General features: G+C 56.4%; 50 protein-coding genes and 1 other RNA gene (1 of these 51 running past the window's edge). 37 read left to right on the top strand and 14 right to left on the bottom strand.

The genetic code is table 11. The features are described from left to right. Together ssrS and zapA are read right to left on the bottom strand one after the other, a co-directional pair. A non-coding RNA gene (ssrS, locus tag AC2LB6_RS16335) (6S RNA) lies at positions 1-96 on the bottom strand (it extends 87 nt beyond the left edge of the window). 39 nt (positions 97-135) lie between these two features. Further along, the gene (zapA, locus tag AC2LB6_RS16330; RefSeq protein WP_090965854.1) at positions 136-465 is read right to left on the bottom strand and encodes a cell division protein ZapA; all 330 of its coding nucleotides are present in this window, start codon (positions 463-465) and stop codon (positions 136-138) included. A 170-nt stretch (positions 466-635) separates the two neighbouring features. Here zapA and AC2LB6_RS16325 point away from each other — a divergent pair, with 170 nt between their 5' ends. From AC2LB6_RS16325 to AC2LB6_RS16290, 8 genes are all read left to right on the top strand, one after another. Continuing rightward, positions 636-1,214 (top strand): YecA/YgfB family protein, encoded by a 579-nt coding sequence (locus AC2LB6_RS16325; protein ID WP_490094294.1) that lies wholly within the window; start codon positions 636-638, stop codon positions 1,212-1,214. Between the two features lie 46 nt (positions 1,215-1,260). Then, positions 1,261-2,583 carry a Xaa-Pro aminopeptidase gene (pepP, locus tag AC2LB6_RS16320; protein WP_490094293.1) on the top strand — a complete coding sequence of 441 codons (1,323 nt, stop codon included), beginning with the start codon at positions 1,261-1,263 and terminating at the stop codon, positions 2,581-2,583. Continuing rightward, entirely contained in the window at positions 2,580-3,758 is a 1,179-nt protein-coding gene (gene ubiH / locus AC2LB6_RS16315) for a 2-octaprenyl-6-methoxyphenyl hydroxylase (protein WP_490094292.1), read from the top strand. The genes pepP and ubiH overlap by 4 nt, the downstream gene beginning before the upstream one ends. A 13-nt stretch (positions 3,759-3,771) precedes the next feature. Further along, positions 3,772-4,974: an FAD-dependent 2-octaprenylphenol hydroxylase gene (ubiI, locus tag AC2LB6_RS16310; RefSeq protein ID WP_490094291.1), complete on the top strand. Its 1,203-nt coding sequence runs from the start codon at positions 3,772-3,774 to the stop codon at positions 4,972-4,974. A 431-nt stretch (positions 4,975-5,405) separates the two neighbouring features. Then, a complete protein-coding gene (gene gcvT / locus AC2LB6_RS16305) occupies positions 5,406-6,503 on the top strand; it encodes a glycine cleavage system aminomethyltransferase GcvT (RefSeq protein ID WP_490094290.1) in 1,098 nt (365 codons plus the stop codon). A 23-nt stretch (positions 6,504-6,526) separates the two neighbouring features. Beyond that, positions 6,527-6,913, top strand: coding sequence for a glycine cleavage system protein GcvH (gcvH, locus tag AC2LB6_RS16300; protein ID WP_490094289.1), 387 nt, complete (start codon positions 6,527-6,529; stop codon positions 6,911-6,913). Positions 6,914-6,993: 80 nt separating this feature from the next. Next, the gene (gene gcvP / locus AC2LB6_RS16295) at positions 6,994-9,867 is read left to right on the top strand and encodes an aminomethyl-transferring glycine dehydrogenase (protein WP_490094288.1); all 2,874 of its coding nucleotides are present in this window, start codon (positions 6,994-6,996) and stop codon (positions 9,865-9,867) included. A 67-nt stretch (positions 9,868-9,934) separates the two neighbouring features. Further along, entirely contained in the window at positions 9,935-10,678 is a 744-nt protein-coding gene (locus AC2LB6_RS16290; RefSeq protein WP_490094287.1) for an SDR family oxidoreductase, read from the top strand. A gap of 30 nt (positions 10,679-10,708) precedes the next feature. Here the strand turns inward: AC2LB6_RS16290 and AC2LB6_RS16285 are convergent, their stop codons facing one another. Both AC2LB6_RS16285 and AC2LB6_RS16280 read right to left on the bottom strand, forming a co-directional pair. Beyond that, complete coding sequence (locus tag AC2LB6_RS16285) at positions 10,709-12,148, bottom strand: 6-phospho-beta-glucosidase (protein ID WP_490094286.1); 1,440 nt, start codon at positions 12,146-12,148, stop codon at positions 10,709-10,711. A gap of 115 nt (positions 12,149-12,263) precedes the next feature. Beyond that, positions 12,264-12,983, bottom strand: a complete 720-nt coding sequence (locus AC2LB6_RS16280) for a MurR/RpiR family transcriptional regulator (protein WP_490094285.1) — start codon at positions 12,981-12,983, stop codon at positions 12,264-12,266. Between the two features lie 169 nt (positions 12,984-13,152). Here AC2LB6_RS16280 and trhA point away from each other — a divergent pair, with 169 nt between their 5' ends. Beyond that, positions 13,153-13,818 (top strand): PAQR family membrane homeostasis protein TrhA, encoded by a 666-nt coding sequence (gene trhA, locus AC2LB6_RS16275; RefSeq protein ID WP_490094284.1) that lies wholly within the window; start codon positions 13,153-13,155, stop codon positions 13,816-13,818. A 49-nt stretch (positions 13,819-13,867) separates the two neighbouring features. On the opposite strand, the gene ygfZ is transcribed toward trhA, so the two are convergent. Next, positions 13,868-14,854 (bottom strand): tRNA-modifying protein YgfZ, encoded by a 987-nt coding sequence (ygfZ, locus tag AC2LB6_RS16270; protein WP_490094283.1) that lies wholly within the window; start codon positions 14,852-14,854, stop codon positions 13,868-13,870. 226 nt (positions 14,855-15,080) lie between these two features. Here ygfZ and sdhE point away from each other — a divergent pair, with 226 nt between their 5' ends. Continuing rightward, positions 15,081-15,347, top strand: coding sequence for an FAD assembly factor SdhE (gene sdhE, locus AC2LB6_RS16265; RefSeq protein WP_003852881.1), 267 nt, complete (start codon positions 15,081-15,083; stop codon positions 15,345-15,347). After that, positions 15,322-15,732, top strand: a complete 411-nt coding sequence (locus AC2LB6_RS16260) for a protein YgfX (protein ID WP_490094282.1) — start codon at positions 15,322-15,324, stop codon at positions 15,730-15,732. The genes sdhE and AC2LB6_RS16260 overlap by 26 nt, the downstream gene beginning before the upstream one ends. Before the next feature lie 24 nt (positions 15,733-15,756). On the opposite strand, the gene fldB is transcribed toward AC2LB6_RS16260, so the two are convergent. Then, positions 15,757-16,275, bottom strand: coding sequence for a flavodoxin FldB (gene fldB, locus AC2LB6_RS16255; RefSeq protein WP_003852885.1), 519 nt, complete (start codon positions 16,273-16,275; stop codon positions 15,757-15,759). A 102-nt stretch (positions 16,276-16,377) separates the two neighbouring features. Between fldB and xerD the strand changes: the two genes are divergently transcribed. The 6 genes from xerD (at position 16,378) to AC2LB6_RS16225 (ending at position 23,205) form a co-directional block, all read left to right on the top strand. After that, complete coding sequence (gene xerD / locus AC2LB6_RS16250; protein WP_010248689.1) at positions 16,378-17,271, top strand: site-specific tyrosine recombinase XerD; 894 nt, start codon at positions 16,378-16,380, stop codon at positions 17,269-17,271. 21 nt (positions 17,272-17,292) lie between these two features. Continuing rightward, entirely contained in the window at positions 17,293-18,006 is a 714-nt protein-coding gene (gene dsbC, locus AC2LB6_RS16245) for a bifunctional protein-disulfide isomerase/oxidoreductase DsbC (RefSeq protein WP_490094281.1), read from the top strand. 3 nt (positions 18,007-18,009) lie between these two features. Beyond that, a complete protein-coding gene (gene recJ, locus AC2LB6_RS16240) occupies positions 18,010-19,746 on the top strand; it encodes a single-stranded-DNA-specific exonuclease RecJ (RefSeq protein ID WP_490094280.1) in 1,737 nt (578 codons plus the stop codon). 218 nt (positions 19,747-19,964) lie between these two features. Continuing rightward, positions 19,965-21,063 (top strand): peptide chain release factor 2 gene (prfB, locus tag AC2LB6_RS16235; protein ID WP_099257461.1). Its coding sequence is split into 2 segments (ribosomal slippage): positions 19,965-20,039 and positions 20,041-21,063, totalling 1,098 coding nucleotides; the frame shifts between segments, so codons are not numbered across the junction. Positions 21,064-21,065: 2 nt separating this feature from the next. Continuing rightward, positions 21,066-22,586, top strand: coding sequence for a lysine--tRNA ligase (lysS, locus tag AC2LB6_RS16230; RefSeq protein WP_013358930.1), 1,521 nt, complete (start codon positions 21,066-21,068; stop codon positions 22,584-22,586). Positions 22,587-22,710: 124 nt separating this feature from the next. After that, on the top strand, positions 22,711-23,205 hold the full coding sequence (locus AC2LB6_RS16225; protein WP_490094279.1) for a cupin domain-containing protein: 495 nt from the start codon (positions 22,711-22,713) through the stop codon (positions 23,203-23,205). Here AC2LB6_RS16225 and AC2LB6_RS16220 read toward each other — a convergent pair. After that, entirely contained in the window at positions 23,202-23,828 is a 627-nt protein-coding gene (locus AC2LB6_RS16220) for a S1 family serine peptidase (protein WP_090965821.1), read from the bottom strand. The two genes, AC2LB6_RS16225 and AC2LB6_RS16220, sit on opposite strands and share 4 nt — an antisense overlap. A gap of 361 nt (positions 23,829-24,189) precedes the next feature. Here AC2LB6_RS16220 and AC2LB6_RS16215 point away from each other — a divergent pair, with 361 nt between their 5' ends. Continuing rightward, positions 24,190-25,353 (top strand): MFS transporter, encoded by a 1,164-nt coding sequence (locus tag AC2LB6_RS16215; protein WP_490094278.1) that lies wholly within the window; start codon positions 24,190-24,192, stop codon positions 25,351-25,353. On the opposite strand, the gene AC2LB6_RS16210 is transcribed toward AC2LB6_RS16215, so the two are convergent. Continuing rightward, the gene (locus tag AC2LB6_RS16210) at positions 25,350-26,270 is read right to left on the bottom strand and encodes a LysR family transcriptional regulator (RefSeq protein WP_490094277.1); all 921 of its coding nucleotides are present in this window, start codon (positions 26,268-26,270) and stop codon (positions 25,350-25,352) included. The genes AC2LB6_RS16215 and AC2LB6_RS16210 overlap by 4 nt on opposite strands. Before the next feature lie 102 nt (positions 26,271-26,372). Between AC2LB6_RS16210 and lysA the strand changes: the two genes are divergently transcribed. Beyond that, positions 26,373-27,629, top strand: a complete 1,257-nt coding sequence (lysA, locus tag AC2LB6_RS16205; protein ID WP_490094276.1) for a diaminopimelate decarboxylase — start codon at positions 26,373-26,375, stop codon at positions 27,627-27,629. A 32-nt stretch (positions 27,630-27,661) separates the two neighbouring features. On the opposite strand, the gene AC2LB6_RS16200 is transcribed toward lysA, so the two are convergent. Further along, positions 27,662-27,970 carry a PTS lactose/cellobiose transporter subunit IIA gene (locus AC2LB6_RS16200; protein WP_490094275.1) on the bottom strand — a complete coding sequence of 103 codons (309 nt, stop codon included), beginning with the start codon at positions 27,968-27,970 and terminating at the stop codon, positions 27,662-27,664. 178 nt (positions 27,971-28,148) lie between these two features. On the opposite strand from AC2LB6_RS16200, the gene AC2LB6_RS16195 reads away from it, so the two are divergent. From AC2LB6_RS16195 to AC2LB6_RS16175, 5 genes are all read left to right on the top strand, one after another. Further along, positions 28,149-29,498 (top strand): PTS sugar transporter subunit IIC, encoded by a 1,350-nt coding sequence (locus AC2LB6_RS16195; protein WP_039389290.1) that lies wholly within the window; start codon positions 28,149-28,151, stop codon positions 29,496-29,498. Further along, on the top strand, positions 29,495-30,922 hold the full coding sequence (locus tag AC2LB6_RS16190) for a glycoside hydrolase family 1 protein (protein ID WP_490094274.1): 1,428 nt from the start codon (positions 29,495-29,497) through the stop codon (positions 30,920-30,922). Before AC2LB6_RS16195 ends, AC2LB6_RS16190 begins: the two co-directional genes overlap by 4 nt. A 15-nt stretch (positions 30,923-30,937) precedes the next feature. Then, the gene (locus AC2LB6_RS16185) at positions 30,938-31,255 is read left to right on the top strand and encodes a PTS sugar transporter subunit IIB (protein WP_010248665.1); all 318 of its coding nucleotides are present in this window, start codon (positions 30,938-30,940) and stop codon (positions 31,253-31,255) included. A gap of 96 nt (positions 31,256-31,351) precedes the next feature. Beyond that, a complete protein-coding gene (locus tag AC2LB6_RS16180; RefSeq protein WP_010248663.1) occupies positions 31,352-32,125 on the top strand; it encodes an FCD domain-containing protein in 774 nt (257 codons plus the stop codon). Then, positions 32,122-32,574 carry a GNAT family N-acetyltransferase gene (locus tag AC2LB6_RS16175; protein WP_490094273.1) on the top strand — a complete coding sequence of 151 codons (453 nt, stop codon included), beginning with the start codon at positions 32,122-32,124 and terminating at the stop codon, positions 32,572-32,574. The genes AC2LB6_RS16180 and AC2LB6_RS16175 overlap by 4 nt, the downstream gene beginning before the upstream one ends. 40 nt (positions 32,575-32,614) lie before the next feature. On the opposite strand, the gene AC2LB6_RS16170 is transcribed toward AC2LB6_RS16175, so the two are convergent. From AC2LB6_RS16170 to mutH, 4 genes are all read right to left on the bottom strand, one after another. Further along, complete coding sequence (locus AC2LB6_RS16170) at positions 32,615-33,655, bottom strand: NADP(H)-dependent aldo-keto reductase (RefSeq protein ID WP_490094272.1); 1,041 nt, start codon at positions 33,653-33,655, stop codon at positions 32,615-32,617. Positions 33,656-33,795: 140 nt separating this feature from the next. Continuing rightward, entirely contained in the window at positions 33,796-34,014 is a 219-nt protein-coding gene (locus tag AC2LB6_RS16165; protein ID WP_003853956.1) for a YgdI/YgdR family lipoprotein, read from the bottom strand. Between the two features lie 118 nt (positions 34,015-34,132). Then, on the bottom strand, positions 34,133-34,843 hold the full coding sequence (locus AC2LB6_RS16160) for a TerC family protein (RefSeq protein WP_490094271.1): 711 nt from the start codon (positions 34,841-34,843) through the stop codon (positions 34,133-34,135). Between the two features lie 99 nt (positions 34,844-34,942). Beyond that, positions 34,943-35,620 (bottom strand): DNA mismatch repair endonuclease MutH, encoded by a 678-nt coding sequence (mutH, locus tag AC2LB6_RS16155; RefSeq protein WP_490094270.1) that lies wholly within the window; start codon positions 35,618-35,620, stop codon positions 34,943-34,945. Between the two features lie 684 nt (positions 35,621-36,304). On the opposite strand from mutH, the gene rppH reads away from it, so the two are divergent. From rppH to recD, 12 genes are all read left to right on the top strand, one after another. Continuing rightward, positions 36,305-36,832, top strand: coding sequence for an RNA pyrophosphohydrolase (rppH, locus tag AC2LB6_RS16150; RefSeq protein WP_009087042.1), 528 nt, complete (start codon positions 36,305-36,307; stop codon positions 36,830-36,832). Positions 36,833-36,844: 12 nt separating this feature from the next. Continuing rightward, positions 36,845-39,091 carry a phosphoenolpyruvate--protein phosphotransferase gene (gene ptsP, locus AC2LB6_RS16145; RefSeq protein ID WP_490094269.1) on the top strand — a complete coding sequence of 749 codons (2,247 nt, stop codon included), beginning with the start codon at positions 36,845-36,847 and terminating at the stop codon, positions 39,089-39,091. Positions 39,092-39,232: 141 nt separating this feature from the next. Continuing rightward, positions 39,233-40,114, top strand: coding sequence for a prolipoprotein diacylglyceryl transferase (gene lgt / locus AC2LB6_RS16140; protein ID WP_434152137.1), 882 nt, complete (start codon positions 39,233-39,235; stop codon positions 40,112-40,114). Next, a complete protein-coding gene (thyA, locus tag AC2LB6_RS16135; RefSeq protein ID WP_490094268.1) occupies positions 40,111-40,905 on the top strand; it encodes a thymidylate synthase in 795 nt (264 codons plus the stop codon). The genes lgt and thyA overlap by 4 nt, the downstream gene beginning before the upstream one ends. 187 nt (positions 40,906-41,092) lie before the next feature. Beyond that, positions 41,093-41,563, top strand: a complete 471-nt coding sequence (locus AC2LB6_RS16130; protein ID WP_490094267.1) for a prepilin-type N-terminal cleavage/methylation domain-containing protein — start codon at positions 41,093-41,095, stop codon at positions 41,561-41,563. Continuing rightward, positions 41,560-42,087, top strand: coding sequence for a prepilin peptidase-dependent protein (locus AC2LB6_RS16125; RefSeq protein WP_490094266.1), 528 nt, complete (start codon positions 41,560-41,562; stop codon positions 42,085-42,087). The genes AC2LB6_RS16130 and AC2LB6_RS16125 overlap by 4 nt, the downstream gene beginning before the upstream one ends. Beyond that, positions 42,084-42,488, top strand: coding sequence for a DUF2509 family protein (locus tag AC2LB6_RS16120; RefSeq protein WP_490094265.1), 405 nt, complete (start codon positions 42,084-42,086; stop codon positions 42,486-42,488). The genes AC2LB6_RS16125 and AC2LB6_RS16120 overlap by 4 nt, the downstream gene beginning before the upstream one ends. A 46-nt stretch (positions 42,489-42,534) precedes the next feature. Continuing rightward, positions 42,535-42,774, top strand: a complete 240-nt coding sequence (locus AC2LB6_RS16115) for a prepilin-type N-terminal cleavage/methylation domain-containing protein (RefSeq protein ID WP_490094306.1) — start codon at positions 42,535-42,537, stop codon at positions 42,772-42,774. A 101-nt stretch (positions 42,775-42,875) separates the two neighbouring features. Beyond that, the gene (recC, locus tag AC2LB6_RS16110) at positions 42,876-46,253 is read left to right on the top strand and encodes an exodeoxyribonuclease V subunit gamma (protein WP_490094264.1); all 3,378 of its coding nucleotides are present in this window, start codon (positions 42,876-42,878) and stop codon (positions 46,251-46,253) included. 107 nt (positions 46,254-46,360) lie between these two features. Continuing rightward, entirely contained in the window at positions 46,361-49,252 is a 2,892-nt protein-coding gene (gene ptrA, locus AC2LB6_RS16105; RefSeq protein WP_490094263.1) for a pitrilysin, read from the top strand. After that, complete coding sequence (recB, locus tag AC2LB6_RS16100; protein ID WP_490094262.1) at positions 49,249-52,788, top strand: exodeoxyribonuclease V subunit beta; 3,540 nt, start codon at positions 49,249-49,251, stop codon at positions 52,786-52,788. Before ptrA ends, recB begins: the two co-directional genes overlap by 4 nt. Beyond that, the gene (gene recD / locus AC2LB6_RS16095; protein ID WP_490094261.1) at positions 52,785-54,626 is read left to right on the top strand and encodes an exodeoxyribonuclease V subunit alpha; all 1,842 of its coding nucleotides are present in this window, start codon (positions 52,785-52,787) and stop codon (positions 54,624-54,626) included. The genes recB and recD overlap by 4 nt, the downstream gene beginning before the upstream one ends. Positions 54,627-54,676: 50 nt before the next feature. Here recD and argA read toward each other — a convergent pair whose 3' ends face one another. Next, the gene (gene argA / locus AC2LB6_RS16090; protein WP_090965782.1) at positions 54,677-56,005 is read right to left on the bottom strand and encodes an amino-acid N-acetyltransferase; all 1,329 of its coding nucleotides are present in this window, start codon (positions 56,003-56,005) and stop codon (positions 54,677-54,679) included. A 232-nt stretch (positions 56,006-56,237) separates the two neighbouring features. Here argA and amiC point away from each other — a divergent pair, with 232 nt between their 5' ends. Beyond that, positions 56,238-57,482, top strand: a complete 1,245-nt coding sequence (amiC, locus tag AC2LB6_RS16085) for an N-acetylmuramoyl-L-alanine amidase AmiC (RefSeq protein WP_490094260.1) — start codon at positions 56,238-56,240, stop codon at positions 57,480-57,482. Positions 57,483-57,671: the final 189 nt, after the last annotated feature.

Here is a 57,671-nt window from a genome sequence, read left to right as displayed (position 1 = left end):
CGAACCGAGCATGCACACAGGTTACGAGCGTCACATTCTGTTTTTTCGAAATATCGGCTCAGGGGACTGGCCCACATGCAAACATCTCAGAGAAAATTTACCTCACCGTTACTTGAGTATAGCAACCATGAAGTTTTATTCGAACTTCGCACCCTCACGATCAGAGATACGACCCTGCTCAACTAATGCCTGTTCAATCGTCTGCTGCAACATACGGATACGCTGTTCCATATTAGCAGCATAATCCCGCGTTTTCACTTTCTCTTGCGCCAGCTCGTGGCAGACGTTTAACGCGGCGATGAACACCAGTTGTTCTGTATTGGTGACTCTAGTGCGAACTTTTAGATCTTGCAACCGTTGATTGAGATCTTCAGCCGCGCTATTGAGCGCATCTTGCTGCTCTGGCGGACAATTCACTCTCAACGAACGACCAAAAATTTGTAAATCTACCGGTTGTGCAGACATGCCACCTTCCTGACTGATTACTTCGCTCGCAACTCCCTTAGCAGTCAATGGCTTGGGAGGCGGGCAACTATATAGACCCACGAAATAAGATACAACCCCTTTTCTGGAAACCTTGAGGCAGCTAGTGGTAGCATAACACGAACTTATTCTGCCAACGACGATGAAAACTTATGTCCTTACAGAACGCAACCCCCGATTACAACGCGCTCGCGACGGTGCTCACACAGCAGGGTGTTGGAATGACGCCCGCTGAAATGCACGGCCTGCTGAGCGGGATCCTCTGCGGCGGTAACCAGGACACCAGCTGGAAGACGCTGGTACACGATCTGGCTAACGAAGGCATGGCGTTTTCACACACTCTCGCGGTGCCGCTGGCGGCGCTGCACGAGCACACGGCCACTACGCTGGAAGATGACGGTTTCCTGTTTCAGTTAATGCTGCCTGCAGACGAAGACATCACTGTCTTTGACCGTGCGGATGCGCTGGCAGGATGGGTTAACCATTTTCTGCTCGGCCTGGGCGTAACACAGCCTAAACTGGATAAAGTCACCGGCGAAACCGGTGAAGCAATCGATGATCTGCGCACTATCGCACAGCTCGGTTATGAAGAAGATGAAGACCAGGAAGAGCTGGAGCAGTCGCTGGAAGAGGTGATCGAGTATGTGCGTGTCGCTGCACTGCTGTGCCACGATACCTTCACCCGTCCGCAGCCAACCGCGCCAGAAGTGCAAAAACCGACGCTACACTAATTTCAGGTCAACGAGTTTAACCGGTCAGTTTACAGGGAGTGCAGAGATGATTTCACTGGAACGATACCTGCAGCGTCGTCAGGCGCTGCTGGCGAAGATGGTGCCTGGCAGCGCAGCGCTGATTTTTGCTGCGCCTGAAGTGACGCGCAGTAATGACACGGAATATCCGTTCCGCCAGAGCAGCGACTTCAGCTATTTCACCGGTTTTAATGAGCCGCAGGCGCTGCTTGTGCTGATCAAAAGCGATGAAAATCATAACCACAGCGTACTGTTTAACCGCGTGCGTGACCCCGCAGCGGAAGTCTGGTCTGGCCGTCGGCTGGGCCAGGAGGCCGCACCTGATAAACTGGGCGTGGATCGCGCTTTACCCTGGAATGATATTGATGACCAGCTGCACCTGCTGCTGAATGGCCTGGATGTGGTTTACCATGCGCAGGGCGAATATGCCCACGCGGACACACTGGTGTTCAGCGCGCTGGATAAGCTGCGTCGCGGCTTCCGCCAGCATCTCAGTGCGCCCGATACCCTCACTGACTGGCGTCCGTGGGTGCATGAGATGCGCCTGTTTAAAGATGCGGATGAAATTGCGCTGTTACGTCGCGCTGGGGAAATCAGCGCACTGGCGCATATCCGTGCCATGCAAACCTGCCAGCCGGGCATGTTCGAGTATCAGCTCGAAGGAGAAATCCATCACGAATTTACCCGTCACGGCGCGCGTTATCCCTCCTATAACACCATTGTGGGTGCCGGGGAGAACGGCTGCATTCTGCACTACACCGAAAACGAAAGTGAAATGCGCGACGGTGATCTGGTGCTCATCGATGCAGGCTGTGAGTTCCACGGCTATGCCGGTGATATCACCCGCACCTTCCCGGTTAACGGCAGATTCAGCCCGGCGCAGCGTGCCATTTATGACATCGTGCTGGCTTCGCTGAAGCGATCGCTTGAGATGTTCCGGCCTGGCGTCAGTATTCGCGAAGTGAATGACGAAGTGGTGCGCATCATGATCACCGGTCTGGTGGAACTGGGTATCCTGGAGGGCGACATCGATACCCTGATCGCCGAGGACGTGCATCGCCAGTTCTATATGCATGGACTGGGCCACTGGCTGGGGCTGGATGTTCATGACGTCGGTCACTACGGCACCCCAAGTCGCGACCGGATTCTGGAACCGGGCATGGTGTTAACCGTTGAGCCGGGTCTTTATATCGGACCGGATGCGGATGTGCCCGCTCAGTATCGCGGCATCGGCATCCGAATCGAAGATGACATTGTCATCACTGAAGATGGCATTGAGAATCTCACCGACAGCGTCGTGAAAGAAGCCGATGAGATTGAAGCACTGATGGCGGCGGCAAAACAGGCATGACGATTCTGATTGCCGGAGGCGGCATGACCGGGGCGACGCTGGCGCTGGCGATCTCTCATCTGACCCAGGGCACACTGCCGGTAACGCTGATTGAAAGCAGCGAGCCAGGCAGCAGAGCGCATCCCGGTTTCGATGGCCGCGCCATTGCGCTCTCTGCCGGAACCTGCCAGCAGCTGGCGGACATCAACCTGTGGCAGCACATCGCCCGTTGTGCCACACCGATTACCGACATCCATGTCTCCGATCGCGGACATTCCGGCTTTGTGTCGATGGCGGCGACTGATTACGCTATTCCGGCGCTGGGACAGGTGGTCGAGCTGTTTGACGTCGGTCAGCGGCTGTTTGCTGAACTGAAAAAAGCGCCAGGCGTGACGCTGCGCTGCCCGGCGCGCGTCACCCAGGCACACCGTAGTGAACAGCAGGTTGAGGTGACGCTGGACAGTGGCGAGCAACTCAGCGGCAAACTGCTGGTGGCAGCAGATGGCACGCGCTCTGCGCTGGCCGCCTCGTGCGGCATTCAGTGGCAACGGGACGACTATCAGCAGCTCGCCGTGATTGCCAATGTCTCAACCGCGCTGCCCCATCAGGGCCGGGCGTTTGAGCGTTTCACGGAGCACGGCCCGCTGGCGCTGCTGCCGATGTCCGGCAACCGTCTCTCGCTGGTCTGGTGTCATCCGCTTTCGCAGCGTGAACGCATTGAGCAGTGGAGCGAATCCGAATTCCTGAGCCAGCTGCAACGTGCTTTTGGCTGGCGGCTGGGCAAATTCACGCACACCGGCCAGCGCGAGTATTACCCGCTGGCGCTGCACCAGGCGATGTCGCCGGTGACGCATCGCGTGGCGGTGATGGGCAATGCGGCGCAGACGCTGCATCCGATTGCCGGGCAGGGCTTTAACCTCGGCCTGCGCGATGTGATGTCGCTGGCTGAAACGCTGGCCGCCGCCCATCGTCAACAGCAGGATCCGGGCAGCTATGCAGTGCTGCATCATTATCAGCAGCGTCGTCAGCCCGATCGCGCCGCCACCATCGGTATCACCGACGGACTGGTTCGCGTTTTTGCGAATCGCTATGGTCCGATGGTGGCAGGACGTAACCTGGGCCTGCTGGCGATGGATCATCTGCCGTGGCTACGAAATCAACTGGCTGAGCGTACGCTTGGCTGGGTTAAGCGTTAATAAAGAGGCTCAGATGCAAACTTTTGATGTGGTGATTGCCGGTGGCGGTATGGTGGGACTCGCTGTGGCCTGCGGCTTGCAGGGCAGCGGACTGCGCATCGCCGTACTGGAAAAATCGCCGGAGCCACCGTTGGCGCTGAGTGCGTCCCCGTCAATTCGCGTGTCGGCAATCAACGCCGCCAGCGAACGGCTGCTGCAGAAGCTGGATGTCTGGTCGACCATACTCTCACTGCGTGCCAGCGCGTATCACGGCATGGAAGTGTGGGATAAGGACAGCTTCGGCGCCATCGCTTTCGATGATGAGCAGCAGGGCTTGTCGCATCTGGGCCATATCATCGAAAACCCGGTGATCCACCATGCGCTCTGGCAGCGTGCCAGCGCCTGCAGCGACGTGACGATAATGGCACACTCGCAGTTACAGCAGGTGGCGTTTGGTGACAACGAAGCCTTTGTTACCCTGCAGGATGGCAGCATGTTAAGCGCGCGATTAATGATTGCCGCTGATGGCGCTAACTCCTGGCTGCGCAACAAAGCCGACATTCCGCTGACCTTCTGGGATTACGATCACCATGCGTTAGTGGCTAACGTCCGTACTGAGAAGCCGCACGACGCGGTGGCGCGGCAGGTGTTTCATGGCGACGGTATTCTGGCTTTCCTGCCAATGCAGGATCCGCATCTGAGCTCCATCGTCTGGTCGCTCTCGCCGCAGGAAGCGAGCCGTCTGGAAACCATGCCGGAAGCGCTGTTCAATCAGCAGCTCTCGGTGGCATTTGATATGCGGCTCGGGCTGTGCAAGCTGGAAAGCGAGCGCAAATCGTTCCCGCTGGTAGCGCGTTATGCCCGCAACTTTGCGGCACACCGTCTGGCGCTGGTGGGCGATGCGGCTCACACCATTCATCCGCTGGCGGGGCAGGGCGTAAACCTTGGCTTTATGGACGCCGCCGAGTTGATTGGTGAGATTCGTCGTCTGCATCAGCAGGGCAAAGATATTGGTCAGCACCTCTACCTGCGTCGCTACGAGCGCAGCCGTAAACACAGGGCCGCAATGATGCTGGCAGGCATGCAAGGCTTCCGGGAGATGTTCGCCGGCAATAATCCGGCGAAAAAACTGCTGCGTGACGTCGGTCTGAAGCTGGCTGATCGTCTGCCAGGGGTAAAACCTATAATGCTGAAGCAGGCGATGGGCCTGAATGATCTACCCGCCTGGCTACGCTAAATCCACGCCTCCTGATAAGCCAGCATCTGCTGGCTTTTTTATGCCTGAACTCCTCTGCACCACCAAAAGGCAACGCTGCACCAGCAGGGGTCTTCGTTTGATTTATTCTAATTTTGCGAGCAATTTCGCATTACTTTTTCTCATCTTCCCCTTCAGTGACAGCGGGATTTTTTTAACATCCTGAACGGCATCTCGCATAAATTTGCTGCGTATATTTAAAAACCCTGCATTTATTGCGCGATTAATCACAAAATTGCAGTTTTTTATCCTGCCAGCAGCGGTTCCTGGTTAGGCTGTGCCTCTGCTTTCGACCCCGGTTTGCTTATGGTTAATCGTCAGATTCGGTGGTAACGTCAGCCGTAAGAGAACGTTTGCGTCGGCACTGAATTCCGGCGCACTTTTGCACTCACTCGCTTCTGCACAGGATGGTTATGACTCAGCAAACACCTCTGTTTGAACAGCATCAGGCCTGCGGTGCCCGCATGGTGGATTTTCATGGCTGGATGATGCCGCTGCACTATGGCTCCCAGATGGATGAACATCATGTGGTGCGAACCGACGCCGGGATGTTTGATGTCTCTCACATGACCATCGTCGACCTGACAGGCCCCCGTACCCGCGAATTCCTGCGCTACCTGCTGGCGAATGATGTGGCAAAACTGACGCAGCCAGGCAAAGCGCTCTATACCGGGATGCTGAATGCTTCGGGTGGCGTCATTGACGATTTGATTGTTTACTTTATGAGCGAAGAGTTCTTCCGGCTGGTGGTGAACTCCGCGACCCGTGAAAACGATCTTGCCTGGATCACGCAACACGCGCAGGGCTATGGCATTACGCTGACGGAACGCGATGACCTGGCGCTGATTGCTGTGCAGGGCCCACAGGCGCAGCAGAAAGCTCAGACACTGTTCAGCGAGGAGCAGCGTCAGGCTGTTGCTGGCATGAAGCCCTTTTTCGGTGTGCAGTCAGGTGACCTGTTTATCGCTACCACCGGCTACACCGGTGAAGCGGGATATGAAATTGCGATGCCTGCAGGTGAGGCGGCCGATTTCTGGCAGCGTCTGCTGGCTGCTGGTGTAAAACCTGCTGGACTGGGCGCACGCGACACGCTGCGTCTGGAAGCGGGTATGAATCTGTATGGTCAGGAGATGGACGAAGGCGTTTCACCGCTGGCTGCCAACATGGGCTGGACAGTGTGCTGGGAACCCGCTGACCGCGATTTCATTGGTCGGGAAGCACTGGAACTGCAGCGTGAACGCGACGCCGAAAAACTGGTGGGGCTGATCCTCACAGAAAAAGGGGTGCTGCGTAACGGCCAGCCGGTGCGTTTCACCGATGACCAGGGGCAGCCGCAGGAGGGGATCATCACCAGTGGCTCTTTCTCACCGACACTGGGTTGCAGCATCGCTCTGGCGCGTGTACCGGCCTCCGTCGGCAGCACCGCCATCGTTGAGATCCGTAACCGCCAGATGCCCGTCCAGGTTACCCGTCCCGTTTTTGTCCGCGCCGGTAAACCGGTCGCCCAGTAAATTTTATTCAGGAGAAATGGCCAATGAGCAATGTGCCGAATACGTTGAAGTACCGCGACAGCCACGAATGGGTGCGCAAAGAAGCCGATGGCAGCTACACGGTGGGGATTACTGAACATGCGCAGGAATTACTGGGCGACATGGTATTTGTCGATCTGCCTGATGTGGGCGCGACGTTTGCCGCCGGTGAAGAGTGCGCGGTCGCAGAATCCGTTAAAGCGGCTTCAGATATCTATGCGCCAATCAGCGGTGAGATTGTCGCGGTCAACGAAGCACTGACTGACTCACCGGAGCAGGTCAACAGCGAGCCTTATGACGGCGGCTGGTTATTTAAAATTAAAGCCAGCGACGCGTCTGAAATCGACACGCTGCTGGATGCGGATGCTTATAAAGCCTCCATCGACGAGTAGTCGTCAGGCGGCCTCGTGCAGAGGCCGCAGATTTCTGTTTGCTCTCCGGTTCCCCCAGCCCGATTCAGGATTTACTGCTAATGACTCAGACTCTCAGCCAGCTTGAACACAACGGTGCATTCATTGAGCGCCATATTGGTCCTTCACCTGAGCAGCAGGCGCAGATGCTTGATGCAATTGGTGCCCGTTCGCTGGAAGCGTTAATCAGCACGATTGTGCCTGCCGACATTCAGCTGCCAGGCCCACCCGCCGTAGGCGAAGCGGCCACGGAACAGCAGGCGCTGGCCGAACTGAAAGCCATTGCCAGCCAGAACCTGCGTTACAAATCCTGGATCGGTATGGGGTACAGCGCGGTCATCACCCCGCCAGTCATCCTGCGTAACATGCTGGAAAATCCGGGCTGGTATACTGCCTATACGCCGTATCAGCCTGAAGTCTCGCAGGGCCGTCTGGAAGCACTGCTGAACTTCCAGCAGCTGACGCTGGATCTCACCGGGATGGATATCGCGTCCGCCTCGCTGCTGGATGAAGCCACTGCCGCTGCCGAAGCGATGGCGATGGCAAAACGCGTCAGTAAACTCAAAAACGCCAATAAATTCTTCATTGCCGACGATATTCATCCGCAGACGCTGGATGTGGTTCGTACCCGTGCGGCGACGTTCGGCTTCGAGCTGATCATCGATAGCGCCAACAAGGCATCCGATCACGACGATCTCTTTGGTGTACTGCTGCAACAGGTAGGCACCACCGGTGAGGCGCACGATTACAGCGCGCTGATTGCCGGGCTGAAAGCACGCAAAGTGGTGGTCAGCGTGGCGGCGGACTTTATGTCGCTGGTCTTACTGGAAGCGCCAGGCAAGCAGGGCGCAGACATCGTCTTTGGTTCAGCTCAGCGTTTCGGCGTGCCTATGGGTTACGGCGGCCCGCATGCTGCCTTCTTCGCCAGCCGCGACGAGCATAAGCGTTCTATGCCAGGCCGCATCATCGGTGTGTCACGTGATGCCGCGGGCAACACGGCGCTGCGTATGGCGATGCAGACCCGTGAACAACATATCCGCCGTGAAAAGGCCAACTCCAACATCTGTACTTCGCAGGTTCTGCTGGCAAACATCGCCGGTCTTTACGCGGTGTTCCACGGCCCGGCTGGTTTGAAACGCATTGCCTCACGCATTCACCGCTTTACCAACATCCTGGCAGCCGGACTGCAGCAGGGTGGCCTGAAGCTGCGTCATCAGCACTGGTTTGATACGCTGACGGTGGAAGTGGCGGATAAAGCCGCCGTGCTGAACCGTGCCCTGAGCTTTGGCGTTAACCTGCGTAGCGACATCCATAATGCCGTTGGCATCACGCTGGATGAAACCACCTGCCGCGAAGATATACTGGCGCTGCTCGCCATTCTGCTGGGTGATGAACACGGCCAGAATCTGGAAAAACTTGACAGCGAAGTCGCCAGCGAAAGCCACGCGATTCCTGCTGGGCTGCAACGCCACAGCGAGATCCTGACCCATCCGGTGTTCAACCGTCATCACAGCGAAACCGAGATGATGCGTTACATGCACAGCCTGGAGAAAAAGGATCTGGCGCTGAATCAGGCGATGATCCCGCTGGGTTCCTGCACCATGAAGCTTAACGCAGCCGCCGAGATGATCCCGATCACCTGGCCGGAATTTGCGGAACTGCATCCGTTCTGCCCGGCTGAACAGGCCACCGGCTATCTGCAGATGATCGGCCAGCTGTCGCAGTGGCTGGTGCAGCTCACCGGCTATGATGCACTCTGTATGCAGCCAAACTCCGGCGCACAGGGTGAATATGCCGGGCTGCTGGCGATCCGCCGCTATCACGAAAGCCGCGGCGAGGGCGATCGTCATCTCTGTCTGATTCCGAGTTCGGCGCACGGCACCAACCCGGCCTCAGCCCAGATGGCGGGCATGGACGTGGTAGTGGTAGCCTGCGATAAACAGGGCAACATCGACCTCGGCGACCTGCGTGAAAAAGCGGCTCAGGCGGCCGACCAGCTCTCCTGCATCATGGTGACTTATCCTTCTACCCACGGCGTCTATGAAGAGACCATCCGTGAAGTGTGCCAGATCGTGCATCAGTATGGCGGTCAGGTTTATCTGGATGGCGCGAACATGAATGCGCAGGTCGGCATCACTACGCCAGGCTACATCGGCGCAGATGTCTCGCACCTCAATCTGCACAAAACCTTCTGCATTCCGCACGGCGGCGGCGGTCCGGGTATGGGACCGATTGGCGTGAAGGCGCACCTGGCTCCGTTTGTTCCGGGACATAGCGTGGTACAGATCGATGGTGTACTGACGCAGCAGGGCGCGGTCTCCGCAGCGCCGTTTGGCAGCGCCTCTATTCTGCCGATCAGCTGGATGTACATTCGCATGATGGGCGCCGAAGGGCTGAAACAGGCCAGCTCGGTCGCGATTCTGAATGCCAACTATATCGCCAGCCGCCTGCAGTCTGCCTATCCGGTGCTCTACACCGGTCGTGATGGTCGCGTGGCGCATGAATGTATTCTCGACATCCGTCCGCTGAAAGAGCAGACCGGCATCAGTGAGCTGGATATCGCTAAGCGCCTGATCGATTACGGATTCCATGCGCCAACTATGTCTTTCCCGGTGGCGGGTACGCTGATGGTGGAGCCGACCGAGTCAGAGAGCAAAATCGAACTCGATCGCTTTATCGACGCGATGCTGGCGATTCGCATGGAGATTGACCGGGTAACGGGTGGTGAATGGCCGCTGGACGATAATCCATTGGTTAATGCACCGCATACCCAGCTGGAAATCGTCAGTGAGTGGTCACATCCTTACAGCCGTGAACTGGCGGTCTTCCCGGCGGGCAGCCATAACAAATACTGGCCGACGGTAAAACGTCTGGATGATGTGTTTGGAGACCGTAATCTGTTCTGCTCCTGCGTGCCGATGAGCGATTATCAGTAAGCTCCCCGCAGGTAAGCATTAACCATCAGGGGCCGATTCGTCGGCCCTTTTTTACTGGAGATTCAGCATGAAACTGGCACTGGTTACGGGTGGCAGCCGCGGTATCGGACGGGCCACGTCGCTGTTACTGGCAGCCCGGGGTTACCGGGTCGCGGTGAACTATCGTCAGCGCGAGGCCGAAGCGCAACAGCTGGTGGCGCAGATCCAGCAGCAGGGCGGTGAAGCCTTTGCGGTTCAGGCGGATATCAGTGATGAAGCTCAGCTGATGGCGATGTTTGCGCAGCTCGACCAGCAGCCTGTGCCGCTGGCATTGCTGGTGAACAACGCCGGGATTCTGTTTCAGCAGTGCCGCACCGAGCAACTGGATGCGACGCGCCTGCATAAGGTCTTTGCTACCAACGTCATCGGATCTTTTCTCTGCTGTCGTGAGGCGGTTAAGCGGATGGGCACCCATCACGGCGGTCAGGGCGGCGCGATTGTAAACGTCTCGTCGGCCGCGTCACGTACCGGTGCGCCTGGCGAATATGTTGATTACGCTGCCTCAAAAGGAGCGATGGATACGCTGACCAAAGGATTGTCGCTGGAAGTGGCGCAGCAGGGGATTCGGGTCAATGGCGTACGTCCGGGATTCATCTATACAGAGATGCATGCCGATGGCGGAGAGCCGGGCAGGGTGGACAGGCTGGCCAGCGTGATCCCGATGGGACGTGGCGGTGAGGCAGAAGAGGTGGCGGAGGCGATCGTCTGGCTGGCCAGCGATGCGGCCTCTTACATCACCGGCAGCATCATTGACGCTGCCGGTGGGCGTTAACTCGCTTCGCCGCTGATGCGGCGTGATGACTTACAGGTTTTCGCCGTTACTGGCGATAACCTGCTGATACCAGCCAAAGCTCTTCTTCTTCCCACGAGAAAAATCGCCGCTGCCATCATCGTTTTTATTCACATGAATAAAGCCGTAACGTTTGTCGTACTGGCCGGTGGTAAAAGAGACGCAATCGATGCAGCCCCACGGGGTATAGCCCATTAATTCAACACCATCGTACGCCACGGCTTTCTTCATCTCTTCGATATGCGCACGCAGATAGTCGATGCGGTAATCATCTTCAATAAGCCCGTCAGCGTTGGGCTTATCGATAGCACCAAAGCCGTTTTCAACAATAAACAGCGGTTTCTGGTAACGCTCATACAGCTCGTTCATGGCATAGCGCAGGCCAACCGGATCGATCTGCCAGCCCCAGTCAGACGCCTTCACATGTGGGTTTTTCACCACGCCTTCAAAGCCGGTGATCGGGTCGTCAACGCCGCTGGCATCAGTTTTCACAGCGTTGCTCATGTAGTAGCTGAAACCGACATAGTCTGCGCAGCCCTGGCGCAGTGTTTCGGCATCGTCCGCTTCCATCTGAATGTCGTAACCTTTGCGCGCCCACTCTTTCAGAGTGTAGGCCGGATAGTAGCCACGCATCTGAACGTCACTGAACACATAGCGCTGGTGCATCGATTCCTGCGCCAGCACCACATCGTCCGGGTGGCAGGAGAATGGATAGATCGGCACCATGGCGATCATGCAGCCAATCTGTAAGTCAGGATTGATGTCGTGACCGAGCTTCACTACTTTGGCGCTGGCAACAAACTGGTGGTGCATTACCTGATACATCGCCTGTTCAGGTTTCTCATGCTCGGTAAAGATCACGCCTGAACAGCAGTAACCAAACAGCGGATACTGCCAGTTACGCTGGTTGTTTATCTCGTTAAAGGTCATCCAGTATTTCACTTTGTTCTTATAGCGATTCAGCACCACTTCGCTGAAGCGCACAAAGAAGTCGACCACTTTGCGGTTGTGCCAGCCGCCATACTCTTTGACCAGGTGATAAGGCATTTCGAAGTGCGAAAGGGTGATGACCGGTTCAATGCCATATTTCAGCAGTTCATCAAACAGATCGTCATAGAATTGCAGGCCCGCTTCGTTGGGCTGCTGCTCATCCCCGTTGGGGAAGATGCGGGTCCAGGCAATAGAGGTACGGAAACATTTGAAGCCCATCTCGGCAAACAGCGCGACATCCTGTTTGTAATGGGAGTAAAACTCCACGCCTTTGTGGTTCGGGTAGAAGTGGCCAGGCTGCACGCCGTCGGTGATGACACGGTCAACGCCATGTGAACCGCCGGTCATCACGTCAGCAATGCTGACGCCTTTGCCGCCCTGATCCCAGCCGCCTTCAACCTGATGCGCGGCGACCGCACCGCCCCAAAGAAAGCCTTTAGGTAACTGCAATTCTGCACTCATGCTTCACCCCATTACGGATATTGAAATTGAGCTGAGTGTAGCAAGGAAATATTGAAAGTCACGATATAACAGTGCGCGAATAATTGCGTTTGTTACATCCAAAAAACAGGCTGTTTTATTTCCCCAGCTGGCGACCTATCGCTTCAATAATATAGGTCACCGGCACCTGAGTCGTAATGTCAGAATTGTCGGCCATGCGGATAATCGGCACATGGTAGCAGAGGTTGAAATCACCAATCTTCGCCAGCGAGCAGCTTTCCGTATTGGTTATCGCAATGATTTTGCACTTATTCAGGCTGAACTGGCTGGCAATGCGCAGGATCTCTTCAGTTTCGCCGGAGACAGATAAAATAATGGCGACGGCATTTTCATAGAGATCAGGGCTGACCGGGTAATAGGGGTCATCAATCGCATGGCTGAATTTTCCGAGGTTTGAGAAAAAACGCGCACCATATTTTGCCAGGCTGCCGGAGGTGCCGACGCCAATAAAGAAGACCTGCTCCGCCTGATTAATTTTCTGCGCGGCCTGCGTGATGAGCTGTTCAAATTCCGGGTTATTAATACTTTTAAAAAAGCTCAGCATCTCGCTGACACCCGCCGTATTGAGCAGCGGCGTGCGCTCCTGTTCGCTTAAGCGCAGGCGGATGCGGAATTCTGACCAGCCTTCACAATCCATCTTGCGGCAGAAACGCAGCACGGTGGTGGTGGAGACTCCAGCCTGTTCAGCCAGTTCGCGGATCGTCATGTAGCTGACGCCTTCGCGGTGCTTAATGATGAACTGATAGACCTGTATTTCCAGATCGTTAAGACGGGCGAGATCGCGATGCGAAAACATGGATGACTCATTGAACAGTTGACCGGCGGTCAGTTTACCAGATTCATCACCCGGTTTAACGGAGAGTCAATTTCAGCAAATAATTTTAGCGTACACGTGTACACTGAAAAAATTATTGGCTACGCTGGGTAACCGTTATCATTGCTATGGAGCTGTTCAGGAACCTGATATGACCACCACACTCTCTCACAAACACCGGCCCGCTGCGGGCTATTCAGTTGCTGAAGAAATTGCCAACAGTATCAGTCACGGACTCGGCTGCCTGTTTGGTATCGTCGGCCTGGTATTGATGATTAATCAGGCCACTGAGAGGCAGGCTGACACCATCACCTTTATCAGTTACAGCCTCTATGGCGGCAGCATGATTCTGCTGTTTCTGGCCTCGACGCTCTATCACGCTATCCCGGATGGACCGGCCAGACCCTGGCTGAAAAAGCTGGATCACTGCGCCATCTATCTGCTGATTGCGGGCACCTACACGCCGTTTCTGCTGGTCGGTCTGAGGACGCCGCTGGCGTATGGATTAATGGCGGTGATCTGGGGGCTGGCACTGGCGGGTATTGTGTTCAAGCTCACGATTGCGCATCGCTTTAAAGCGCTGTCGCTGGTGACCTATCTCTGTATGGGGTGGCTGTCGCTGATTGTGGTTTATCAGCTGGCGATGATCCTGCCGCCGGGCTGCATCTGGCTGCTGGCCGCAGGCGGAATTATCTATTCGCTGGGGGTGATTTTCTATGTGGCGCGCCGCATTCCCTTTAACCACGCCATCTGGCATTTGTTCGTGCTGGGCGGCAGTCTCTGCCACTTCTGCGCCATCTATTTTTATGTGCGCTGAGTAGATTGCGGCATGGCCCTTCCGTTAATGAGAGGGCCATGCGATTACATCACTCTTCAGCCAGCGAGTAGGGCAGCGGCTGGATGGTCAGATGCCCGCCTTCGTCACCTTCAACCCGCAGCACGCTGTCCGGCTCCAGATCGTTATTCATCACGACCTGAATCCAGCTGATCCCGTCATCTAACTGTACCGCAGCCAGCACGCTGCCGGTACGACGCCAGCGTTCACCCATCTGCAACTCCAGCGGGGCATTAGCTTCAGGCAGATGACTTGCCTGACCCGCCAGCCAGTAGAGTGCGCGTTTGTTGGCACCGCGATATTTCGCCCGGGCTACCATCTCCTGACCGGCATAGCAGCCCTTTTTGAAGCTGATGGCATCCAGCGCCTGCAGGTTGGTGGCCTGCGGAATAAACTGCACGCTGGTGGCCGGATCGATCACCGGAATCCCTGCTTCAATATCCAGCGCCAGCCACTGCTGACTGTCATTAAACTGTGCATCATCGTTGAGCTTTTGCTTCAGCGCTTCTGCCTGAGACAGCGAGGTGACAAACAAAAAACGCTCGGCCGGATGGGCAAACCACAGCAGCGTGGTTTCTCCCTGCTGCACGACCGGTTTCTCACTGTCGGGCAGGCTATCAAACAGATTCGCCAGCGCGGCCCGCGCCTGAAAACCGGCTACGCCAAGCAACACGGACTCATCGTCAGCCGCCATCGTCACTTTCGAAAACACGGCGTATTTTTTTAACTCGGTCAGCTGGGTGTCACGCAGTTCACGGCGTATCAGCCAGGCATAGCCTTCGCCGCGATGGAACAGGCGCATATTGCTCCACATTTTGCCTTTAGCATCGCAGTGAGCGGCGGGCGAATGGTGGTCTGCATCCAGCGCCGCGACATCCAGCGTTAACTGACCCTGCAGGTAAGAGGTGCTGTCGGCACCGGTAATGGAAACCAGCGCCCAGCTATCCAGTGACATCAGGGTTAACGGCAGACGAGAGGACGCGGCAGGCTGGCGCGGCGGTAATGTAAAAGTGGGCATGGAGATATCCTGTATAAGAAGGTTCATCCGGAACATTGTCTTCAATGTTAAAAGAGCCGACTGGCAATGCAACCTGTTTACGGAAAACGGCGCACAAAAGGCGTGATAACCCTGAAAACGTGCTATCTGAAATGGGGCAGGTTGCACAGCCTGCGATGCTGCGCCTGCGAGCCGCATTAAACCAGGTTACACTAGGCGCCACGTTGTGAATTGTGGAAATTGATGCATGGATATTAATGATAAATCACGTATTCAGTGGGCCTGCCGTCGCGGCATGCTGGAACTGGATGTGGCTATTATGCCGTTCTTCAAATTTGAGTATGACACGCTGAACGACACCGATAAGCAGGTCTTTGTTAATCTGCTGAAGAGTGACGATCCCGATTTGTTCAACTGGCTGATGAATCACGGGGAGCCAAAGGATCCAGAGCTTAAGCGGATGGTGAATTTGATCCAGCAGCGTAACCATGACCGCGGCCCGGTGGCAATGTAAGCTGCGTCCCTCTCGCCTGGCGTGCGCAATACTGTGCGCCTGGCTGGTGGCCGCAGTAACGGGCGTAGTCATGATGACGCTGCCGGTGGGCGGCTGGCTGATTAAAGCGCCGATTATTCTGCTGTTGCTGGCTGAGGGCTGGCGCAGCTTCCGGCGATTGATTCAGCGGCACGGCGGGTTACAGCGGGAAGGGGTTCATTGCTGGATCTGGCAGGGAAAACGCTGGCGACCGACCCAGCCGCTACGCTGGTTACCGATTGGCCTGCTGCTGGTGGCCCGGAGTGAAAAGGGTGCCACGCTGCGCTTTTGGCTGATGCGGGACAATATGCAGCCTGGCGAATGGCGTGCGTTACGCGCCTGCTGTTTAAGCAAGGCGCGGCATTAACGTCAGCGGGGCAGGCAAGGCCAGTCAGAGCAGTGCAGCGGTTTCGGTTAACACCTGCTCGCACCACTGCTCAACGCGCTCATCGGTAACCTCAAACTGATTCACATCATCAAGCGCCAGACCGACAAACTGCGAGCCATCGGCACTGAGTGGTTTCGGGCTGGTGAACTCATAGCCTTCAAGTGGCCAGTAGCCGACAAAACGCACGCCCATTGGCTGCAGCAAATCGTGCAGCATGCCGAGCGCATCTAAAAACCACTCGCCATAGCCAATCTGATCGCCCATACCATAGAGTGCGACAATCTTGTTTTGCAGATTCAGCGCGGGCAACTGTGTCCAGATCGCCTCCCAGTCCTCCTGCAACTCACCGAAATCCCAGGTCGGGATGCCCATGATCAGCAAATCATACTGCTCCATCAGGCGCGGGTCGTCATCTTTGACGTTATGCAGCGTGACTAACTCTTCGCCAATAAAATCGCGAATTTTCTCCGCTACGATTTCGGTGTAACAGGTACTGGAACCGTAAAAAAGACCGATTTTCATGCAGATAACACTCTGTAAATACTGACTTTGGCGCAATTGTACCAGAAGCGCTGCTGAATCAGGCATAATGAGCATGATTTTACACCAGACGGCGGAGATAACGTGCAGGACAGCGATCTGACAGAACAGTTTCTTGATGCGCTCTGGATTGAACGCAATCTGGCGCAGAACACACTCTCCTCCTATCGCCAGGATCTCCAGACGCTGACCGGCTGGCTGGCGCATCACCAACTGACGCTGCTCAGTGTTGCGCCGCTGGATCTGCAGCAGTTTCTGGCCGAACGGCTGGAGGGAGGCTACAAGGCGACCAGTTCAGCGCGGCTGCTCAGCGCCATGCGTCGCCTGTTCCAGTATCTTTATCGCGAAAAGCTTCGCCCGGACGATCCCAGTGCGCTGCTGTCCGCGCCAAAACTGCCGCAGCGTTTGCCGAAAGATCTCAGTGAAGCCCAGGTCGAGCGATTGTTGCAGGCACCCAATATCGATATCCCGCTGGAGCTGCGCGACAAGGCGATGCTGGAGCTGCTTTACGCCACCGGTCTGCGCGTCTCCGAACTGATTGGCCTGACGCTCAGCGATATCAGCCTGCGACAGGGCGTCGTCCGGGTTATCGGTAAAGGGGATAAAGAGCGGCTTGTGCCTTTAGGTGAAGAAGCGGTTTACTGGCTGGAGCAATATATGGAACATGGTCGTCCGTGGCTGCTCAATGGGCAGACGCTGGACGTGATGTTTCCCAGCAACCGGGCACAGCAGATGACGCGTCAGACCTTCTGGCATCGCATTAAGCACTACGCCACGCTGGCGGGGATCGACAGCGAAAAGTTGTCGCCGCATGTAATGCGCCACGCCTTTGCGACCCATCTGCTGAACCACGGCGCCGATCTGCGTGTCGTACAGATGCTGCTGGGACACAGCGATCTCTCCACCACCCAAATTTATACGCACGTCGCTACGGAGCGTCTGCGTCAGTTGCATCAACAACACCATCCGCGAGCGTGATTCGCGGCTATAAGGATAAAAATGAACAAGCATTTTGCGATGCTGGCCCTGTTAGCCAGCGCCTTTTCCGGCCTCGCACAGGCCGATGACAGCGCCATTCAGCAATCACTTAAAAAGCTCGGTCTGAACCAGACGGAGATCAGCCCGTCACCGCTGCCGGGCTTTAAAACCGTGCTGTCGGAAAGCGGCGTGCTCTATGTTACCGACGACGGCAAACATATGATTCAGGGTCCGCTTTATGACGTCAGCGGCAAACAGCCGGTCAATGTCACCAACCAGCTGTTGGACAAAAAAGTCGAAGCGCTGGTGCCGGAGATGATTGTCTACAAAGCGCCTAAAGAGCAGCACGTGATCACCGTCTTCACTGATATCACCTGTGGCTACTGTCACAAGCTGCACGAGCAGATGGCGGACTACAATGCGCTGGGCATCACCGTGCGCTACCTGGCGTTTCCGCGTGAAGGGCTGAACGGTCAGATTGAACCAGCGATGAAAGCGATCTGGTGCAGCGCTGATCGCAATAAAGCGTTTGATGAGGCGATGAAAGGCAATACGCCGAAAATGGCCGCACCAGACAGTTGCAAAATTGATATTGCTCAGCACTACAAACTGGGCGTGCTGTTCGGCATTCAGGGTACACCCGCGATGCTGACCGATACCGGCATGATGATCCCAGGTTATCAGTCGCCACAGGAGCTGAAGCAGGTGCTGGACAATCAGAAGCGTGGTGGTTAATCGGTGGTAAAACAGGAAGTGGAACTGCGTCGCCGTGAGGTGACGGTTGATGATGCGCTACCGGCAACGCTGCCGCCGCTGCTGAAACGGCTCTATCTGCAACGCGGCGTGCGTGACGCCGCAGAGCTGGAGCGCGGTGCGAAAAATCTGCTGCCGTACCAGTCCTTAAGCGGGATTGATCGCGCGGTGGAACTGCTGCATCAGGCGCTGCTGGATGGACGTCGCATTATGGTGGTGGGCGACTTTGATGCCGATGGTGCGACCAGTACTGCGCTCACGGTGATGGCGCTGCGCAGCATGGGCGGCGGTAACGTGCAGTATCTGGTGCCTAACCGCTTTGAAGATGGTTATGGCCTCAGTCCGGAAGTGGTTGAGCAGGCGCGGGCGCGCGGTGCCGCGATGATCCTGACGGTCGATAACGGCATCTCCTCCCACGCCGGCGTTGATTTTGCCCATCAACACGGGATTCCGGTGCTGATTACCGACCACCATCTGCCGGGCGAGACCTTACCGGCCGCTGAGGCGATCGTGAATCCCAATCTGCCGGACTGCAACTTCCCCTCACGCGCGCTGGCGGGCGTGGGCGTGGCGTTCTATCTGATGCTGGCGCTACGCGCCCATCTGCGCACCCAGGGCTGGTTTGGCACTACCCGCACTGAACCGAATCTGGCGGAGATGCTGGATCTGGTCGCGCTGGGCACGGTTGCCGATGTGGTGCCGCTCGACGTCAATAACCGTATTCTGGTGTGGCAGGGGCTCAGTCGCATCCGTGCCGGAAAATGCCGTCCAGGCATCCGGGCACTGCTGGAGATTGCTAATCGCGATGCCCGTCAGCTGGCGGCCAGCGATCTCGGCTTTGCGCTGGGACCACGGCTCAACGCCGCAGGCCGGCTCGACGATATGTCGGTGGGCGTGGCGCTGTTAATAACTGAGGATCTCAGTCAGGCGCGGATGTTAGCCAGTGAGCTGGACGCGCTGAACCAGACGCGCAAAGAGATAGAGCAGGGCATGCAGAGCGAAGCGCTGGCGCTGTGTCAGGCGCTGGAACGTGAGCAGAGCGACCTGCCGCTGGGGCTAGCCTTCTATCATCCCGAATGGCATCAGGGTGTGGTGGGGATCCTCGCCTCCCGTCTCAAAGAGCGCTTCCATCGTCCGGTGATTGCCTTTGCTCCGGCGGGCGACGGCACGCTGAAAGGCTCGGGCCGTTCGATTGCCGGCCTGCATCTGCGCGATGCGCTGGAGCGTCTCGATACGCTCAATCCCGGTCTGATGATGAAGTTCGGCGGTCACGCCATGGCGGCTGGTTTATCGCTGGAGACCGCACGCTACGAGGAGTTTCGTCAGCGCTTTGCCGATCTGGTCGGAGAGTGGCTGGATGGCGAATCGTTGCAGGGCATCATCTGGTCAGATGGCGCGTTACAGCCCCAGGAGTTCTCCCTGCAGACCGCTGAGATGCTGCGCGAGGCCGGGCCCTGGGGCCAGGCGTTCCCGGAACCCGCATTTGACGGCAAATTTAAGCTGCTGCAACAGCGGCTGGTGGGTGAGCGACATCTGAAAGTGATGGTCGAGCCGCTGGACGGTGGGCCGTTGATCGACGGCATCGCCTTTAATGTCGATACCACGCTGTGGCCCGACAGCAGCATTCGTCAGGTCGAACTGGCCTACAAGCTGGATATCAATGAGTATCGCGGTAACCGCTCGGTTCAGCTGATCATCGACCATATCTGGCCGCTGAACTGAGTTAAACAGGGCGCGCGCGTCTCCGGCCACGGCAGATGCGCGTCAGCCTGACTATCCCCGGCGTTAACCTGCTGCGTGCAAGGATGTCGCGCAAATGCGACCCCTCACGCAACCCCGGTTTCAGCCCCCTGTCTCAGCGCTACAATCTGCCGCCAGTTTCGGGTAAACTTGTGCGTTAAATTTCCTGTCCCATCGAACATAAGAAAGACGCTAAAGCCATGTTTGAAATCAACCCGGTCAAAAACCGTATTCAGGACCTCAGTGAGCGCAGCGACGTTCTTCGGGGGTATCTTTGACTACGATGCCAAGAAAGAACGCCTCGAAGAAGTAAACGCCGAGCTGGAACAGCCCGATGTCTGGAATGAACCTGAGCGTGCTCAGGCACTGGGCAAAGAGCGCTCCTCGCTGGAAGCGATCGTGCAGACGCTGGATCAGATGTCACAGGGCCTGGAAGATGTGCAGGGTCTGCTTGAACTGGCAGTAGAAGCGGAAGACGAAGAGACTTTCGACGAAGCGGTTGCCGAGCTGGATGTCCTTGAGGGCAAGCTGGGTGAACTGGAATTCCGCCGCATGTTCTCTGGCGAGTATGACAGCGCTGACTGCTATATCGATCTGCAGGCGGGTTCCGGCGGCACCGAAGCGCAGGACTGGGCCAGCATGCTGATGCGTATGTATCTGCGTTGGGCAGAAGCCAAAGGCTTCAAAACAGAAATTATCGAAGAGTCTGAGGGTGAAGTTGCAGGCATTAAATCTGTGACCATCCGCGTGTCAGGCGACTACGCCTTTGGCTGGTTGCGCACCGAAACGGGCGTGCATCGCCTGGTGCGTAAGAGCCCGTTTGACTCCGGCGGCCGTCGTCACACCTCATTCAGCTCCGCCTTTATCTACCCGGAAGTCGATGACGATATTGATATCGACATCAACCCAGCCGATCTGCGCATTGACGTTTATCGTGCGTCGGGTGCGGGCGGTCAGCACGTTAACCGAACGGAATCTGCGGTACGTATCACCCATATTCCAACCGGTACCGTCACACAGTGTCAGAATGACCGTTCTCAGCACAAGAACAAAGATCAGGCAATGAAGCAGATGAAAGCGAAGCTGTACGAGCTTGAGATGCAAAAGAAAAATGCTGAGAAACAGGCGCTGGAGGACAACAAGTCCGACATTGGCTGGGGAAGTCAGATCCGTTCTTACGTTCTCGATGATGCACGCATCAAAGATCTGCGCACCGGCGTAGAGACGCGTAACACCCAGGCGGTGCTGGACGGCGATCTGGATCGATTCATTGAAGCTAGTTTAAAAGCAGGGTTATAGACATGTCTGAACAACAACCGCAGAGCGCTGATGCCGCCGTTGAGTTAAATAACGAACTGAAAACGCGCCGCGAAAAGCTGAGTGCGCTGCGTGCCAACGGTCTGGCGTTTCCTAACGATTTCCGTCGTGACAGCCTTTCAAACCAGCTGCTGGAAAGCTATGGCGAGAAGAGCAACGAAGAGCTGGAAGCGCTGGGTATCGAAGTCAGCGTCGCCGGACGCATGATGACCCGCCGTATCATGGGTAAAGCTTCTTTCGTCACCCTGCAGGATGTGGGCGGCCGGATTCAGCTTTACGTCTCTCGTGACGATCTGGCTGAAGGCATCTACAACGAGCAGTTCAAGAAATGGGACCTCGGCGATATCCTGGGTGCGCGTGGCAAACTGTTCAGAACCAAGACCGGCGAACTGTCGATTCACTGTTCAGAACTGCGCCTGCTGACCAAAGCCTTACGCCCGCTACCGGACAAATTCCATGGCCTGGCCGATCAGGAAACCCGTTACCGTCAGCGTTACCTTGATCTGATCGCCAACGAAGAGTCACGCAATACCTTCAAAATTCGTTCTCAGATCATGGCCGGCATTCGCCAGTTCATGGTGGGCCGCGACTTTATGGAAGTGGAAACCCCGATGATGCAGGTGATCCCGGGCGGTGCCTCTGCGCGTCCGTTCATCACTCATCACAACGCGCTGGATATCGACATGTATCTGCGTATTGCACCAGAGCTTTACCTGAAGCGTCTGGTGGTGGGTGGCTTCGACCGCGTGTTCGAGATCAACCGCAACTTCCGTAACGAAGGTATTTCGCCACGTCATAACCCAGAGTTCACCATGATGGAACTCTATATGGCCTATGCGGATTACAAAGATCTGATCGAACTGACCGAAAGCCTGTTCCGTACCCTGGCGCAGGATGTGCTGGGCAGTACGGTCGTGCCTTACGGCGAGCAGGAGTTTGATTTCGGTAAGCCGTTTGAAAAACTGACCATGCGTGAAGCGATCAAGAAATACCGTCCGGAAACGGATCTGGCCGATCTGGAAGACTTTGATAAAGCGGTGGCGATTGCACAATCCCTGCATATCAAAGTGGAGAAAAGCTGGGGTCTGGGCCGCGTCGTGACCGAGATCTTCGAAGAGACGGCAGAAGCGCATCTGATTCAGCCAACCTTCATCACTGAATATCCGGCTGAAGTCTCTCCGCTGGCCCGTCGTAACGACGAGAACCCGGAAATTACCGATCGCTTTGAGTTCTTCATTGGCGGTCGTGAAATCGGTAACGGCTTCTCAGAGCTGAACGATGCGGAAGATCAGGCTGAGCGTTTCCTGCAGCAGGTGAATGCCAAAGATGCTGGCGACGACGAAGCGATGTTCTACGACGAAGACTATGTCACCGCGCTGGAGCACGGTCTGCCGCCAACCGCCGGTCTGGGTATCGGGATTGATCGTATGGTGATGCTGTTTACCAACAGCCACACTATCCGCGATGTGATTCTGTTCCCGGCACTGCGTCCAGGCAGCAAGTAAGTTTGACTGTTCTCAGAAAAGGCCGGGACATCCCGGCCTTTTTTATGTCTGCTGTTCGCCTCGCCATGCTTGAGTCATACCGCTCCCTCTGCCAGGCTGAATGTATCAACCTGGAGCAATCATCATGACGCAACGTCCCGACTGTATTCGCCACTGGCAAGCGCTGGAAGGCGAAGATAACGAACATTATGCCGACAGCGATGAGCGCATGTCGATTGGTGCGCCACTGGGTAAGTTGCTGGGATTAACCCGCCTTGGCATTCACCATGAAAGGCTGTTGCCCGGACGCCGCATGTCTTATCCCCACGCGGAGAGCGCGGAAGAAGAGTTCATTTTTGTGCTTGAAGGGCATCCTGACACCTGGATCAACGGCGAGCTGTACTCGTTGTCGCCGGGCGATGCAGTGGCCTTTCCGGCGGGCACTGGCGTTTGCCACACCTTTATCAATAACAGCGAGCACGAGGCACGCTTTTTAGTGGTGGGGGAGACCAGCAAGCCTGAAAATCGTATTACTTATCCTCTTAACCCGGACTACGAAGCAACCCGTAAAGACAGATGGCTGAATCCGCCCGAACATCCTATGGGCAACCATCCCGGTTTGCCCGACAAAAAATCTTAGGATTTAATCGCCTGATCCAGCCAGGTCTGAAACCTTGCATAGGGCACATAGAGCGCAACGTTCTTATAAAGTGTCTTACCGCTGACATTGTCGTTGATGTTATTGCTGTAGCCGATAATCACGCCCGCCAGCGTATCATCAGAGGCGTTATAGACTGCGCCACCTGACATCCCTTTGACCACCCCCGCATTCGCCGCCACTACGACGCAGTCCGGTTTATTCCAGCTGTTCGCCAGCGTGGTATTGATCAGGTTCTGCCCGCTGGAACTGACCGGCATGGCCGAAATAAAACTGTAGCCGTAGAGATTGACCTGATCGCCGATGTGGCTGTTACGAAAGTTGGGTGGCAGGTTCATCTCGCTGTTTTTGTGGTAGACCACTGCCAGATCGCATTGCGGATGCCAGGCTTTGACCCGGTAAAGCGAAAACTTTGCCACATGGGCGGCGGTCAGGCTGTACTCCGGCGTCAGCGGGATGGTGGTACCGAGCGTGCCTAAACCCAGCACGGTAGGAATGCCAGTCACGGTCATATCAACCCGTTTTTCAGCCTCTTTACTGTACTCATAATGACCCACCGAGCAGCCGGTTAAGCCAAACACCATTAAGGCTATGAGTCGTTGCATTCTCTCTCCCTGCGTCAGAAGTTGATCACATCACCTGGCAATTGATTAGGGATATATCGGCAACGTTAAGGATTTATTAATTAAATACGCACTAAAAAGCGTAACCGCTTCGCGGGAAATGACAACCTGACCCTGGGTCATGCGCTCTTTAACGGGCTTTACCAGCAGGCTGACAAAGCGATTTGTTCCGGCAAAGTGGCAGGATTGTTGCGGCTTAGGCAATAATCCTTTGCCGCACACAGGCTATGTGGCGCATCAGCGCTGTGCTGTAATACTCACCGTGACGCAGATCAAATTTTAATAAGCGTTGAGGGGCTGCGCGTCTGTGCGGTTCACCTGCAAATGAAACCGGGAGAGTGTTATGCCTTTAGCATTAATGGCGCTGGCGTTGAGTGCATTCGCCATCGGAACCACAGAGTTTGTCATTATGGGATTGCTGCCGGAGGTGGCGCGTGACCTTCAGGTGTCGATTCCGTCGGCAGGCTGGCTGATCAGCGGCTATGCGCTGGGGGTAGCGATTGGTGCGCCGATTATGGCATTGCTGACCGCCAGACTGCCGCGCAAAAAAACGCTGATTCTGCTGATGGTGATATTTATTATCGGTAACCTGCTGTGTGCGCTGGCTTACAACTATAACCTGCTGATGCTAGCCAGAATCGTTACCGCGCTCTGTCATGGTGCCTTCTTCGGGATTGGCGCAGTGGTCGCCGCCAGTCTGGTGCCTGCCGGTCGTCAGGCTTCTGCTGTCGCGCTGATGTTCACCGGACTCACCTTAGCCAACGTGCTGGGCGTTCCGCTGGGGACCAGTTTCGGACAGATGTTTGGCTGGCGTGCCACCTTCTGGGGTGTGGCGGTGATCGGCGTGCTGGCGTTTATCGCCCTGATCGTCAGTCTTCCCAACAATAAACAGGAAAAACCGGTTCATCTGGCGAGTGAAATTGGCGCACTGGCCAACGGGAAACTGTGGCTGTCGCTGCTGATGACGGTGTTTTTTGCCGCGGCGATGTTTGCGCTGTTCAGCTACATTGCGCCGCTGCTGTTAGAGGTAACGGGCATCAGTGATCGCGGCGTCAGCTGGACGCTGTTCCTGATTGGCGCGGGTCTGACGGTCGGTAACATCCTTGGCGGAAAACTGGCTGACTGGAAAGTCTCCTTCAGCCTGATCCTCAGCTTCTCACTGATTGCCATCTTCTCGCTGCTGTTCAGCTGGACCAGCCATGCGCTGTGGCTGGCGGAGATCACCCTGTTCCTCTGGGCGATGGCAACCTTTGCGACGGTGCCGGGTCTGCAAATTAACGTAGTGCGTCACGGCAAAGAAGCACCGAACCTGGTCTCAACCCTTAACATTTCGGCGTTTAATGTCGGTAATGCGCTGGGTGCCTGGGTCGGTGGCGCAGTGATTGGCCGTGGTTTTGGCCTGACGGCGGTGCCGGTTGCTGCGGCTGCGCTGGCCGCCATCGGTCTGCTGGTCTGTCTGATTACCTTCCGTAAATCGGGCCGCGCGGCCGCCAGGGTTCGCGCTTAAGCCAGGCGGGCGGCGATTCGCGCCGGAAAGTCAGCCACCTGCTGTTGCAGATGGCTGACAAAGGTATCGACCAGCGCTGACGCGGGGCGGTGCTGCGGTCTGACCAGGCTGACGGTAAACGGCACCGCCACGCTGAACTTCCGCATTACGACACCGCTGTCGGCGTAATCCAGTGCTGTCAGCGGATTCACGATAGAAATCCCCACCCCCGCCCTGACCATTGCGCACACCGAAGCGGCGCTGTGCGTCTCCATCACCAGCCGCCGTTCGACTCCCTGCTCCTGAAACAGCGCATCCAGCAGCTGACGATAGCTGTCACTACGCGACAGGCTAACATACTGTTCGCCCGCAAAATCGTGCGGCGTTAACTCTGTACGCTGACTCAGAGGGTGATGCTGAGGCAATACGCACACTTCATCGCAGGTGAGCAGGGCGAGACGGTCAGTACCGGCCGGAGCGTGCTGTGTTTCGGTTAAGCCGATATCGTAACGCTGTGCTGACAGCCACTCTTCCAGCAGCGGCGACTCCTGCGGAATTACATTCAGGCTTACATCCGGGTAGCGCTCTAAAAAGGGCTGACACAGTGGTGGCAACAGCGACTGCGAAAAAACCGGCAGGCAGGCGATCGACAGCTCACCCTGACGGAACTGGCGCAGCCCTTCAGCCGCTTCCATGATGCGATCCAGACCGTACCAGGAGCGCTGAACCTCTTCAAACAGACGCAATCCTTGCACTGTCGGTTGCAGGCGACCGCGTACCCGTCCGAACAGCGCTAATCCCAGCTGTTGCTCCAGACGTGCCAGCTCACGGCTCACGGTAGGCTGTGATGTATGCAGCAGCGTGGCGGCCTGCGTGAGATTGCCGCTGGTCATCACCGCATGAAAAATTTCGATATGCCGCCAGTTAATGTTTCCCATGCTGTTTACCTATATCCATTCTGCATAGATGCTATTAAAACAGATATTTTTCGCTATGACACGATTCTGGCTTAATGCGGTTATCGCCACAGGAGAATTGCTATGCCACGTTCATTACAGAGTACCGAAACCGCACTCAACGCCACTCACCTGCTGCCGCTGGCACGCCGCTACGCCGGGCCATTCTGGGCCTACGACGCGCAGATTATTCAGGCGCGTATTGCTCAGCTGCAGGCCTTTGATGTGGTGCGCTTTGCGCAGAAAGCCTGCTCGAATACGCATATCCTGCGCCTGATGCGCGCGGCGGGCGTGAAAGTGGACTCGGTATCGCTGGGTGAGATCGAACGTGCGCTGGCCGCTGGTTATCAGCCTGGTGGTGATGAGATCGTCTTTACCGCCGATCTTTTCGATCAGCCGACGCTGGAGCGGGTGACCGAGTTAAAGGTGCCGGTTAATGCCGGATCGATCGATATGCTGCATCAGCTCGGTGCGGTGTCACCGGGACACGCGGTGTGGCTGCGGGTCAATCCTGGTTTTGGTCACGGCCACAGTCAGAAAACCAATACCGGCGGCGAAAATAGCAAGCACGGTATCTGGCACGCCGACTTAGCCGAGGCGCTGGCGGCCATTAACCAGCACGGCCTGAACCTGGTGGGCATCCATATGCATATCGGCTCAGGCGTCGATTATGCGCATCTGCAGCAGGTCTGTGATGCGATGGTCGAACTGGTGATGGCGTCGGGTCAGGATCTGACGGCGATCTCTGCGGGCGGTGGTCTTTCTATTCCTTATCGCTACGACGAAGAGGCGATCGATACCGAACACTATTTCGGCCTTTGGGACGCAGCCCGGCAGCGCATAGCTCAGTATCTGGGTCACGCGGTCAAACTGGAGATCGAACCAGGCCGTTTCCTGGTGGCTGAGGCTGGCGTGCTGGTGTCACAGGTTCGGGCGGTGAAGTCGATGGGAAGCCGTCACTTCGTGCTGGTCGATGCTGGTTTTAGTGATCTGATGCGCCCCTCAATGTATGGCAGCTATCACCATATCTCGCTGATGGCGGGCGATGAGCGGGCAATTGATGAGCAGCAGACACTCGACACGGTGGTCGCTGGCCCGCTGTGCGAATCGGGTGATGTCTTTACCCAGCTGGAGGGCGGCATGGTTGAACCGCGCGCGATTCCGGCGGCGAAAGTGGGCGATTACCTGGTGTTCCACGACACCGGTGCTTACGGCGCATCCATGTCCTCCAACTACAACAGCCGTCCGCTGATCCCGGAAGTCCTGTTTGAGCAGGGCCAGCCGCGCGAAATCCGCCGCGCGCAGACTATTCAGTCGTTACTGGCACTGGAAATCAGCTAATCACCTCACTCGGGCGGCCAGCGCGCCGCCTGTCAGCCATAGATCTCTTTGCGCAGCATTACAAGCTCCTCTGCCAGCTCGCGGCACAGCATTGCATTCATCAGGTGATCCTGCGCATGCACCAGAATCAGCGTGACCGGCAATTTTCCGCTTCCCTCGTCTGCGCCAATCAACGCGGTCTGAATTTTATGTGCCGCTCTTGCCGCGGTATCTGAAGCAGCCAGCGCCGCATCAGCCCCGATCCAGTCACGTTTGCGCGCACACTGAATCGCCATCATTGCCGACGAACGGGCTTCCCCTGCATTGATCAGTAATTCCATCATGGTCTGTTCGTAATCCATAACGCCTCCGTTATTGGTATGCCAAATTGGCCGTTTTAATCATACTGGAATGCCAAAAAACGTTTCCGCGAGGTTCGTCACAGAAAAAACTGATGATATTCGTCATTTTGGTATGCCACTAACAGGGAAGACCACGACGATTACAGGAATACCGATCTTACATCTCTGAGGGTTGATCATGTCTCTACAGGACCGCCTTATCGATTCCCTGGGCAGCTTTGCCACCCGTTTTAACAGTTATCGCTATATCATGGCGATTAAAGCCTCGTTCATTACCCTGATGCCGGTGATCATTGTTGGCGCCTTCTCGGTATTGATCTCTAACATGGTGCTGGACAGCAAAAATGGCCTTGCCAGCTTTGCCGCCCTGGCTTTTTTAGCTGACCTCAAGCCCATCACCAGCAGTATCAATTACGCCACGCTCAGCTTTCTTAACATTGGTGCGGTGTTCCTGATTGGTATTGAGCTTGGGCGCATCAACGGTATAAAAACGCTGTTTCCCGGCCTGCTGGCAATTATCTGCTTTGTATCCGTGACGCCGACCACCTTACAGATGATGGTTGATGGGCAGATGCATCTGGTCACCGACGTGCTGGCCAAACAATTCTCCGATACCAAGAGCCTGTTTCTCGGCATGTTTATCGCCATTCTGTCGGTAGAGATCTACTGCCGCCTCGAACAGGTTGAGCGGCTGAAAATCAAAATGCCCGACACCGTGCCGCCCAACGTGGCCGCCTCTTTCTCCGCGCTAATCCCCTCCATTATCACCGTGACGCTGATAGCGACCTTTGGCTTTATCTTCCATCGCGTCACCGGCATGTACCTTTACGACGCGGTATACCAGGTGGTGCAGCAGCCGCTGGAGTCGGTGGTGCAGAGCCTGTGGGGCATTCTGATCCTGATGTTTGTCGCCCAGCTGTTCTGGGTGATTGGCATTCACGGCAATCAGATGGTGAAGCCGATTCGGGAGCCGCTGTTGCTGGGCGCGATTATGGTCAACATGACCGCTTTTGAGCAGGGAAAAGAGGCACCGAACATCATTACGATGCCGTTCTGGGATGTTTATATGAGCATCGGCGGTTCCGGTCTGACCATCGGGCTGCTCACCGCCGTGATGCTGGCGACGCGGCGCAAAGAGATGCGTGAAATCGCCAAACTGTCATTCGGGCCAGGCATTTTCAATATCAACGAGCCGGTTATATTTGGTATGCCGATTATGCTTAACCCGATCCTGGCTATCCCTTTCATCATCACACCGCTAGTGACAGGTTCTATCGGCTACTTCGCTACGGTGATGGGATTTGCCGGAAAAGCCGTGGTGATGGTGCCCTGGACCACGCCTCCGATTATCAATGCCTGGCTTTCAACGGCCGGATCGATGGGTGCGGTGGTGACGCAGATCGTCTGCATTCTGGTGTCAGTACTCATCTATCTGCCATTTGTAAAAGTCGCGGCCCGCCGCGCGGATGCAGCAGAAGCAAAGAGCCTGCAACCTGAGCTGAACCCCAACCGAACGGAGGTGTTATGAGTCGTCAGACTGTCCACATACCTGAGAATTTCATTCTGGGGGCTGCTGCCTCCGCCTGGCAGACGGAAGGCTGGAGCGGAAAAAAACCGGGGCAGGACTCCTGGCCTGACGCCTGGTATCAGCAGGATCGTCACGTCTGGCACGACGGCTATGGCCCGGCGGTTGCCACCGACTTTATCAACCGCTTTAGTGAGGATGTGGCGCTAATGAAGGCCAGCGGGCTGACCCACTACCGCACCTCGATCAACTGGTCGCGTTTCCTGATCGATTACGAAACCGCCACGGTCGATGAGGAATACGCGGCTTACTATGACCGGCTGATTGATGAAATGCAGCGCCAGGGCATTGAACTGATGCTCTGTCTGGAGCATTACGAGTTGCCCGCTACGCTGCTGGAGCAGTATGGCGGCTGGCAGTCAAAACATGTCGTTGAACTGTTTATCCGTTATGTCGAACAGGTGTTTAAACGCTATGCCGGTCGGGTCACGCGCTGGTTTGTGTTTAACGAGCCGATTGTGGTGCAGACCCGCGTCTATCTCGACGCGCTGCGCTGGCCTTATGAGCAGAACACCCATAAATGGATGCAGTGGAACCACCACAAGAATCTTGCTACCGCCCGGGTAGTGCAGCTGTTTCGCGAGGCAGGCTACGCCGGTCGCATTGGTACCATACTCAACCCGGAAGTCACCTATCCGCGATCATCAGCCCCGCACGACCAGAAGGCGGCGCATATTTATGACCTGTTCTACAATCGGGTATTTCTCGATCCCGCCATTAAAGGCGAGTATCCGGCGGAGCTGCTGGCGCTGCTTGATAAACATCAGATTAAGTGGGAAACAACCCCGGAAGAGCTGGCGATTATTGCCGCCAATACCGTCGATGAGGTCGGGCTTAATCTCTACTATCCGCATCGCGTGAAGGCGCCGTCCCGCGCCTGGCATCCCGAGACGCCATTTCATCCTGCCTGGTATTACGAACACTTTGAACTGCCGGGGCGACGGATGAACCGTTCGCGCGGCTGGGAAATTCAGCCTGAAATTATCTGGGATATGGCGCAACGGATGCGCGATGAGTACGGCAATATCCCGTGGTTTGTGGCTGAAAGCGGTATGGGAATTGAGAACGAAGCGCAGTTCAAAAATGCCGACGGGGAGATTCAGGACGATTACCGCATCGCGTTTATCAGCGAGCACCTGCATCAGGCGATACGCGCCAATCAGGCGGGAATTAACTGTCAGGGCTACATGCTGTGGGCGTTTACCGACAATGTCTCGCCAATGAATGCTTTTAAAAATCGCTATGGTCTTATCGAAATCGACTTAGATAAGCAGCGTCAGCGCCGTATGAAGAAATCTGCCCACTGGTTCCGTACGCTGCACGACACGCAGCAATTTACCCTGTGGCTTGATGATGAGCCGAAATAACGCGAGGAAACGAGCATGAAACGAATTGTTCTGGCCTGTGCTGCGGGCATGTCGACCTCAATGGTAGTGACGCGCATGGAAAAAGAGGCTGCCGCTCGCGGACTGGCATTTCAGATCTACGCCATTCCGGAGCAAAACCTGCGTGAAGAGCTGCAAAACTACGGCAACGAGGTGGTGGTCGTGCTGCTCGGGCCACAGGTGCGCTTCAAACTGGAGGAGAACAGAAAACTCACCGACAGCTATCAGTTGCCCATCGCGGTTATCGATACGGTTGCTTACGGCACGCTGAATGGTGCAAAGGTACTCGATCAGGCGCTGGCTTTGATACACTGAGCCCCAGTTTGCGAGCCAGCCTCTCCGGTTCGCGGGCATTGTCGCGCAGGGAACCGCGGCAATGCCGTTAGCGCATTGATTGCAAAGGGTGACAGTGTGGACAAAGCCGAAGCGCCGCAAGAAAAAAAGCAGTATCAGGAAATTGGTCAGCACCTGCGTCAGCAGATCTGTGACGGGCACTATCCGGTGGGATCGCGCCTGCCGCCTGAACGTCAGCTGGCTGAAACCTGGGGCGTCAGCCGGACCATCGTGCGCGAGGCATTATTGATGCTGGAGCTGGAAGGTACGGTGGATATCCGCCAGAGCTCCGGCGTCTATGTGATGCGTATTCCTTCCGCCAGTGATGATGAAGAAGAGGCCTTCTTCCGCAGCGACGTTGGCCCGTTTGAAATGCTACAGGCACGTCAGTTGCTGGAGAGCAATATTGCAGCCTTTGCCGCAAAAATGGCGACCAAAGCGGACATCGAAAATCTGCGCCGTACGCTGGAACAGGAGCAGCGTGCCATCGCCGCCAACGACAGCAGTCAGGACAACGACAAGTTGTTTCATCTGCTGCTGGCGGGTGCCAGTCAGAATCAGATGCTGCTCGATACCGTCACCAGTATCTGGCGACACCATGACAGCAGCCCGCTCTGGCAGCAGCTGCGCCCGCAGTTTGAAACCCGCGCCTATCGCCTGAAGTGGCTCGGCGATCACCAGACTATCCTGGCTGCTCTGCGTCGGCGTGATGTGATGGGGGCCTGGCAATCTACCTGGCAGCACCTTGAGAACGTCAAGAATACGCTGCTGGAGCTTTCCGACGCCGATGCGCCTGACTTTGATGGCTACCTGTTTGATTCAGTCCCGATCTTTCAGGGGAAACTGATGTGACTGAGATTGTATCGCTCAGCGATGCCCCCCATTTTGCCGATCAGCTCATCGACTGGCAGTGGCGCGCATTTGGTGAAGTCACCAGCCGGGCGTTCTTTGCCAGTGTGGTGAACAGCAGCCTGACCGGTGCTGATTTCCCGGTGACTTTCGTTGCCGTTGAGGCGGGCAGGGCAGTCGGCACGGTGGGATTCTGGCGCTGTGACCTGATCAGCCGTCAGGATCTTTTCCCCTGGCTGGCGGCGCTCTATGTTGATGAGTCGGTTCGCGGCAAAGGTGTCAGTGAGGCGCTGCTGCAGCATGTTATTGCTTATGCACAGGCGCGTGGCTATCCACGGTTGTGGTTATGGTCAACGTTTGGGGGCTACTATGAACGTTATGGCTGGCTGCCACATGGCGAAGCGCTGGAGTATCCCGCTAAGCCGGTAAAACTCTATTATCGCGACCTGTAAGAGAGGCCAGCCGCCATCGCGGCAGCTGGCAACAGAACGCTTAGGGTGCCGGATAGGTATAACGACGGTGGATCGCCTCAATGCCTTCCAGGATCTCTGCATTTAAGGTCAGATTGAAGCTGTCGATATTGATCTGCAGCTGTTCAAGCGTGGTGGCACCCAGCAGCGTGCTGGCCACAAACGGCTGCTGACGCACATAGGCCAGGGCCATCTGTGACGGGTCGATCTGATGCTGTTGAGCTAACGCCACATATTCAGCGATCGCCTTTTGTGACTGCTCGCCGCTGTAGCGGGTAAAGCGGCTGAACAGCGTGTTGCGTGCACCCGCAGGCTGCGCGCCATTCAGATATTTGCCGCTCAGCGTACCAAATGCCAGGCTGGAATATGCCAGCAGCTCTACGCCTTCATGTTGGCTGATTTCGGCCAGACCCACTTCAAAGCTGCGGTTCAGCAGGCTGTAGGGATTCTGGATGCTGACGATGCGCGGCAGTTCATGCTTCTCAGCGAGCTGCAGATAACGCATCACACCCCACGCAGTTTCGTTCGACACCCCGATGTAGCGGATCTTACCGGCGCGCACCTGTTCGGCCAGCGCTTCCAGCGTCTCCAGCAGCGTCACCTGAGCGGTGGTCTCGCTGTACTGATAGCCCAGCTTGCCAAAATAGTTGGTCTGACGCTGCGGCCAGTGTAGCTGGTAGAGGTCAAGGTAGTCGGTGTTCAGGCGTTTCAGGCTGGCATCAAGTGCCGCGCGGATGTTTTTTCGGTCCAGCGCCATATCCGGGCGAATCGAAGCATCATTGCCGCGCGAAGGCCCGGCGACTTTACTGGCCAGAATGATTTTGTCGCGGCTGCCGCGCTGTTTGAGCCAGCTGCCAATATATTGTTCGGTCAGCCCCTGGGTTTCCGGGCGCGGAGGCACCGGATACATCTCGGCAGTATCAATAAAGTTGATGCCGGAACGGAGTGCTAAATCCAGTTGAGCATGCGCGTCGGCTTCGCTGTTCTGTTCGCCAAACGTCATGGTGCCCAATCCCAGCTGACTCACTTCCAGCGTGCTGTGAGGAATACGATGATAGTGCATTGCCAGCTTCCTTTTCTTTATGGAATGGAATGTTGTGTTCTCAGGGACTATAGCGCGAGCAATGGCGGGGAAGGAAGGGGGAAAAGTCGGGGAAATCACCTGCCAGCGGGGAATCGGTGGCAGGGGATTAAATCGGGCAATTAACGTTCAATGATCGTTGAGACCTCATCGCTATTAATCTGCACCATATGACCCGTCTGGTCAGTGTACTCCACCAGGCCGGTCTCTTTATCAATGCTCGGCTTGCCTTCGGTCATAATCATCCGGCCATCTTTGGTCGCCATAACATAATCAGAACTGCATCCACTTAAGAATGCGGCGGTTACCATCACCAGTGCTACTCCTGCCAACCCTTTCATCACGCCTTATCCTCACAAATGGTCAAGTGCAAACAGTGTAGTAATAAATGGTTTTGCCGGCAGGGTTAATCGTAGAAATCTGAAAGTAACCGGGCGAGCAGGCTCGCCCTTGACTTTATCAGGCGTGCTTTTTCTTACTGCGCATCAGGTTAAGACACTCAACTGCCATCGAGAAGAACATCGCGAAATAAATGTAACCTTTTGGTACATGGACCGCAAAACTCTCCAGGATGAGGGTAAAACCGACCAGAATCAGGAAAGAGAGCGCCAGCATTTTCACCGACGGATGACGTTCAACAAACTCACCAATGGCGCGGGCGGCGAACATCATCATCAGCACCGCAATTACGACGGCTGCCATCATAATGAACAGATGATCGGAGAGGCCGATGGCCGTGATCACCGAGTCGAGGCTGAAAATAATGTCGAGCATCATGATCTGCACAATCGCGCCGAGGAACGAATGGACGCGGGTGTTGTGCTCGCCTTCGCTGCCTTCGATCGTTTCATGGATCTCCATGCTCGATTTCCACAGCAGGAACAGTCCACCAAACAGCAGAATCAGATCGCGCGCCGAAAACGCATGATCCATCAGCGTAAACAGCGGGTTAGTCAGACGGGCAACCCACGCGATAGAGGCCAGCAGGCCAAGACGCATCAGCATCGCGCCCATCAGACCAATGCGACGTGCGCTGGCTTGCTGGTTCTTTGGCAGTTTAGCGACCACCAGCGACAGGAAAATGATGTTATCAATACCCAGCACCACCTCAAGGATGGTCAGGGTGCCCAGCGCCAGCCAGGCGTTGGGATCGGAAATCCACTCAAACATACCGACATTCAATCCTAAACGAAAAGTAAACGGCGATTATACGCATTCAATTCACCGATCTCCCACATAATTGCGACATCTCAGCGCGAGTGGCGCGATTCAGAGGAGAAAATGCCGCGCCAGCAGTGGCCCGGTGAAGCTCTTCTTGAGGTAGAACCCGCGCGGCAGCGTCATGATGGGCTGGCCCTGATCGCCGATCCCCTCTGTGAGCGCCTTACTGTTGGCGGCTTTGGGGCGGATCTGCAGCCAGGCACCATGTCGTGCAGTAATCTGCTCAACGCGACCCAGCACAATCATATCCATCAACTCTTCCCAGTCCTGACGCAGCATCTCATCTTCTTCCGCATCCGGGCTCCATAACAGCGGCGCGCCGACACGACGTTCCCGCAGCGGAATCTCACGCTCGCCTTCAACCGGGATCCACAACACCCGCGCCAGCTTGTGACGCACATGGCTGGTGAGCCAGGTGACGCCGCTGTTGCCGGTCAGCGGTGCGACGCAGACAAAGGTAGTTTCCAGCGGCTTTCCCTGAGTATCGATCGGGATGGTTTTCAGCTCGATACCCAGATGGGCAAAGTCCTGTTCCGCTTTGCTGCCCGCGCTGGCACCAAGATGCCACTCCAGCAGCATGCCGACCCAGCCTTTATCGCGTTTGAGATCCGCAGGCATGGCCAGACCGGCGCGAGCGGCCAGCGTTTCCAGTGTTAATCCGGCTAAATCCTGCGCACGTGCCAGCAGGCTGGCCTCATCTTCAGGTGGTCCTGGCAGGTAACTCATGTTGATGACTCGCAATGGTTAAAATTTGTACAGTGACAACCGGGTATATCTTTTCGCTAAAATAAACCACGTCAGGGATCGATAATAACATGATAGATCATGCTTTTTTTAGCGGATCTCCCGCTCAACACCAGCGGGCAGTCAGGGTTATCCCAGCTTACCCGCAACAATGAACAGGATCTCCAGTCCGGTTATCCACAGAAAAATGGGATAACCCCCGTTTCTGTGCGGTACTGGTTCCATTTACAGCCTTGACTTTTCCCGATCTGAGCATAATTTCGCCTCTCTGGCCTAACTCTGAGCGATTAACTGTGGATAAAAAGCGGTATGCTTATATTTTAATCAATTGTCAGTTTGCGCGAAAATATTCGCGTTTTATGAAACTTTTATGGCTGGCGGGATCGATTTAATTTCATTAAAAATCATAGTGATGAGTTGTTAACTCTTTTCACTCCGCAGGCGAGCTCAGAAAAGGTTATTCACTTAACTCCCGCGTTCTGCACAAAGCTATCCACAGAAAACGTGAATAAGATCGATCTTTTTCGCGGCCTTTGTTTATAACTTTGCCCTTTTCTGTGAGTTATCCCTGTGCTGGTGGCTTAACCCCCCATGAATCCAGTGGTTTACCGCCTGTAAGGAGTGTGAAACAATCAGCTCATTCAAATTTTGCTTTGAGGTAGTCCGGTGATCGATGATGATGGCTACCGCCCGAATGTTGGTATCGTAATCTGTAACCGGCAGGGACAAGTGTTATGGGCCAGGCGCTTTGGACAGCACTCCTGGCAATTTCCTCAGGGAGGCATCAATCCCGGTGAAACCGCAGAACAGGCGATGTATCGCGAACTGTTCGAAGAGGTCGGCTTACACCGGAAAGATGTTCGAATACTTGCCTCTACCCGCAACTGGTTGCGTTACAAGTTGCCAAAACGTTTGGTGCGTTGGGACACAAAGCCGGTATGTATCGGCCAGAAACAAAAGTGGTTTCTTCTGCAGTTAATGTGTAATGACGCGGATATCAATGTGCAGCACAGCAGCACGCCGGAGTTCGATGGCTGGCGCTGGGTCAGTTTCTGGTATCCGGTGCGTCAGGTTGTCTCCTTTAAGCGCGACGTTTATCGTCGGGTGATGAAGGAATTCGCTGGCGTGGTGATGTCTATGCAGGAGAGTGCGGGGCAGCGAAATAATCCTGCCCATCGACGTAAGAGAGGATAGGCCACGCCCTTTATGCTCACTCAGTTGCGCGAAATTGTAGAAAAAGTGGCGAGTGCGCCGCGTCTCAATGAAGCACTCGACATCCTGGTCAATGAGATCTGTCTGGCGATGGATACGGAAGTCTGTTCCGTTTACCTCGCTGACCAGGACCGTCGCTGCTATTACCTGATGGCGACGCGCGGACTCAAAAAACCGCGTGGTCGTACCGTAACGCTGGCTTTTGACGAGGGTATCGTTGGTTTAGTGGGCCGTCTGGCCGAACCGATCAACCTTGCCGACGCCCAGAGCCACCCCAGCTTTAAATATATCCCCGCAGTAAAAGAGGAGCGCTATCGCTCCTTCCTCGGCGTGCCTGTGATCAGCCGTCGCCAGCTCCTTGGCGTACTGGTCGTGCAGCAGCGTGAACACCGTCAGTTTGATGAAAGCGAAGAGTCATTCCTGGTCACGCTGGCTACACAGATGGCGGCACTGCTGTCGCAATCTCAGATGGGTCAGCTGTTTGGTCAATTCCGCCAGACGCGGGTGCGCGCGATTGCAGCAGCACCTGGCGTAGCGGTGGCGCCGGGCTGGGTCGATGAGACGCAGCCTCTGCTCGATCAGGTATCGGCCGCCTCAACGCTGGATGTTCAGCGTGAACGTGAGCGTCTGTCGCTCGCCATGAGCGAAGCAACCAATGAATTTCGCCGTTTCAGCAAACGTTTCAGCGCCAGCGCACAGAAAGAGAGCGCGGCCATTTTCGATCTCTACTCTCACCTGTTAACCGATGCCCGTCTGAAGAAAGATCTGTTCGATGAGATCGAGCGCGGCTCGGTCGCCGAATGGGCGGTAAAACAGGTGATCGAGAAGTTTGCTGAACAGTTCGCGAGCCTGACTGACAACTACCTGCGAGAACGTGCAGGCGATCTGCGGGTACTGGGCCAGCGTCTGCTGTTCCACCTCGATGACACCCTGGTCGGCACCAATGCCTGGCCGGAACGTTTTGTGCTGGTGGCCGATGAGCTGACCGCCACGACCTTAGCTGAGCTGCCGCAGGAGCGGCTGGCGGGTGTTGTGGTGCGTGACGGTGCAGCCAACTCCCATGCGGCGATCCTGACCCGCGCGATGGGGATCCCGACAGTCATGGGCGCTGACATCCAGCCTCATCAGCTCAACAAACGCCTGCTGATTGTCGACGGTTATCGCGGTGAGCTGCTGATCGATCCTGAGCCGGTGCTGGTGCAGGAGTATCAGCGGCTGATCAGCGAAGAGAATGCGCTGAGCAAAATGGCGGAAGGCGTGGTCGATCAGCCGGGTGAGCTGAAAAGTGGCGAACGCGTGCAGGTGATGCTGAATGCTGGCTTAAGCCCGGAACATGAGCAGACGGTGGGCGACTGGGTGGATGGCATCGGTCTCTACCGCACCGAAATCCCGTTTATGCTGCAGAATGGCTTCCCGTCGGAAGAGGAGCAGGTGGCCCAGTATCAGGGCATGTTGCAGCTGTTTCGCAACAAGCCGGTGACGCTGCGAACGCTGGATGTGGGTGCCGATAAACAGCTGCCTTACATGCCGATCAGTGAAGAGAATCCCTGCCTGGGCTGGCGCGGCATTCGCCTGACGCTGGATCAGCCGGAAATCTTCCTGGTGCAGGTACGCGCGATGCTGCGTGCCAACGCCGCCTCCGGCAACCTCAGTATTCTGCTGCCGATGATCAGTCATATCGACGAGATCGACGATGCAAAAGAGCTGATCGATCGCGCCGGACGCGAAGTGGAAGAGATGCTGGGCTTCGCGATTCCCAGACCGCGTATCGGGATCATGATCGAAGTGCCGTCGATGCTGTTTATGATCCCGCATCTGGCGTCACGAGTCGATTTTGTCTCAGTCGGCACCAACGACCTGACGCAGTATCTGCTGGCGGTGGACCGCAATAACACCCGTGTTGCAAACCTTTATGACTCGCTGCATCCGGCGATGCTGCGCGCGCTGAATGCGATTGCACAGGAAGCCCGCCTGGCCAATCTGGAATTGTGCCTGTGTGGTGAAATGGCAGGCGATCCGATGTGTGTCGCACTGCTGGTCGGCCTGGGGTATCACCATCTCAGCATGAACGGTAAAAACGTCCCGCGCGTTAAATACCTGCTGCGCCATCTGGATCACGAAGAAGCGCAGAAGCTCAGCGAGCAGGGTATGAATGCCGACACCGCCACGGAAGTTCGCCATCTGGTCTCTGCTTTTATGGAGCGGCGCGGATTAGGCGGTTTGATTCGCGGCGGCCGTTAGTACCACGCCGGGCAGGCTTTACGCGTTATCCGCGTTTACATTTGCAAGACAATTCAGAAAACCGGCTGTGCTATTATGCGCAGCCTTAATTTATGTGCCTGACAACGCCCCTTTTCAGGGTTGAAAAATAGACGGTGAATGATGAATAACGGCTATATTGCATTTCCGCAGTTCGATCCGGTGATCTTCTCGATCGGACCGGTTTCGCTTCACTGGTACGGTCTGATGTATCTGGTGGGCTTTGTTTTCGCCATGTGGCTGGCTGTACGTCGTGCCAATCAGCCTGGCAGCGGCTGGAAAAAAGAGGAAGTTGAGAACCTGCTTTACGCCGGTTTCCTGGGGGTCTTCCTGGGCGGACGTATCGGCTATGTCCTGTTCTACAACTTACCGCTGTTTCTGGAAAATCCCCTCTACCTGTTTAAAGTCTGGGATGGTGGTATGTCGTTCCACGGTGGCCTGATCGGGGTCATTGTGGTGATGCTGGTCTTTGCCCGCCGTACTAAGCGTCGTTTCTTCCAGGTAGCTGATTTCATTGCTCCGCTGATCCCGTTTGGTCTGGGTGCTGGTCGTCTCGGTAACTTTATTAACGGCGAGCTCTGGGGCCGTGTCGATCCGGGCTTTCGCTACGCCATGCTGTTTCCTGGCTCCCGCAGCGAAGATGTCGCGCTGGCCGCCACCAATCCGCAATACCAGGAACTGCTCAACACCTATGGTGTGCTGCCGCGTCATCCTTCCCAGCTGTATGAACTGGCGCTGGAAGGCGTGGTGCTGTTTATCATCCTGAACCTGTTTATCCGTAAGCCACGTCCGATGGGCAGCGTCTCTGGCCTGTTCCTGATTGGCTATGGTGCCTTCCGTATTATCGTTGAGTTCTTCCGCCAGCCGGATGCTCAGCTTGGCCTGTTTGAAGGCGGAATCAGTATGGGACAGATCCTCTCTGTGCCGATGATTGTTGCCGGTATTATTATGATGATCTGGGCGTATCGTCGTCGCCCGCAGCCACAATTTCGCGAGGAAAAATGAAACAGTATCTGGATTTAATGCAACATGTGCTGCACGAAGGCACACCAAAAGCTGACCGTACCGGCACCGGTACGCTTTCAATTTTTGGCCACCAGATGCGTTTCAATCTGCAGGATGGTTTTCCGCTGGTCACCACCAAAAAATGTCATATCCGCTCCATTATTCATGAGCTGCTGTGGTTCCTGAAGGGTGAAACCAACATCGGGTATCTCAGGGAAAACAACGTCTCAATCTGGGATGAGTGGGCAGATGAGAATGGCGATCTCGGTCCGGTGTATGGCAAACAGTGGCGCAGCTGGGGAACGGCCAGCGGTCAGGAGATTGACCAGTTAAGCCAGGTGATTGAGCAGCTGAAGCGCGATCCTGACTCACGCCGGATTATCGTTTCTGCGTGGAACGTCGGTGAGCTCAGCGAGATGGCGCTGGCGCCATGCCACGCGTTCTTCCAGTTCTACGTGGCGGACGGCAAGCTCTCCTGCCAGCTTTATCAGCGCTCGTGCGACATCTTCCTGGGCCTGCCGTTTAACATCGCCAGCTATGCGCTGCTGGTGCATATGGTGGCGCAGCAGTGCGATCTGCAGGTGGGCGACTTCGTCTGGACCGGCGGTGATACGCACCTCTACAGCAACCATCTGGAGCAGGCGCGGCTGCAGCTGACCCGCGAGCCGCGTCCATTGCCAAAACTGGTGATCAAACGCAAACCGGCATCATTGTTTGACTATCAGTTCGACGATTTTGAAATTGAAGGCTACGATCCGCATCCCGCGATAAAAGCCCCTGTCGCTATCTGATTCGCAATAAAAGATAACGCCCTGGCATCTTCGCCGGGGCTTTTTTTTGCCCGCACACCGGTAAATCTGCGGCACCGCTCGCACGCTTCTCACACTGCCTGTGTGCGGGGAATATTCTCTGCGGCACGCTTTCCAGCCTGACATCACTCACCTTGTTTCGCCTGGCCTTAACCCGCACTCTGACGCCATGAAAACAGCACACTTACGTGGTTTTACCCTGCCGGAGCTGCTGCTGGTGATGGTGATTGCCGGCCTGCTCAGTCTTGCCGCGCTGCATGGCTGGCAGCGCTGGCAACAGAGGCAGCAACTGCGCGACAGCGCTCAGCAATTGCAGGGATTCCTGCTTCGGCTGCGTGCCCAGGCCAACCGGCAAAATAGCGACCTGGTTTTATGGTCACAGCCAGGCGAGCCCTGGTGCATCGGTGCCGGAAGCCGCCCCGTTGCAGGTTGTGGTCACGGGAAACGGCTTCATTTCCTGGCGCCGCTCCCGGGTGTAGCGCTTTATGGCATCCGGGGGGAACCGGGCTTCTATGGCCGCCGCAATGTCGCTAAAGCGGGCAGTATTGAACTGGGGAATAGCGCCGGACGCATGCGGCTGATTATCTCGGCCAGAGCCCGTATTCGCCTCTGCATGACCGAAGAGGAGACGTGCCGTTGAAAAGCGTCGGATTCAGCCTGCTGGAGATGCTGATTGCCATGGCAATCAGCGCAGTCGTGATGCTCAGTGTGGGTCGTTTTCTGCCGTTGCTGCTGGCGGAGAACGCTGGCGTGCTTCAACGGGCGCAGCTGCGGCAGGAGCTACAACAGATGATAGCGACGCTGGAAAAGGCGGTGCGACGAGCCGGTTATTGTCACGGTGAGTGTGGCAGTGGTGCACTGAAAATCAGTGAGAACTGTCTGCTGCTGAGCTGGGACGAGAACAGCAATGGTAGATGGGAGGCGGTAAGCCATGCAGAAAGTGACTATTACGGTTATCGCCTGCGACAGCAGCAGCTTGAGATGCAGCGTGGTGTTGATCAGTGTCAGTCAGCGGGCTGGGAGCGGCTCTCCGATCCCGCATTCATGACGCTGGAGCAGTTCAGCATGAGCCAGCAGGGCGGGCAGGTCAGGATAGTGTTGCAGGGTCGGGCCGGTCGCTGGCTTGAAACCGTGGAGAGCTGGGTTGAGGGAGAGAACCTGTGAAGCAGCGAGGTAGCAGTGCCCTGGGCATGGTGTTAATGATTATGGTCATCGGTAGTTTTACGCTGCACGCCAGCCGAAAGATGTCAGAGCAGGGAATGCGACTGCTGGCCGATGAGCAGCAGTTTGTGCAGGATTTCTGGCGGGCGCAGTCGGCGCTGCAATGGGGCTTATCCCTGAACTGGCCATCCAGTGAGGCGGCCCGCTGTCAGCAGGATGATCGCCATGGCTGGCGCAGCTGTTTACAACGAGGTGAAAAGGATGAAGGTCTGCTTAAAGGTGAGGCGAGCGGCAGTGGCATGGCGGTCTGGCATTGGGTCCGGTTACGGGGCAATCAGATTACTGCACTGCCGCACGGCTGGATCGACTATTGCCCGCTCACGCCGCCGGCAACCTGTTTGTAAGTACGGTGGATTCAGCTTGCCGGAAGTGTTGTTTGCTCTGCTGTTAATGGCATTAAGCAGCAGCACTCTGTTGCACTATCATCGCGCACTGGCGCTAGGATTCAGCCAGCAATGGTATCAGCGTGAGGCATGGCGGGTTGCTGAGCAACGTCTGGCAGGGCATGAAGTGGCGGGCTGGACATCCACGCTGCAACAGCAGAGCGGCCCCTCAGGCTGCACCCTGGAGCGGGCTGAAGTAACGGGGCCCTGGCAGCGCAGTGCCAGCCTGAAACGACTGCGCTGTTAAACATCGCGGGTCGCCCTTTTAATGGGTTTCAACCGCGATACGCGGTAAAGTGACAGAGCCGCAATACCGCAGTCACGTTCTGAGTTATCACAGGAGTTTTCATGTTTCACGTTTATCACTCAAATCAGCTTGATGTGCTGAAGATTCTGGCGGCTGCGGTGATTAAACATGATCCTCTTGATGATCCTTTCGCCTCAGAAATGGTGCTGGTGCAGAGCCCGGGTATGGCGCAGTGGCTGCAAATGGAGCTGGCGCAAACCTTTGGTATTGCGGCTAATATCGAATTCCCGCTGCCCGCCAGTTTTATCTGGGAGATGTTCGTCCGCGTTCTGCCTGATATTCCGGTAGAAAGTGCCTTCAGTAAGGCCAGCATGGCCTGGAAGCTGATGCACCGTCTGCCGGTGATGCTGGTGCATGAAGAGTTCACCTCTTTACGCCACTATCTCCATGACGACGGCGACAAGCGAAAACTGTTTCAGCTCAGCTCCCGCGTGGCCGATCTGTTCGACCAGTACCTGGTCTATCGTGCCGACTGGCTCAACAGCTGGGAGCGCGGCGAAACCATTGAGGGGCTGGGCGACGCGCAGCGCTGGCAGGCCGCACTCTGGCGCGATCTGGTGAGTTATACCCAGGCGCTGCGTCAACCTGAATGGCACCGTGCCAACCTCTATTCGCGATTTATCCAGACGCTGGAGCAGGCGAAAAGCACGCCGGAAAATCTGCCCAAACGGGTCTTCATTTGTGGCATCTCTGCGCTGCCGCCGGTCTATCTGCAGGCGTTGCAGGCGCTGGGACGTCACATCGACATCCATCTGCTGTTCACCAATCCCTGCCGCGATTACTGGGGCGACATTCAGGACTATGCGTTTCTGGCGAAACTGCAAAGTCGTCAGCGCCGACGTCATGGTGCCGATGAATCTCGTGGACTTTTCCGGGATGCAGAGCAGGCACCAGCGCTGTTTAACGATGCTGGCGAACAGCAGCTGACCAACCCGTTACTCGCCTCATGGGGCAAGCTGGGCCGCGACAACCTGTTTCTGCTCAGTCAGATGGAGTCGAACGACGACATTGATGCGTTTGTGGATGTGGAGCCGGACAACCTGCTGCACTGTATGCAGCACGATCTTCTCAACCTGCAGGATAACGCCGTCATCGGACTGAATGCGGCTGAACTGGCGCACAGCGATCAGAAGCGCTGCCTGGATCCGGAGGATCGCTCAATAGCGGTGCAGGTCTGTCACAGCGCCCAGCGTGAAGTCGAAGTATTGCAGGATCATCTGCTGGCGATGATGGAAGCCGAGCCGACGCTGAAAGCGCGTGACATCATCGTCATGGTGGCGGATATCGACGCCTACGCGCCTTTTATTCAGGCCGTTTTCGCCAACGCACCTGCCGATCGCTATCTGCCTTTTGCGATTTCAGATCGCCGTGCCAGTCAGGCTCATCCAGCCATTGTGGCGTTTCTTACTCTGCTGGCACTGCCGGATAGCCGTTTTGTCTCAGAGGATGTGCTGTCGCTGCTGGATGTCCCGGCGCTGGCATCCCACTTCTCTATCGATGAAAGCGGCCTGCGTTTACTGCGGCGCTGGGTCAGTGAGTCTGGTGTTCGCTGGGGGCTGGATGATGCCAGCGTAGAAGCCCTGTCACTACCGATTACCGGCCAGCACACCTGGCGCTTTGGCCTGCAGCGTATGCTGCTGGGCTATGCGATGGAGAGCCACAACGGTGACTGGGAAGGGATTCTGCCTTATGACGAGTCGAGTGGTCTGGTGGGGGAACTGGCGGGCCATCTGGCAGAGCTGCTCTCCCGGCTCAATCACTGGCGACAGCTGCTGGCTGAACCCCGGCCACTGACGGCCTGGCTGCCCCTGTGCCGGGAACTGCTGAACGCCTTTTTCAGCCCCGATGCAGAAACTGAGGCCGCCTTGTTACTGGTGGAAGAGCAGTGGCTGCAATTGATTGAATATGGCATGGATGCTCGGTTTGAAGAGGCGATTCCGGTGGCGCTATTGCGCGATGATCTGCGCAGCCGGCTTGATCAGCAGCGCATCAGCCAGCGATTCCTGGCCGGACAGATTAACTTCTGTACCCTGATGCCGATGCGCTCCATTCCTTTTCAGCTGGTCTGTCTGCTTGGCATGAATGATGGCGTCTATCCGCGCACCTTAGCGCCGTTAGGCTTTGATCTGATGCAGCAGCAGTCCCGCAAAGGCGACCGCAGCCGCCGCGATGATGACCGTTATCTGTTCCTGGAGGCGATGATCTCGGCACAGCAGCAGCTCTACATCAGTTATATCGGGCGGGCGATTCAGGACAATACGGAACGCTACCCTTCGGTGCTGGTCACAGAACTGCTGGATTACATTGGACAGAGTTTTTATCTGGACGGTGATGGTCATCTTGAACTGGATGAGAGTGCCGAACGGGTGCGGATGCATCTGCAGCACCTGCATAGCCGGATGCCGTTTGCTGCGGAGAACTTCCAGCCAGCGGCCAGACTACAGAGTTTCGCTCGTGAGTGGCTGCCTGCCGCGCGGGGAGCGGGGCAGCCCCAACCCGATTTTGTTCAGCCGCTGGAGCCGCCGCTCATTGATGCGCTGACGCTGGAGGCGTTTCTACGCTTCTGGCGACATCCGGTGCGTGCCTGGTTCCATCAGCGGCTTGGCGTGAGTTTCTGGCTGGAGGAAAACGAACTGCCCGACAGCGAGCCGTTTGCCCTCGACAACCTGGAGCGTTATCAAATCAATGCGCAGTTGCTGAATGCCCTGGTCGAAGGCGAGGATACCCAGCGGCTTTATGCGCACCATCGTGCGGCCGGGAATCTGCCTTACGGCGCATTCGGTGAGCTGTTCTGGCAGGCGCAGCGCGATGAGATGCAGGAAGTGGCGGCAGAAGTGGTGACGCAACGCAGCGAAGGCGAGAGCTGGGAAGTGAATCTGCAACTGGAGCAGGTCAGCTTAACCGGCTGGCTGACGCAGGTGCAGGATGATGGATTGCTGCGCTGGCGACCTGGCGTACTCAACATGAACGACGGACTGTTACTCTGGCTGGAGCACCTTGTTTACTGCGCGCTGGGAGGCACCGGCAGCAGCAGGATGTTTGGCCGGCAGCAAAGCCGCTGGTGTTTCCTTGCCGTACCGCAGACAGAAGCGATCGCTGCGCTGAATGAGTATGTTGCTGGCTATCTCGCGGGTATGCGTCAGCCGCTGATGCTGCTTAACAAAAGTGGCGGCGCGTGGCTCACCGCCAGTTTCGACAAAAAAAGTCAGCAATTACTGACAGATGAGGCCACCCAGCTCAAGGCGCGCAATCGCCTTCTGACGGCCTGGTCAGGGAACTATCAGGTTGAAGGTGAAGGCAGCGATCCCTATCTGCAACGTCTTTGCCGGGTACTGGATGAACCACAACTACAGCAGATAACTGAGGCAGCACAGCGCTGGTATTTACCGGTGCTGGCTGCACATCAGGATGATGAATAGCCGATCAGAAGGCGTTTTGCTTACTGATTCATTACACAGCAATTTTGTTCTGCTTTGAGCCGCCGGGTCCGACATTGGCGGTTTATCGGGAAACGAGAGGGGTTTACATGCGGGTACACGCACGCTGGATAGCGGCGCTAATGTTAAGCCTGGCGGCTTGCACAGCACAGGCGCAGACATCTTCAGGCTGGCAGCCAGTTAACGATACCATTCGCAAAAGTGAACAGGATCCCCGTCACTATCAGGCTATCCGGCTGGATAACGGGATGACGGTGTTACTGGTTTCCGATGCTGTGGCACCGAAATCGCTGGCGGCGCTGACGCTGCCGATAGGATCGCTGGACGATCCCGATCAGCAGGCGGGACTGGCGCACTATCTTGAGCATATGGTGCTGATGGGCTCAAAGCTCTACCCGCAACCGGACAACCTTGCTGAATTCCTGAAAAAGCATGGCGGCAGTCACAATGCCAGCACGGCCTCTTATCGCACCGCTTTTTATCTGGAAGTCGAAAATGATTCGCTGGAACCGGCGGTCGATCGCCTGGCGGATGCGGTGGCTGAGCCACTGCTGGATCCGGTTAATGCCGACCGCGAGCGTCATGCCGTGAATGCCGAGCTGACCATGGCACGCTCGCGCGATGGCCTGCGTATGGCTCAGGTCGGCGCAGAGACGCTGAACCCGGCGCATCCGGCGTCACGTTTCTCGGGCGGCAATCTTGAGACCCTGAAAGATAAGCCGGGCAGCAAACTGCACCAGGCGCTGCTGGATTTCTATCATACGCATTACTCCGCCAACCTGATGAAGGCGGTGATCTACAGCAACAAACCGCTGCCGGAGATGGCGTCGATTGCAGCTAAAACCTTTGGCCGGGTACAAAACCATGACGCCAGCGTGCCGGAGATTACGGTGCCGGTGGTGACCGATGCGCAGCAGGGAATCATCATTCATTACGTTCCGGCGCAGCCGCGCAAGCAGCTCAAAATTGAATTCCGCATTGCCAATAACAGCGATCGCTTCCGCAGTAAAACCGACACGCTGATCAGCTACTTAATCAGTAACCGCAGCAAAAATACCCTGACTGACTGGCTGCAAAAACAAGGGCTGGCCGATGGGGTTAATGCGGGCGCTGACCCGATGACCGAGCGTAACAGCGGCGTATTTGCGATTACCGCTTCACTCACGGATAAAGGTCTGGCGCAGCGTGACGAAGTGGTGGCGGCGATATTCAGCTACATCAATCTGCTGCGTCAGCAGGCCGATGATAAGCGCTATTTCGATGAAGTTTCACACGTACTGGCGCTCGACTTCCGCTATCCCTCCATCACCCGCGATATGGATTACATAGAATGGCTGGTTGATACCATGCTGCGCGTGCCGGTTGAACACACGCTGGATGCGCCTTATCTGGCAGATCAGTACGATGCCGCCGCGATTAAAACCCGGCTGGAAGAGATGACCCCGCAGCATGCGCGCATCTGGTACATCAGCCCGCAGGAGCCGCATAACAAAACAGCCTATTTTGTGGCTGCGCCTTATCAGGTTGAGAAGATCACGCCACAAACCTTTGCCGACTGGCAGCAGCGCGCCAGCCAGATTACGCTGGCGATGCCCGTGCTGAATCCGTATATCCCGGATGACTTCACTTTGTTGCCGTCAGACGGTAAAACCTGGCAGCATCCGGTGAAGCTGGATAACGAAGACGGTATGCGCATTTACTGGATGCCCAGCCGTTATTACGCCAGCGAGCCTAAAGCGGCGATCACCCTGGCGTTACGCAATAAAAATGCCATCAGCGATGCCCGTCAGCAGGTGCTGTTTGGCCTTAATGATTACCTCTCCAGCCTGGCTCTGGATGAGCTTAATTCACAGGCTTCGGTGGGCGGCATCAGCTTCTCAACTGGCGAAGATGAAGGACTGGTATTCAGCGCCAACGGCTTCACTCAGCGTCTGCCCGTGCTGCTGAAGAAACTGGTGGAAGGTTATGCCACCTTCCAGCCGACAGAACAGCAGCTGGAGCAGGCCAAATCCTGGTATCTGGAGCGGCTGGACGCGGCGGAAAAAGGCAAGGCCTTTGAACAGGCGATTCAGCCGATGCAGCTGTTATCGCAACTGCCTTATACTCAGCGCGAAACCCGCCGTAAGCTGGTCAACACCCTCTCACTCCAGGATGTGACGACCTATCGCGATACGCTGTTCCGCGACGCCACGCCAGAGATGCTGGTGGTGGGTAACCTCAGTGCTGACAGCGTGAAGCAACTGGGGCATGAGCTTAAGCAGCAAATGCAGAGTAATGCGACCCGCGACTGGCACAGCCAGTATGTGACCATTAAAAAACCGCTGAAAGCTAACCTGCAGCAGCAGGGCAGCAGCACCGACTCCGCCCTCGCCGCGCTCTATGTGCCACTGGGATACGGTGAATATCAGAGCATGGCGCACAGCTCTATGCTGAGCCAGATTGTGCAGCCCTGGTTCTACAATCAGCTGCGAACCAAAGAGCAGCTCGGTTACGCGGTATTTGCCTTCCAGATGCCAGTGGGTCGCCAGTGGGGGATCGGCTTCCTGCTGCAAAGTAACAGCAAACAACCGGGCTGGCTGTTGCAGCGCTATCAGGCCTTCTATCCGCAGGCGGAAAAACGGCTGCGCAGCATGAGCCAGGCAGACTTTGCCCAGTATCAGCAGGCGATGATCAATGATTTGCAGCAGCGCCCTCAGACGCTCTTTGAGGAAGCAGATCGCTTTAACCGCGACTTTGATCGGCAAAATGATCAATTTGATACCCGGCAAAAAATGACAGAGCAGGTTCAGCGGTTAACCCCAGCTAGCCTGGCCGACTTTTTCCGACAGGCGGTGATCGAACACAAAGGCATGGTGATGACTTCGCAGATTGCCGGCATCGGCAATGGCAAAGTTGAATTTGCCCGCCAGCCCGGCTGGAAAACCTGGAATGAAGTGGCACAACTGCAGCAGTCGCTGCCGGTAAAGAGTGAGACCCAATGACGCAGTTACCTCCCGTATCGCTGAATCCTTTAACGCTGCCGCTCAAAGGCGAGCGGTTGATTGAGGCGTCAGCGGGCACCGGAAAAACCTTTACCATTGGTCTGCTCTATCTTCGACTGCTGCTTGGACTGGGCGGCGAAAACGCGTATAGCCGGCCGCTCTCGGTAGAAGAAATTTTAGTAGTGACCTTCACCGAGGCCGCCACCGCTGAGTTGCGCGGGCGCATCCGCGAGAATATTCATCAGCTGCGTCTGGCCTGTATTCGCGGCAAAAGCAGCAATCCGATGCACCAGTTACTGCTGGAGCAGATGCCGGATCTGAGTCAGGCCGCCGCGCAGTTGCTGGCGGCTGAACGGCAGATGGATGAAGCCGCCATCTTCACCATTCACGGCTTCTGTCAGCGGATGCTCAATCTCAACGCCTTTGAATCGGGCATGCTGTTCGAGCAGGAATTGATCGAAGATGAGCAGGCGCTGCTGAAGCAGTCGACCGCCGATTTCTGGCGTCGCCAGTGCTATCCACTAACGCTTGATGTGGCGCGGATTATCGCCGCAGAGTGGAGCGGTCCGGACAGCCTGCTGACGACGCTGCGTCCCTGGCTGCAGGGCGAATCGCCGGGCCTGAAACGTCCGCCCGCCGCTGGCGAGACGCTGGAATCACGTCACGCCAGCAATCTGGCACGCATCGAGGCTATCAAGCAGCAGTGGCAGACGCTCAGCGCCGATGTTGAGGGGATAATCAGCGCATCCGGCGTGGATAAGCGCAGCTACAGCAGTAAACATCTGCCCAACTGGGTCGCCCGTGTCACGCAATGGGCCAGCAGCGAAACGCTGGATTATCAGCTGCCCAAAGAGCTGGAGCGCTTTGGGCAGCAGGTGCTTGATGAGAAAACCAAAAAAGGTGAAGCCCCACGTCATTCACTGTTTGAGGCGATCGATCAGTTCCTGACCGAACCGCTGTCGCTGCGGGATGTGATCATTGCTCAGGCGCTGACCGATGTGCGTGCCACGGTGCAGCGCGAGAAACGGTTACGTGCGCTGTTAGGCTTCGACGATCTGCTGAGTAAGCTGGATGAGGCGTTGCAACAGCCCGGCGGCGTTTTGCTGGCAGAAACCATCCGGGCACGTTTTCCGGTGGCCCTGATTGATGAATTCCAGGATACCGATCCGCAGCAGTATCGTATCTTCCGCACGCTCTATATTAATCAGCCTGAACAGGCGCTGTTTCTGATTGGCGATCCCAAGCAGGCGATCTATGCGTTTCGCGGCGCGGATATTTTTACCTATCTGCGGGCCAGAAATGAAATCAGTGCTCACTACACGCTCGATACCAACTGGCGTTCTTCACCTGAGATGGTAAAGAGCGTCAACCGCCTCTTTTCTCAGCTCGATTCGCCTTTCCTGTTCTCGGCGATTCCCTTTCAGCCGGTTATGCCCGCTGCGCCCAATCAGTCGCTGCGGCTGATTTTTGATGAGCAGCAGCAACCGGCGTTACGGTTCTGGTTGCTGCCCGGCGATGGCGTCGGTAACAGCGATTACCAGCAGTTTATGGCGCAGCAGTGTGCGGCTGATATCAGCCGCTGGCTGGTGGCAGGACAGCAGGGACGCGCCTGTCTGGGCAAAGGCGAGGCGCTGCAGCCGGTACGGGCTTCCGATATCACCGTACTGGTGCGCAGCCGCAACGAGGCCGGTTTAATTCGCGATGCGCTGAATGCGCTGTCGATTCCGTCGGTCTATCTCTCCAGCCGGGACAGCGTCTATACCACGCCGGAAGCGCGCGAACTGCTCTGGTTACTGCAGGCTATACAGGCACCTGAACAGGAACGTCTACTGCGCAGTGCGCTGGCGACCTCTATTTTTGCCATTGATGCGGCAACGCTCGACGCGTTGACACAGAATGAACGCGAATGGGATGCGCTGGTGGAGCAGTTTGCCGTCTGGCAGCAGCTTTGGCATCAACGCGGGGTGTTACCGATGCTGCGTGATGTGATGATCAAGCGGCAGCTTGCAGAGAATATGCTGGCCTCGGAGAACGGTGAACGTCGGCTTACTGACCTGATGCATCTGGGTGAACTGCTGCAGGAAGCCTCGGTGCAGCTGGAGAGTCCGCACGCGCTGGTGCGCTTCCTGGCGCAGCAGATTGCCCGGCCAAACAGCCAGGCCTCAAGCCAGCAGCTGCGTCTGGAAAGTGACCGCCATCTGGTGCAGATTATCACCATCCATAAATCAAAAGGATTGCAGTATCCGCTGGTCTGGCTGCCGTTTGCCGCCGGGTTCCGCGAGGCCGCCAGCGCGCTCTATCACGATCGCGACAATTTCACGGCGCTGCTCGATGTGCAGGGCGATGCACAGAGTCTGGCACTGGCCGAAGAAGAGCGTCTGGCGGAGGATCTGCGTCTCCTCTACGTGGCGCTGACCCGTTCTGTTTATCACTGTAGCGTCGGCATCGCACCGCTGATCAAAGGCACCCGCAAGAAAGAGGGCGAAAGCGATCTGCACAAGAGCGCACTGGGCTACCTGGTGCAGCAAGGTCAGGCGGCTGATGCGCAGCAGCTCAGCCAACGACTTAATGCGCTGACCGGTGAGGGCATTGCGCTGGTTGAAGAGGATCTGATTCCGGGCGAAATGTGGCAGGATACTGACCAGGGTGATGAGGCATTAAGCAGCCGCGACGTGACCCGCGCGCTGGCGGATGTCTGGCGGGTAACCAGTTACTCCGGCCTGCAACAGCATCACAGCTCGCCGCTGCTGGATGCGCTGCCCAACTTCGATATCGATGCGGCGGGCGAAGAGGAGAGCGGTGAAGAGGCGGCATTGACGCCGCACCACTTTCCGCGCGGTGCCGCACCCGGCACCTTCCTGCACGGTCTGTTCGAGTCGATCGACTTTACCGAGCCGCCGGATCGCGTCTGGCTGGAAGATCAGCTGCAGCATAATGGCTATCCGCTGAGCTGGTTGCCGGTCATTGAACAGTGGATTGATCGGGTGTTACATACGCCGCTCAACGCAGAGGGGCTGATGCTGTCGGCAATCAAAAGCAGTGAACGGCTGATCGAGATGGAGTTCTATCTGCCGATCAACAATCTACTAAAGGCCGCCGATCTTGACGATCTGCTGCGCCGGCATGATAGCCTCTCTCGGCAGACCGCTGCTCTGGATTTTCGTCAGGTGCGCGGCATGCTGAAGGGTTTTATCGATCTGGTCTTCCGCTGGCAGGGAAAATATTATCTGCTCGATTACAAATCGAACTGGCTGGGTGACAGCCACGCCGCTTACACGCCAGAGGCGATGGCGCAGGCGATGATTGGCCACCGCTACGATTTGCAGTATCAGCTCTATACGCTGGCGCTGCATCGCTACCTGCAGCATCGCCTGCCGGGCTACGACTATCAGCAACATTTCGGTGGTGTGTTTTATCTGTTTTTGCGCGGGATGGATGGCAGCTCACCGGACAACGGCATTTTTGCCACCCGACCGGACGAAGCCTTTGTGGAAGAGATCGATGCACTGTTTGGTGAAACCGGGGAGATGTTATGAGTGACATGCTGAGTCTGCTGCTGCAGGCGGTAGAGAAGCGCCTCCTGCGGCCACTGGATATTCAGTTTGCCCAACTGGTGGCGCCGGAATCACAGCCTGCGCTGCTGCTCGCGGCCGCCTGCGTAAGCGCCGAGGCCGGTGAAGGGCACGTCTGTTTACCGCTGAGCAATCTCAGTGAAGCGAACCTGTTTGCCGGGCGTCAGCCTGCGCTGGCCCAGGCTATCTGGCAGGCTGCTGGCGCACCGGATGACTGGCCATCACGCTTTGCTGACTGGCCAGCGGTCAGTGACGGCAGCCGGGTCACGCCGCTGGTGCTGAGTAACCAGCGTTTATATCTGCATCGACTATGGCAAAGCGAAGGCCGGGTCGTCGACTTCTTTGCTGTGCAGGACATGAAAAACGTGTTTGATATCAGTGCAGCAGGCGAAGTACTTAACAACCTGTTTGGCGACCAGCCGGAGAACTGGCAGAAAATTGCGGCAGCCGTAGCGCTGACCCGCAAGACGGCGGTTATCTCCGGCGGGCCGGGTACCGGCAAAACCACCACCGTGGCGAAACTGCTCGCCGCCCTGATTCGCCTGAATCCCGGTGCACTGCGAATTCAGCTGGCGGCACCGACCGGCAAAGCTGCCGCGCGGCTGACCGAGTCACTGGGCCAGGCGCTGCAGGAGCTTGCGGTCAGCGACGAAGAGCGGCGGCGTTTTCCCGCCGAAGCCACCACGCTGCATCGCCTGCTGGGCGCGCAGCCCGATACCCAGCGACTGCGCTACCATGCCGGTAATCCACTACATCTTGATGTGCTTGTGGTGGATGAAGCGTCGATGGTCGATCTCTCAATGATGGCAAAGCTAATTGCCGCGCTGCCTGCCCATGCCCGCGTGGTGTTTCTGGGCGATCGCGACCAGCTGGCTTCTGTTGAAGCGGGTGCGGTGCTTGGCGATATCTGCCGCTGCACGGAAAGCGGCTACAGCCTGGCGCGGGCAGAGCAGCTCGCTCTGCTGACCGGCTGCAGCCTGCAGGGCAGTGATGATGCGCAGGCTCCGGCAGTGCGCGACAGCATCTGTCTGCTGCAAAAAAGTTATCGTTTTGATGCCACATCCGGCATCGGCCAGCTGGCAAAAGCGATTAACCAGGGCGATGCAGAGCAGGTCAGGGCAGTGTTTGCTGCGGCCCATGAAGATGTCAGTTACCAGCCGCTGAACAGCGCGGAAGCGTATCAGGCGATGCTGGATGAGGTCGCTCAGGGCTATCAGCCCTTCCTGCAGCTTATCAGACAGCAGGCACCGCCCGCTGAAGTGATTGCCGCTTTTGGCCGTTATCAGCTGCTCTGTGCGTTACGTGACGGGCCATTTGGCGTGCAGGGTCTGAACCAGCGTATCGAGCAGCGACTGATGCAGCTGCAGCGCATCCGTCGTCCTGGCATGGGCAGCCGCTGGTATGAAGGGCGTCCGGTGATGATTACCCGAAATGACAGCGCGCTCGGCCTGTTTAATGGCGATATCGGCATGACGATGCGGGATGAAGAGGGCAACCTGAAGGTCTTTTTCCCGCTGCCGGATGGATCGATCAAGGCGATTCAGCCGAGCCGGTTGCCTTCACATGAAACCGCCTGGGCAATGACAGTGCACAAATCGCAGGGCTCGGAGTTTGAACACACCGCGCTGGTCATGCCTACGCAGTTTCTGCCGGTGCTGACGCGTGAACTGGTCTATACCGCGATTACACGTGCACGGCGGCAACTGACCATCTACAGCGAACCCAGCGTATTTCAGCGTGCCGTGCAGCTGCAAACGCAGCGGCGCAGCGGTCTGGTGGAGCGACTGGGGGAAACCGGCTGAGAAGAGAGGGGACAGACCACCGTGGCGGTGACTGCCCCTTATGGATTAGATCAGGTGAGGTCGGCCATCAGCACTTTTGAACGGCGCTGATAGTTGTACATCTCTTTTTTACTCTCAGGCAGTGACTCGATATCCACTGGCGTAAAGCCGCGCTCCTGGAACCAGTGGATGCTGCGTGTGGTTAGCACAAACAACTTTTCAAGCCCCATCTGCTTCGCCTGCAACGCCACGCGCTGCAACAGCATCTCACCGCGTGAGGAGCTGCGATAGTCAGGATGAACCGCCACACAGGCCATCTCGCCAATCTTCTCATCCATAAATGGATAGAGTGCGGCACAGGCGATGGTCAGATTGTCGCGCTGAATAATCGTAAACTTATCAATCTCCATTTCCAGCTGCTCGCGTGAGCGACGCACCAGAATGCCCTGCTGTTCCAGCGGACGGATCAGTTCAAGGATACCGCCAATATCGTTGATATTGGCGCGACGGATCTGCTCGGCCGACTCCATAACGATCTGTGTACCGATACCGTCGCGTGAGAAGAGCTCCTGCAACAGCGCACCATCTTCCTGATAACTGATTAAATGGCTGCGTCGCACGCCACTGCGGCAGGCTTTCACCGCGCCACGCAGGAAGCGAACCGTTCCGGAAAGATAGTCGCCTTCCTGTTCAATCTCGTCGATACGGGCCTGCGCATCATTCGGGAACAGCTCAGAGATGATTTCACCTTCGCTGTTCAGCACGCCCTGCTCAGAGCAGAAGCCGATCATTTTTTCCGCTTTGAGCTTAATCGCCAGCTGGGTGGCAACCTCTTCCGAGGTCAGATTAAAGCTCTCGCCGGTAACAGAAACCGCCACCGGCCCCATCAGCACAATGGCATCGTTATCCAGCTGGCGATGAATCGCCTCTTCATCAATACGACGGATACGCCCGCTGTGGCAGTAGTCCACGCCATCATCCACGCCCAGCGGCTGTGAAATAATGAAGTTGCCGCTGACCACATTGATATGTGCGCCCTGCAGTGGGGTGTTGTTGAGACTCATTGAGAGGCGGGCAGTGATATCTAACTGCAAGCGGCCGGCAGCCTGCTTCACTAACTCCAGCGATTGCGCGTCGGTCACCCGGGTAAATTTATGATAAACCGGCTCCAGCTGCTGCTGGGCGAGGCTGGCATCAATCTGCGGCCGGGCGCCATAAACCACCACCAGGCGGATGCCCAGACTGTGCAGCAGACCGATATCATTAACGATGCCAGAGAAGTTCTCATGCTCAATCGCTTCGCCACCGAGCATGATGACAAAGGTTTTACCCCGGTGGGCATTGATATAGGGAACGGTATGGCGAAAACCCTGAACCAGTTCGGTACTACGTTCCTTCACGGCCAACCCTCAATGAATGTTTATTCGTATTTTTTGTATTTTTATGCTTTTGCGCCCGATTTTGCAAGTCTTAATCCTGACGAAAATTTACGTTTTTATGGATGTCAAAGCCGCTAACAGCCTGCATTATTTAGGGTTTCCGGAGTGACATCATGCTGCGGATTGGATAAAGTTTTCGCCGCCATTTGATTAACTGGCGATTTTTTAGACATAACACAGCAGCTGGAGCGGCATGTCAGACGGTAATTCCCAATTTTCACGCAGACGATTTTTACAGGGGACAGGCGCCTTACTGCTGTTAAGCGTCAGCCGCGCAGGGTTGGCGGCGAAGAATCACATTGTGGCGGTGCGAATCTGGCCCTCATCTACGTACTCGCGCATGACGCTGGAGTCCAGCGTCGCGCTGAAGTACAAGCAGTTTGCGCTGAGTAATCCCGAACGCCTGGTAATAGATATTCAGGGCCTCCATCTCAATTCTGCCCTGAAAGGGGTGGATAAACAGGTGCGGGTCGACGATCCCTTTATTAAAAATGCCCGGGTCGGCCAGTTCGACAGCAACACGGTGCGGGTCGTTCTTGAGTTAAAGCGCAACGTCGCGCCGAAGATCTTTAACCTCTCGCCGGTCGCCGGGATCAATCACCGGCTGGTAGTCGATCTCTATCCGAGCCAGAACCCGATAGAAGAGGATCCGCTGCTGGCTCTGCTGAAAGATTATAACCAGGGCGAACTGGAGAAAGATGAAGGCGTGCAGGCACCGTTGCCGGGCAAAGCGGGGCGTGATCGTCCGATTATCATCATGATCGATCCCGGTCACGGCGGGGAAGATCCGGGCGCGCATGGCAAATATAAAACCCGCGAGAAAGATATTGTGCTGAAGATCGGACGGCGGCTCAAAGCGCTGATCGATAAACAGCCCAACATGAAAGCCTATATGACGCGCAATGAAGATGTCTTTATTCCACTGCGCGTCAGAGTCGCCAAAGCCCGTAAACAGCGCGCCGATCTCTTTGTGTCGATTCATGCGGATGCCTTTACCAGTCGCGCAGCTCGCGGTTCTTCGGTGTTTGCCTTATCGACCAGCGGTGCCACCTCTGCAGCAGCACGTTTCCTGGCACAGACGCAGAATGAATCTGACCTGATTGGCGGCGTTAGCAAAAGTGGCGACCGCTATCTTGATCACACCATGTTCGATATGGTGCAGCGCCAGACGATTCATGACAGCCTGAAGTTTGGCAAAGAAGTGCTGCATCGCATGGGGCGCATCAATCATCTGCACAAACGCACCGTGGATCAGGCCGGATTCGCAGTGCTGAAAGCCCCGGATATCCCGTCAATCCTGGTAGAGACCGCGTTTATCAGTAATGTGGAAGAGGAGCGTAAGTTGCGAACCACCCGCTATCAGCATCAGGTTGCGGAGGCGATTCTGGAGGGCATTAAGGCTTATGTGAAGAGTGGGGCGGCATTGGCCCATCGGTAATGGAGAGTGCGGTTAGACACGGCTATCCGCGCGCTTTTCAGGGCAGAAAGGAGCTAAAGAGGCGTTTTGGGAACGTCAGAAACAAAAAAACACCCTTTCAGGTGTTTAAATGATTGGTTGCGGGGGCCGGATTTGAACCGACGACCTTCGGGTTATGAGCCCGACGAGCTACCAGGCTGCTCCACCCCG

It is taken from the genome of Pantoea sp. RCC30.1, from assembly GCF_058148845.1.
Note: the sequence above shows the minus strand (reverse complement) of the source record. Positions and strands in the feature narration are given on the sequence as shown.

Coding starts and splice junctions, on each gene's coding strand:
- zapA (WP_090965854.1), bottom strand. CDS start 465: ATGTCTGCACAACCGGTAGATTTACAAATTTTTGGTCGTTCGTTGAGA.
- AC2LB6_RS16325 (WP_490094294.1), top strand. CDS start 636: ATGTCCTTACAGAACGCAACCCCCGATTACAACGCGCTCGCGACGGTG.
- pepP (WP_490094293.1), top strand. CDS start 1,261: ATGATTTCACTGGAACGATACCTGCAGCGTCGTCAGGCGCTGCTGGCG.
- ubiH (WP_490094292.1), top strand. CDS start 2,580: ATGACGATTCTGATTGCCGGAGGCGGCATGACCGGGGCGACGCTGGCG.
- ubiI (WP_490094291.1), top strand. CDS start 3,772: ATGCAAACTTTTGATGTGGTGATTGCCGGTGGCGGTATGGTGGGACTC.
- gcvT (WP_490094290.1), top strand. CDS start 5,406: ATGACTCAGCAAACACCTCTGTTTGAACAGCATCAGGCCTGCGGTGCC.
- gcvH (WP_490094289.1), top strand. CDS start 6,527: ATGAGCAATGTGCCGAATACGTTGAAGTACCGCGACAGCCACGAATGG.
- gcvP (WP_490094288.1), top strand. CDS start 6,994: ATGACTCAGACTCTCAGCCAGCTTGAACACAACGGTGCATTCATTGAG.
- AC2LB6_RS16290 (WP_490094287.1), top strand. CDS start 9,935: ATGAAACTGGCACTGGTTACGGGTGGCAGCCGCGGTATCGGACGGGCC.
- AC2LB6_RS16285 (WP_490094286.1), bottom strand. CDS start 12,148: ATGAGTGCAGAATTGCAGTTACCTAAAGGCTTTCTTTGGGGCGGTGCG.
- AC2LB6_RS16280 (WP_490094285.1), bottom strand. CDS start 12,983: ATGTTTTCGCATCGCGATCTCGCCCGTCTTAACGATCTGGAAATACAG.
- trhA (WP_490094284.1), top strand. CDS start 13,153: ATGACCACCACACTCTCTCACAAACACCGGCCCGCTGCGGGCTATTCA.
- ygfZ (WP_490094283.1), bottom strand. CDS start 14,854: ATGCCCACTTTTACATTACCGCCGCGCCAGCCTGCCGCGTCCTCTCGT.
- sdhE (WP_003852881.1), top strand. CDS start 15,081: ATGGATATTAATGATAAATCACGTATTCAGTGGGCCTGCCGTCGCGGC.
- AC2LB6_RS16260 (WP_490094282.1), top strand. CDS start 15,322: ATGACCGCGGCCCGGTGGCAATGTAAGCTGCGTCCCTCTCGCCTGGCG.
- fldB (WP_003852885.1), bottom strand. CDS start 16,275: ATGAAAATCGGTCTTTTTTACGGTTCCAGTACCTGTTACACCGAAATC.
- dsbC (WP_490094281.1), top strand. CDS start 17,293: ATGAACAAGCATTTTGCGATGCTGGCCCTGTTAGCCAGCGCCTTTTCC.
- lysS (WP_013358930.1), top strand. CDS start 21,066: ATGTCTGAACAACAACCGCAGAGCGCTGATGCCGCCGTTGAGTTAAAT.
- AC2LB6_RS16225 (WP_490094279.1), top strand. CDS start 22,711: ATGACGCAACGTCCCGACTGTATTCGCCACTGGCAAGCGCTGGAAGGC.
- AC2LB6_RS16220 (WP_090965821.1), bottom strand. CDS start 23,828: ATGCAACGACTCATAGCCTTAATGGTGTTTGGCTTAACCGGCTGCTCG.
- AC2LB6_RS16215 (WP_490094278.1), top strand. CDS start 24,190: ATGCCTTTAGCATTAATGGCGCTGGCGTTGAGTGCATTCGCCATCGGA.
- AC2LB6_RS16210 (WP_490094277.1), bottom strand. CDS start 26,270: ATGGGAAACATTAACTGGCGGCATATCGAAATTTTTCATGCGGTGATG.
- lysA (WP_490094276.1), top strand. CDS start 26,373: ATGCCACGTTCATTACAGAGTACCGAAACCGCACTCAACGCCACTCAC.
- AC2LB6_RS16200 (WP_490094275.1), bottom strand. CDS start 27,970: ATGGATTACGAACAGACCATGATGGAATTACTGATCAATGCAGGGGAA.
- AC2LB6_RS16195 (WP_039389290.1), top strand. CDS start 28,149: ATGTCTCTACAGGACCGCCTTATCGATTCCCTGGGCAGCTTTGCCACC.
- AC2LB6_RS16190 (WP_490094274.1), top strand. CDS start 29,495: ATGAGTCGTCAGACTGTCCACATACCTGAGAATTTCATTCTGGGGGCT.
- AC2LB6_RS16185 (WP_010248665.1), top strand. CDS start 30,938: ATGAAACGAATTGTTCTGGCCTGTGCTGCGGGCATGTCGACCTCAATG.
- AC2LB6_RS16170 (WP_490094272.1), bottom strand. CDS start 33,655: ATGCACTATCATCGTATTCCTCACAGCACGCTGGAAGTGAGTCAGCTG.
- AC2LB6_RS16165 (WP_003853956.1), bottom strand. CDS start 34,014: ATGAAAGGGTTGGCAGGAGTAGCACTGGTGATGGTAACCGCCGCATTC.
- AC2LB6_RS16160 (WP_490094271.1), bottom strand. CDS start 34,843: ATGTTTGAGTGGATTTCCGATCCCAACGCCTGGCTGGCGCTGGGCACC.
- mutH (WP_490094270.1), bottom strand. CDS start 35,620: ATGAGTTACCTGCCAGGACCACCTGAAGATGAGGCCAGCCTGCTGGCA.
- ptsP (WP_490094269.1), top strand. CDS start 36,845: ATGCTCACTCAGTTGCGCGAAATTGTAGAAAAAGTGGCGAGTGCGCCG.
- lgt (WP_434152137.1), top strand. CDS start 39,233: ATGAATAACGGCTATATTGCATTTCCGCAGTTCGATCCGGTGATCTTC.
- thyA (WP_490094268.1), top strand. CDS start 40,111: ATGAAACAGTATCTGGATTTAATGCAACATGTGCTGCACGAAGGCACA.
- AC2LB6_RS16130 (WP_490094267.1), top strand. CDS start 41,093: ATGAAAACAGCACACTTACGTGGTTTTACCCTGCCGGAGCTGCTGCTG.
- AC2LB6_RS16115 (WP_490094306.1), top strand. CDS start 42,535: ATGGCATTAAGCAGCAGCACTCTGTTGCACTATCATCGCGCACTGGCG.
- recC (WP_490094264.1), top strand. CDS start 42,876: ATGTTTCACGTTTATCACTCAAATCAGCTTGATGTGCTGAAGATTCTG.
- ptrA (WP_490094263.1), top strand. CDS start 46,361: ATGCGGGTACACGCACGCTGGATAGCGGCGCTAATGTTAAGCCTGGCG.
- recB (WP_490094262.1), top strand. CDS start 49,249: ATGACGCAGTTACCTCCCGTATCGCTGAATCCTTTAACGCTGCCGCTC.
- recD (WP_490094261.1), top strand. CDS start 52,785: ATGAGTGACATGCTGAGTCTGCTGCTGCAGGCGGTAGAGAAGCGCCTC.
- amiC (WP_490094260.1), top strand. CDS start 56,238: ATGTCAGACGGTAATTCCCAATTTTCACGCAGACGATTTTTACAGGGG.